Raw genomic sequence first — 57,671 nt, 5'->3', positions numbered from 1 at the left:
CAAATGCGGCAATACGACTTCCATGGCCTTCGCGGCATGGGTGGTTGTCGGGATGATCGAATACGCGGCGGCACGAGCCCTGCGTAAATCCCGATGTGGCGAGTCATGTAGGTTCTGATCGTTGGTATAGGAATGGACGGTAGAAACGAAGCCTTTTTCGATTCCAAACGCTTCGTCCAATACCTTAACCATAGGCGCAAGACAGTTGGTGGTACAGGATGCATTCGATATGATCGTCTCATTTCCAATCAAAATCTGCTCATTGACTCCCAGGACAATGGTAGGAACTTCCGGGCTAGGAGAGGGGGCGGTGATGATCACTTTTTTCGCACCCGCTTGGAGGTGTGCAGCGGCAGATTCCTTTGACGTGAATTTGCCTGTCGATTCCAAAACGATATCGATATCCAAATCCCTCCATGGGATCATCGCGGGATCCTTTTCCCCAAAAATCTTGACACGCTTACCCCCAACGACAATATTTTGACCTTCAGCCACAACTGAATCCTTGTATTTACCATGAATGGAATCATATTGCAACAAGTGCGCGAGCGTGGCGGGATCCGTTAGGTCATTGACTGCAACGAGCTCGAGGTTGGGCCTTTCCAGTAGCAACTTGAAAGTCAGCCTGCCGATGCGGCCACATCCGTTGATAGCAACGCGGGTTTTTTTCATGGTAATCAAAAGGTGATGATCTCGCTGCGAAATTAGATAAAACACACAGAAGTAATCCCAAATTTTTTCGATTCTGATTCAGCGGGTTGGGACAAAATTCCAAATATTTTTCTGTCTAGTTTTGCAGAAAGCCCGAAAGCCTCTATATTTGCAACACCTTTTGAAAAAGAGGCCCAAAAACCCAAAAATGGTCGGTTCGTCTAGGGGTTAGGACGTATCCCTTTCACGGATAAAACACGGGTTCGATTCCCGTACCGACTACGCAGACACTGATATTTCAGTGTCTTATTTTTGAAAAATGGTCGATTCGTCTAGGGGTTAGGACGTATCCCTTTCACGGATAAAACACGGGTTCGATTCCCGTATCGACTACAACAAATTGATGTTTTTCATCATTCGGATTGCGAAAGCATGACGAATTTGTTTTATGGTTGTTAGTGGTTAAAGTGAGTGAAAACCCGATCTTCTTAGGTCGGGTTTTTTTCGTTATGGCAAAGTGGGGAAGCGATTCTCGCAAAGAAAATAGAGGTGCAAAGAGCGCAGAAAAAGTAAAATCTCGCCAAGACGCTAGGACGCCAAGAAGTGGGTTTCAAAATGCCAAATAGTGTTTTTTCCGTCTCGGAGGTCTTTGGGTGATATCCATTTCCACAAATGCTCGAAATACTTTCTGCCATCTGCGACTGAACACTGTTTCCTTTGCAGTCTTTGCGAGGAGCGTACAGCAAGGAATGCGTGAATCCTTATTTTGTCCCACTGTAAACTGCTACTGCTTTCTGAGACTGCTACTGCCTCCTAGAAAGGATACTTATTCAAGTCAATACCCCATAAATAGGGGAGCAGGAAGAGAACAAAACCTGAGATGAGCAAGATCGAAAGGATGTTCATCCAAAAGCCCGCTTTCACCATATCGTTCATCCGCAAATATCCTGAGCCGAATACCACTGCGTTTGGCGGAGTGGCAACGGGCAACATAAATGCGCAACTCGCCGCCAATGTAGCGCCGACCATCAATCCAAAGGGATGCACGCCTAGTGAAGATGCCACCGCAGCCAAAATCGGCAATATCATCGATGCCGTTGCTACGTTGGATGTGACTTCAGTCAGGAAATTGACTGCAGCCACTACGATCAACAAGAATAATCCAAATGCCAGGTAATCCAAGAACACAAACTGACTGCCTATCCAATCCGCCAAGCCGGTGACTTTGAAACCTTCAGCCAAAGCCATACCGCCACCGAAAAGCAAGAGAATTCCCCAAGGAATGCGTTCTGCTGTTTTCCAGTCTAATAGGTTAGTTTTTGGTTTGGAAGAGGGGAGGACGAAAAGAAGGAGCACGCCCACAAAGGCAATAATCGTATCGTCCAATGCAGGCAGCCATTGCTGCAGGAGGAAAGTCCGGGAAATCCAAGCCACACTCACAAGGCCAAAAACCACCGAAACGCGCTTTTCTTCAACACTCATCGATCCGAGTAGGTCCAATTGCCGCTTGATCTCATCCTTGCCGCCAGTCAACTGTAAATCCTTTGTCAATGGAAAGCCGATTTTGACAAGATAAAACCAACAAAGTATAAGCAGAACGACCGACAGAGGAAAACCAAAGATAAACCAATCAAAAAAACTGATTTCAAAGCCAAAAAGCTCCTTGACCAATCCGGCCAAAATAATGTTGGTAGGCGTACCAATCAACGTCGCCATACCGCCAATGGAAGCGCCGTAGGCAATCCCCAGCATCATCGCCTTGCCCAAATAATTATCTATCAGTGGATTATTTTCTGATTCGGGGGAGAGTTGGTTGACGACCGCCATCGCAATAGGGAGCATCATCAGGGAGGTAGCTGTATTGGATATCCACATGGAAAGAAAACCGGTCGCCACCATAAATCCCAACATCACCAAAGGTACATTGGTCCCGATCCAGGAGATAATCGTCAAAGCAATGCGCTTGTGCAGGTTCCATTTTTCGATCGTGACTGCGATCATAAATCCGCCCATGTACAACAAGACCATGGGATGGGAATATGAAGCAGCCGTATCCGCGATCGGCAACGCGCCCAGCAACGGCAAAAGAACCAAAGGCAACAAAGACGTGGCCGCAATAGGAATAGCTTCGGTAATCCACCAAGTTGCAATCCAAAGGGTCACGGCAAGCATTGCCTGTGCACTTGGCGACAATCCCTCAGCTTTGACTGCAAAAAGGACCAAGAGAAAGAAAAAGGGACCGAGAAATAATCCTAAACGTGCCGGGTTGATTTTTTGCGCCATGGGTTGATAATAGGCTGTATGTTACCAAAAATTCCGAGCATGCACAAGATGGTAGGGATAAGTGGATCGATGGCAAGACATTTCAGTCTTCAAGATTGTAATTGAGGCTGGGGGATGCTAATTGGTTTGAAAGCCTGAATTTGGATGATAGAATTTATTATATTTAACATAATGTAAATTATATAACAAACAATAAGGCCTCTCTAACAAACTATCATCGGATTTGCTATCCAACATTAATACTCCAAAATAAACTTAGACAGATTCTGATGGGAATCCAAGCCAAGTTTCTTGCGCAGCCTATATCGGGAAACTTCCACGCCGCGCAACGTGATACCCATAAGGTTCGCGATTTCCTTGGTGTCCATATTGAGACGCAGAAATGCACAAAGTTTTTGTTCGCCCGGCGTCAAGTCCCGAAACTCCGCCGTCAATCGGGAAAGGAAATCTCCATGTACGCGATCAAAGTGATATTCGAATTGCTTCCAGTCCTCATGAACCTTCAGCGTGGAATCGATTTCCTTGAAAATCCGCTCTAGTGCAAGTTGCTTGTCTTCAACCTTGTCCGTTTTCGTTGCCACTCGGATTTCTTCCTTGATGTTTTCCATGAACTCGTTTTTCACGACCAAGTTCATTGTCGATGCCGCTAAAAGCGCATTCAGATGCTGAAGCTCGGTTTTAGTCTGTTCCTCTTTGACCTCCTGCAGTTCTTTCTGCTTTTTTTCTATTTCCATTTTCCGGGACCGTTCCAGTTCAGCTTGCTTTCTCTTGTAGTATTGCCGCTGTGCTTGGTAAGCTAGGTACAACACGGTCAGTCCAAGCAAAAAGTAAATCACCTTCGCAAAGAAACTCTTATAAAATGGAGGCATGACGATCACTTTCAGCGGTTTGCTTGTCACTATTTCACCACGGGCGCCAAATGTCTGAACCTCAAAATCATACTCCCCGACCTTCAGGTTGGTGTATTCCTTGACAAATGAGTTTGTCCAATCCCCGAAATCTTTGTCAAAACCACTGAGTCTGTACCGGAAATTCTGATTGTTGACATCGCCAAAAACGAAAGATTCCATCACAAACTGCAAAACCCGTGTGCCTTCGGTAATCCGAATCGGCTCGATTTCCTGGGGCCTTTCGCTGAATGGTTTTCTAAAATACAAGGTACTATCTTCGGCTACATTGATGATCTTTCCTACCAAGGGTTCTTTGTTAAAAGACACCCTATCCTCCAGCCGTGGGTCATAATAGATAAAACCTTCATTGGCATTGAACAAAACCCCGTTTGTAACGTTCGTGGAAACGCTCAGCAGGTCGTTGTTGAAAGATTGGCGAAGCTGAAACAAGGACGATGGCACGTCTACGTAATTTCCCGGTCCAACCTGCTTAAAAAGTGCCATCGCGTTTTCGGACTGTACATAGACATTTCTTTGCTTGTCCTGTACAAACTGGTAAATCCAGTCTTTGCCTACTACTTTTGAAAACACGGTCTCCTCCTCTATCGTGCCCGAATTCTGATTTAATTTGAAGATACCTTTTGTAGTGCAAATGTATATTTCGTCATCCACCCTGCTCAGAAACACGTATTGTTGAATCGGTAGCTGACTGGATTCCGATATCTTTTCCACATCTGCTTCCCTTAGTGTATTGCTCAAACTAATCATATAGAGGCCTTTATAATATTGGCCTACCCAGATTCTTCCCTTTATATCTTCTTCGAAAAACCGACTTGATTCATTAAATCCCTTGATTTTTTGGACCTCACGCAATACGCCTTTTTCATCAATCTCAAACAAATGAAGACCTGAGTAAGTACCTCCAATCGCATACTTCGGATTTGCACTCAGGGGCTTCACCTGCCAAAGCCCGTCGCTTGTCAATATTCTGGTGGCTTTTCCATTTTCCAGCATAAACAAACCGGTATGGTGCCCCGCATACAACTTCTCGTTTATTTGTTGCAGACCATAAGCCGGACCTTCTGTACCTGTAAGAAACATACTCTCAGCCTTGCCTATCGGTCGAAAGTAAATGCCATTCGATGTAGTGAAATAGATACCCTCGCCTGTCTCAAAAGCCTCATATCCACTCCCCTCCAAGCCAATATTTTGGTTTATCAGTCTTATTGGAGATCTTATATCTATAAGTGCAATCCCGTTCTGCATACCTACCCATAGGCTGCCACCGTTATCTTGAAACACCCGGAGACAGGCATTCGACAGCAGACCACCGTCTACTGTGATGTTTTCCAACTGACCAGATTGCATGTCAAAAATATACAAGCCAGCACGTTGGGTAGAAATTACGAGGCGCCCATCCGATATTTGGGCCACATGGTTGACATATTTTCTCGACAATGCATTTGCGAGATCAGGAAAAATCCCCTTGGAACCCGATGTGTCCAAGAATTCGACTTCACCAGAGTTATAGATGACCACGTACCCCGTTTCTTTTCTCACCACACCCGCCACTACCTGGTTTACGCGTGAATTTCGGCCAAGCGGCATCAATTTGTTTCCGTCGATCTCAAAAAGTTCACCGGACTGCGACTGGGTAAACAACTTGTTATTGACCAAAAAAGACCTGTTAAACCCATTTGGATGGCTGATTACAGAGACACCTTGGCCGTCATAGCGATAGATGCCTTGGAAAGTGCAGAAAAACACATTCGAACCCAAAATGAAAACATCCCAAACCTCATCAAAGTCGCGCTCATCTTCCGGAATCTTTTCAAGCAAAGAAACATAACGCCAATCGTCCTCAAAAAAACCGAAATCGCCCTGAGACCCGACGTACAATCGGTCCAATCCCACATCAAATGCCAACGAACGCTGCTTCTTCCCGGTGTTTCGGGCGTAGGTTTTCCATTGGTTTCCATTGAAGGACAATACACCAAGATTATTTGCAACAAATAGGTTCAAATCCCTGTTCTGCGCGAAGTCGATATTCTGAATCCCAGCACCATATTCAGCTGGCGTGAAATTCCGAATCGGATATTTTCCCGAAAAGGCATGGGTAGCCGAGATCACCGACAGAAATAAGGAAAATATTAGCCAATTCTTCAAAAAAAACCGAGAATCTGGCATAAATCGTTTTAGTCTGCTTGTTGTAGTACTCATATCTAGCAAATGTATTCAGAAAAATCGATTGCACTGCGCAATTTTAAAGTTTTGTAGTAGTAATGAGAAAGAATTGACGTAGTCGTTTTTTTCTTTTTTTCAGGTTGAATTGGGTAATTACAATCGATTTCGGAAACCGCGCCTACCACGCGGTGCTTCGGATCGGTTACGATTAACACCAAAATAACTATGAAACATATTTACCTTTTGGCGCTTACGCTACTATTTTTTAGGGTGAGCGGTTACGCACAATCTTCCCAGGTGACTGTTGTCCAAGATGACAGCGGGATGAAGCTCCAGGTTAATGGGAAGGATTTCATGGTCAACGGAATGAACTGGGATTATTTTCCGATTGGCACCAATTTCAACTACAGCCTATGGAAACAGCCGGATGACATCATCATGGCTGCCCTAGATGCCGAAATGCCGATGTTGAAAAACATGGGCGTGAATGCAGTCAGGCAATACACCGGCGTACCTGCGAAGTGGATCACTTATATATATGAGAAGTATGGGATATACACCATGCTCAACCACTCCTTCGGGCGATACGGATTGACCCTTGACGGTACTTGGGTTGCAAACACAGAGTACGCGGACCCGCGCGTCAGGAAGTTACTGTTGGCGGAAGTGACACAAATGGTAACCGAGTATCGCAACACTCCGGGTCTCCTACTCTTCCTTCTCGGCAACGAAAACAACTACGGCTTGTTTTGGGAAGGTGCCGAAACAGAGAACATACCTATTGAAGACAGAAAGTCCACGGTCAGGGCAACCGCTATGTACAAGTTGTTCAATGAAGCGACCTTGGCGATGAAAAGCATTGACTCGAGTCGCCCCATCGCAATCTGTAACGGCGATTTGCTTTTTCTCGAAATCATCAAAGAAGAGTGTAAGGATATTGACATATTCGGGACCAATATGTACCGAGGCGTGTCTTTCGGTGACGCATTCGAGCGAGTTCGCAGAGAACTGAACAAACCAATTTTGTTCACCGAATTCGGCGCAGATGCCTTTAATGCTGTCGAAAACAGGGAGGACCAAGAGTCCCAAGCGTTTTTCATGGTTGGCAATTGGAAGGAAATCTATGAGAACGCTGCAGGTCTTGGAAAAGCTGGGAATTCATTGGGAGGCTTTACTTTTCAGTTCAGCGACGGATGGTGGAAAACAGGTCAAACCACTGACCTGGACGTGCACAATACGGAAGCTTCTTGGGCGAATGGAGGTTATTTTCACGACTTTGTACAGGGTGAGAATAACATGAACGAGGAATGGTTTGGAATCTGCGCGAAAGGCCCGACAAGTCCCCGCGGTCTTTACACCCTTTATCCGCGAGCTGCCTACTACGCACTGAAGGAAGCCCACAACTTGAATCCATATTTAGCGGGAATGACTGCGGAAAACGTAGCAACCCATTTTGCATCGATTCAGGTGATCGATGCAGCCATGAGGGCCCGTAGCGATCAAGCTGCTCTGGCAGGCGAGCAATCCAAGCTACTATCGGTCAGTCAATTGCGCGCTGAATTTACGACTTTCAATACAGGAGGTTACCTGACTACTACCCCAGAATCTCCCGATCCGGACAACGTTACTTTCCCAAACCAGCAGGGCTTTGACCACCTTCAATCCTTTTTTGTGGGAGTAGAGGCAAATCCTACCTCCAATGTCCGCGCAAACGTCGTCATGAACGTTCTCGGTAACGTGGCATTGAATCCAATCGATGAAATTTTCTACGAAAACAGGGGGCGACCTCTCAATATCCAGACCCAAGCGGGTACCCAGGTATTGGAGTCACTCAACAGAGTGGCAATCTACCAGGCCGAGTACACTTGGAATCATAAGATATTTGACCTGAAGGGTTTTTATCGAACAGGCCACTACCATTGGGAATATGAAGGGGACTTTTTCGGACTTTATCCTGAGGCAAATTACGGTCCAAACATAGATATCTATAATGCGCTTGCGCCATCGGGCGTAGAGATCACGGGAAAAAAGGCCCTAAAAGGCGTGAAGGTTGCTTTTGGCCGTGAGCTTTGGTGGGGTGCCAACCCAGCCGTCCTGGTCAAGTACCAGCGCAAACTTGGCAAATCTACCGTTACAGGTATTTTCCACGAGGACTTGGATGACCCAGGCCAAGCGATAAGCTCCATCGCCATTCCACAACCTAGAACCCGTCGGGTGACCCTTCAAACAGAAACAAAGCTCTTTGAAAACCTGACACTTCAAGCAGGAGGTATTTGGGGTGGACAACCACTTGTGGGTCGTGAATTCCAAGTCGTCCGCGGTTCGGAAGGAAATTACCAAACATATATCGACCAAATCAATATGGCCGATACATGGGGAGGAAAGGTCAAACTCACCTATGCCGCCGGAAGGATTAACTGGTATGCACAGGCAGCTGCCCAAGGATTGGTAGCTAACGGAGGCGGTGACTATACCACCACATTCACCGGCTGGCAGCTCAAAGACAGCGGAAGCGGCAATAAAAACCTTTTATTGACCGGTTTGACCTATACGATGGGCAAATGGCAGGTAGCACCCAACTTTATGTGGCAAAAACCGCTGGTAGATCCTATATCCAAGGAAATTGGTGGTCCCGCACGCCCAAGAAATATCTTGGACGATCCATTCGTAGTGAGATCCAACAGAGAAACCATTGGTGGTGAACTTCTTTTGTCATTTGATCCTACGCCGGGGACTTTCATGTATGAGTGGGATAATGACCGCGCTGAGGATGCTACGCTCGCGGCTAATTTTGGATTCGTCTATCGCCACTTGCCTACTGTGATGGATGCGGCAATCATTTTCCCTGGAACCGGACGTACACCCGTGGCCGCAGACGGTGCGCCACCAGCTTTGGACCTCTGGGAAGTAAGGAGCCGCATTGTCTCCAAAGTGAATCCGAGGCTCGGCTTCATAGTTAACCTGTATGGTGGAAATGGCCAAGCCAATGGTCCTGACCCGAGAACAGTGGAACGCTTCGGTGGGGATGTCAGAATGATCTACAAGACAATCAAAGTCTCCTCTCATGTCAAATTCAATGATTGGGGACCTTTTGACTTCCACAGGGACTTTAACCTAACGTTCCCGCTGCAGCTAATGGCAGATATCTCCACATCCGTGGGCAAACAAGAATGGTACATCCTACCAAATACAACCATGGGGATGCGCTTCACTTGGCGTTCTTTGGATCAATACTCGCCCCGCTACAATCCAGCACAAACGGTTGATATCAGCGGCAACGTGGTTCCAGACCCCAAAGCCATCGGTTATCCAAACGGCAACGAATGGGAATTCAGAACTTATATACATATCAACGTTGGGAAGTAGATTATGCTAAAAAGGATGAATACAACGATTATGAAAAACTTTAGATATACAATATTTACACTTCTTGTGTTTGCGTTTTTAGGATGCACGAGAGAGGAGGTAGAGGACCTTCCGAGGGCCAGATTTAGCAGAAACCCTGAAATATTCACTGATACCTTCATTGGTTTAGGGAGTGATTTTTACTTTCCTTATGCAGGGGCAAAACCCGATGTTTTCTCCGTGGACAACCGCGTCGCCTACAAAGGAATATCTTCTATACGAATCGATGTTCCAAATGCGGACGATCCGGGGGGAAATTTCGCGGGTGCCATATTCAGAATTGACGGCGCTGGCAGGGACTTGCAAGACTTCAATGCTCTGACATTTTATGCCAAGGCGAGTCAGGCCGCAACGATTGCAGAAATAGGATTTGGGCAGGATTTTCTGGGTGATACATACCGCGCGTACATGACAAACGTGGATTTCACCACCCAATGGAAGAAATTCATTATCCCAATTCCTGATCCCTCCAGACTCTTGGAGGAGCGGGGAGTGTTCCAATTTGCCGCTGGAGGCATCGGACCCGTAGGTCAAGAAGTCGGATATACCTTTTGGATCGATGAGCTGAGGTTTGAAAAACTTGGAAAAGTTGCCCAACCGCTACCCAGGATCTTCAATGGAGAAAACCCAACGACTTCATCATTCAATGGAGTCTCCATCCCCGTCACCGGGACCAACGTTGTCTTCAACGTGGATGGTTTGGATGTATCTGTGAATGCAGCTCCTGCCTATTTCAATTTCCGATCTTCAAACCCAAGCGTAGCTACGGTAAACAATCTCGGGCAGATTTCTGTCCTCAGCGCCGGTACTACGACAGTCACGGGAACTGTCGGAGGAGGCAGTAACCCCATGAATGCCTTGGGATCATTGACGGTGAACTCGGCCGGACAATTCAATTCCGCCCCTACCCCGCCAGCGAGAAATCCCGCCAACGTAGTCTCCATATTCAGCGATGCATACCAAAACGTCCAGGTGGATAATTTCAACGGATTCTTCCAATTCCAGACGACACAGGGAGGCGCAATCAATATCGCAGGCGAAAACATCCTAAGCTACACACAGCTGAATTTTGTGAGTATTAACATGTTCCAATCGCCTGATGTCAACGCTTCCGCCATGACCCATCTGCATTTGGATGTTAATGTAAGGGAAGCGCTCAATCCAGGAGATTTTTTAAGGGTTGTGATCATTAACAACAACGGGCCAAACGAGACATCGGGATCTGTAAACCTGGTTAGTTACAAGCCTTTGGTAAGGGATAATTGGGTCAGTTATGACATTCCGATCAGTGATTTTGCAGGCTTGGGGGTGCCGAATGACGTCGACCTGATATTCTTCGTGTCAGATGGAACCATTTCCAACATCTATGTAGACAATGTCTATTTCTACAGATGATCCAGTACAAAAAATTAAAATTGAGAAAGATGAAGATCAACATACATAAATTATGCTATCCCTTATTGATGCCAATATTGGTGGGGATACTGTTTTTCGGCTGTGACAATGGCGAAGAAACTCCCGGAAGTGTTTACAAGACCTTGGTGTGGTCTGATGAATTTGATGGCACAACGGGAGATGCGCCAAACCCAGACTTCTGGGCTTATGACATCGGCACCGGATCCGGCGGATGGGGTAACAATGAACTCCAGTATTACACCAATCGTCCGCAGAACATCTCTTTGGATGGTCGCGGTAACTTGGTGATTACTGCCATCAAAGAGAATTTCCAGGGAAGCGGCTATACCTCTGCCCGTATCAAGACCAAAGGACTAAAAGAGTTCAGGTATGGTCGGATCGAAGCGCGATTGAAGACCCCATTTAGCCAAGGATTGTGGCCGGCATTTTGGATGCTCGGCGCGGATATCGATCAGGTAGGATGGCCCCAGACAGGAGAAATCGATATCATGGAGCTTCGAGGACAGCAGCCACGTGTGGTACATGGATCGATTCATGGCCCAGGATATTCGGGCGGAAATGCCATAACAGACTCGTTTGAGCTCGTTGATTCCAGATTCGATACAGAATACCATGTTTTTGCCGTCGAATGGGGTCCGGACAACATCGACTTTTTCGTCGACAACAGGCTTTATCAACGGATAACCCCGGAAAGTCTGCCCACAAATGCTGAATGGGTCTTTGACAAGCCATTTTTCATCCTGCTCAACGTCGCCATAGGAGGAAATTTCGTTGGACCACCCTCTGCGAACTCAAGATTTCCGCAAACGATGATAGTCGATTATGTAAGAGTTTACCAGTGATTTTAGTACAAATAAACCAAAATAATATGTTCAATAAATTCAGAATTACTCAGCTTTTGGGGGCCTTATCGCTTGCTGCGGTTGCGGTCTTCTGGGGGTGTAAGGAAGAGGAAACGATTCCCAAACCCACCGCCAGTTTCACCTATTCAATCGATGCTGATACGGGAGGTGTCGTGACCTTTACAAATACTTCAAAAAATGCCGATTCCTACCAATGGGATTTTGGAGACGGTACTTTTTCGACATTGAAAGATCCAGTAAAAACCTACATGGAAGATGGGGATTACACAGTTTCGCTTGTCGCCACCAATTTGGGGGGGTCAACCGAAGCCAAAGAGACTATCTCCATTGAATTGAAAGTGATCATTACCGACGACGAAGCTCCGGTAATCACGCTCTTGGGACCTGCGAGCATAGAGATTGAAATCGGTGAGGATTTCACCGACCCTGGCGCTACCGCAAACGACAACGTAGACGGTGACATCACTGCCAACATTGTAGTGACCGGAACAGTCAATAAAATGAACCCCGGCGAATATGTACTCGCATACAATGTGAGCGATGCGGCCGGAAATGCTGCCACAGAGGTGAAAAGAACTGTAAAAGTAACGTTCGACGACGGCTTGCTGACAAACGGTGATTTCCAAGCGGGTGCTACAGGTTGGATAGGCAATGGTCTAGATGTGAGGGAAGATGGTGGAAACAAGTTCTCATTCTCCAACGTCACCGTCGCTGGGAATCCATTTGACGTAAATGTAAGCCAAGTGCTTCCACTGAGAAATGGAAACAAATACAGGCTCTCATTCAACTCATCTACAGATAAAGCCGCAGGCCGGAAAATAATTGCTGGCATTGGTTTGAACGAAGCACCTTGGACGAATGTGACGCAGGAATTCACGATTACCCAAACTGTCCAAAGATTCACTGCTGAATTTGTAGCCAATTTTGATAACGACAACAGCCGCGTAATATTTGACCTTGGCGCAGATGTAGGCGTGGTGGTCTTGGATAACGTCTCACTCGAACTGCTTGAATCAAACACTTCCAAACTCCCATTCAATTTTGAAGACGGTAAGGAAGTATTCTCGGTGTTCAATGGTGCAGCCTTTGAAGTGGCCACCGATCCGGCGAACGGCTCAAACAAGGCAGGCAAAATCACCAACTCTGGTGCACAATGGGAAGGTGTTGCATTTGCGATGGGAACTGCGGTTAACTTCGCCACGGATAAGGTGATCACGATGAGATTCAACTCATCTAAGGCAAACGTACCGGTATTATTGAAATTCGAAAACGGCACGGCAGACCCGGTAGAGACAGTGGCAACGGCAACCACCACAGGGTGGCAAGACCTGACCTTCAACTTTAGCTCTGCTTCTGCATCCTACAGCACGATGGTCATCTTTGTCGATGGTCCGGGAAATACCGCTGGTGCGTTCTACGTCGACGATATCACTCAAAAGAGCGATGGTGGTAGTGGCGGAACTGGCGGCTGCTCCGGTACACCAGTTGCAGCTACAGCGTTCCCAGTTACTTTCGAAACCTGTGAGTCGTTCATCAGCACTTTCAACAATGATGGAAGCATCACAACACAGCTTGCCGAGAATCCATCCAAGACAGGAATCAACACTTCAAACAATGTGCTTAAAGTTGTCAAGGCTACAGGTACCAATAGATGGGCTGGCTTCCAAAACGCATTTCCTGACAAATTCGATGCTTCCCAGCCTTTAAAATTGAAAGTCTATTCATCAAAGGCCAACGTGGTTATGCGGTTTGAATTGAACAGCGAACCACAACCTCCAGGATCTGGAAATCCTCCTCCACAGTTTAGAACAATTGCCCAAGCCAACACTTGGGTTGAGGTTGAGGTGAAGTTTACGGATATCCCAGGTAGCAACACTGGTTTGAATCAATTGGTAATCAAACCAGACAATCCTGATGGTTCAGATGGCGGATTGACTTCATCGACCGAAACCTACTATTTCGATGACATCAGTTTTGAAGGTGGGGGTCCGGGTGGAACTGGCGACGCATTCTTCTTGGAGGACTTCAACAACGCGACTTCTCTTGAAAAATGGACCAGGCTTGCCAATGCAGCAGATAACACGAAAGCAACCGTAACGCACAGCGCAGATGGTGGTGTAGGTGGTTCAGGGGCGATTTTGCTCACGTTGACTGATCCTGCCGGAGGTGCGTATATCTTCAGGTATACCAACGACAACGTCGATTATAAGGGTAATACAAAGATCATCGTGAAATATGATGCCAAGGTAGTGACCCCGATCGTTGCCTCAGCCTTGCACATGCAAACCCAAACACCGAAGCCAGGCGGCGGAGTCAATACTACCAACACTTTCGATACCCAAGGGTCGTTGAGCAATTCGAATTTTACCACGATATCCCAGGAAGTCGAAGCTATTGACCCAGCCGGTAAGTTGTTCATCATCGACTTCAATTTTGCCACAGGTGGCGGCGGTGCCGGTGCGGTTTTGATCGACAATGTCCGGATTGAGAAACAGTAGGATTATACTAACACTAAGCAATATGTACCAACGAACCGAGCTTGAGGGCTCGGTTCGTTTTAAATTCCCCATTTAACCATTCCAGGAATCATATGCGTCAAGGCAATAGCAAACAGAATCCACCGGATGTTTCCCTTGAAACAGTTAAAATCGGTTCGGAAGAATATTTGAAAATCTCGAATTGCGACAGGATGCGACCATTTTTTATGAGCATCGTGAGTGATTCCAACCATTGGCTGTTCATCGGGAGTAACGGCGGTCTGAGTGCCGGAAGGAAAGATCCAGAAAATGCACTTTTCCCTTATTACACAGATGACAAAATCATAGAATCCAATGAAATGACGGGTTCTAAAACCATCGTTCGGATTGAGAATAACGGCCAATTTCAAATATGGGAACCATTTTCCGTTCACTTCGCCAACCTTTACCGACTCAAGAGAAACCTTTACAAAAACGTTTACGGAGACAAGATACTTTTCGAAGAGATCAACGAGGATTTGAACCTTACTTTCCGATATCAGTGGTCCACGAGTGACAAATTTGGATTTGTGAAGACAAGCTCCTTGACAAATCTCGGTGCTGACGAGGCTCACATTTCCATATTGGACGGTATTCAAAACATCATGCCCTATGGCGTGGGAAGTGCGCTTCAGGGAATCCGAAGCAACTTGGTCGATGCTTACAAAAGAAGCGAGCTGGAAAAGGAAAGCGGCCTCGGAATTTTTGCCTTGAGTGCGATCATCGTGGACAAAGCTGAACCCAGTGAAGCCTTAAAGGCAAGCGTCGCCTGGTCATTGGGGTTGGAAAATGCCAAACGGCTCCTCTCCTCTTCACAACTTGAGGCCTTCAGGAATGGCTTGAATGTAGTCGAGGAAATGGATGTCAAAGCGGAAAAAGGCGCCTATTTTGTCCAATCAGACATAATCCTTCCAGAAGGTGGCAAAAAGGAATGGATGCTCATTGCCGATATCAATCAAAACACTTCACAAATTGTCGCCTTGGCAGAGGCGATCAAAAACGACAAGAACTTAGCATCCGCCGTAAAAGAGGATATCAAATCTGGAACCCGACAGCTCGTCCACCTAAACGCAGCGGCTGACGGCCTTCAATTGACCGCGGATCATATGAAAGATACCCGCCATTTTGCCAACTCCATGTTCAACATCATGCGTGGGGGAATTTTTGACAAGGATTATCAAATCGAGAAAGGCGATTTTCTTACCTATCTCAAAAATGCAAACACACAGGTATTCGGGAAACATATCCAAACCCTGAAAAGTCTTCCAAACGAGTTTTCCAGAACCCAACTCCAGAATCTTACTTCCAAAACCGAGGACAACGACCTGAAAAGGCTATGTCTCGAATATTTGCCACTAAAATTCAGCCGAAGACACGGCGACCCCAGCCGCCCTTGGAACCAATTCTCTATAAATACACGCAATGAGCACGATGGCTCAAAGGTGTTGGACTATGCAGGAAACTGGCGGGATATTTTTCAGAACTGGGAAGCCTTGGCCCTCTCCTACCCAGAGTTCATTGACGGCATGATCTTTAAGTTCCTAAATGCCTCAACATTTGATGGTTATAATCCCTACCGCATCACCAAAAATGGTATTGATTGGGAGAAAATCGAAGCCGACGACCCTTGGTCTTACATTGGCTATTGGGGTGATCATCAGATCATTTACCTCTTGAAATTCCTGGAGTTTTCGGAACGCCACGCGCCCGGAAAACTGGAAAGTTATTTCGATCAGGACATGTTTGTCTATGCAAATGTGCCCTACAAGATCAAACCCTACGAAGACATCCTTCGCAATCCAAAGGATACGATTGATTTTGACCACAAGCTGGACCATGCCATCCAACAACGATGGTCTCAATTGGGGGCTGATGCTGCCTTGCTTCAAAACAAAACCGGGGCCATCCACCATGTAAACTTCCTGGAGAAGATCCTTGCAACCGTTTTGGCGAAAGTGTCAAATTTCATCCCAGAAGGAGGCATTTGGATGAATACGCAACGCCCGGAATGGAATGACGCCAACAATGCCTTGGTCGGCAATGGTGTATCCATGGTGACACTTTTTTATCTCCGGCGATTCCTTACTTTTTTCAACAGCATCCTGGCTAAAAGCCCCGTCTCAGAAGTACATGTTTCTGAGGAAGTGCTGACCTTTTTTCAGCAAATCCATCAAGCACTGATTACATATCAGCATTTGCTTTACGATCCAATCAACGATAAAAACCGCAAAGCAATCCTGGACGCATTGGGAACTGCAGGAAGTCAATTTAGAAATAATATCTACAGTAATACTTTCAGTAATCATCAAAAAATACTGAAAATCAGTGATATAATTGAATTTTCGAATGTATGTTTAAGCTATCTTGAGCATTCGATTCGCGCAAACAAACGACGCGACAGCCTGTACCATTCGTACAACTTGATGACGGTCGAAAACGAAACTAAAGTTTCCATTTCGTACCTCAGCGAAATGCTCGAAGGTCAAGTGGCGGTCCTGAGTTCGGGCTATTTGACATCCTCTGAAGCTCTTGAAACCCTTGAAAGTCTCAAGAAAAGTGATCTTTTTAGAAAAGACCAATACAGCTATTTACTTTATCCCAACAAGGATCTCCCGGGTTTTCTCCAAAAGAATAATATCCCAAAATCGGAAGTGGCAAAGTCAGCTTTGCTGAGCAGCCTTTCGAAAGACAAGGACAAGCGTATCATCGAACAGGACGTCAAAGGGGATTTCCATTTCAACGGCAATTTCAAAAATGCCTCCGATCTCCAAAGCGCATTGGATTCCTTGGAAATTGACGGCCAATCGGTTTCAGAATCAAGTAAGAAAGAAGTACTCCAAATCTTTGAAACGGTATTCAACCACAAGGCTTTCACCGGTCGCTCAGGCACATTCTACGGATACGAGGGGCTTGGCTCGATTTATTGGCACATGGTTTCAAAGCTGCAATTGGCCGTGATGGAATGCTGCCAAAAGGCAATCAAAGAGAAAGCGCCTGAATCAGTCGTAAACGGACTTATAGCCCATTACTATGAGATCAATGAAGGCATAGGAGTTCACAAATCTCCCTCGCTTTATGGCGCCTTCCCGACGGACCCATATTCCCATACACCAGCCAACAAAGGTGCACAACAGCCCGGCATGACGGGACAAGTGAAGGAGGATATAATTTCCCGCTTTGGGGAATTGGGGGTTTCCGTTGTAGAAGGACGGATTTCATTTCAGCCACGCATGCTAAGAAAATCTGAATTCCTCTCAAGCGGACAAACGTTCAGGTACGTTGACCTATCTGGGGCCTCGGTCGAGTTGGTATTGAAGAAGAATTCATTGGCTTTTACCTACTGTCAGGTTCCTGTGGTTTATCATTTGGCATCTGAAAACAGGATTGAGGTGGTTTTAAAAGATGGTTCTAGCTCACAAATCAAAGGACTTAGCTTGGGCGAAGAAATGAGCGCGGGTATTTTCAGTCGAACTGGTAATGTAATTCAACTGGAGGTTCACTTGGAGGAGGCGATGTTGAGGTAGCAATTCCAATTTCTTTGAAAACAAACCCTAGGACTAAACCTATTTTCAAACCCTCAGCATGGATAAGAATATCAAAACGGACCCAATAATCGAGCAAAAGATCGATGCGCTGCTTGCTCAAATGACCCTTGAAGAAAAAATCGGTCAGATGTCACAGGTACGCCATTTTGATGACATAACTTTAGAGGATGTCAAAAACAAATACATCGGTTCTGTAATCCATACCCAAGGCCCGCTTCCAGGCAATGATGCCGCGGAATGGCAAGCCAAATTTGCCGAGTTCCAAAAACAGGCTTTATCCACCCGCCTTGGCATTCCTCTGGTATTCGGCGTGGATGCAGTGCATGGACAAAACACCTATGAAGGTGCCACCATTTTTCCCCACAATATAGGCTTGGGAGCTTCCGGAAACACGGAGCTTGTCGCGAAAGCGGCAGAGATTACAGCCATAGAATCAAAGGCTACCGGTTTCAACTGGGTCTTCTCGCCCTGCGTCGCCATTCCATTCAATGAAAAATGGGGACGGGTGTACGAAGCATTTTCGGAAAGCACCGAAATCACTACGGAAATGGCAAAAGCATCTGTGCTTGGGCATCAGGGTGAGTCCTTTTCGCTGATGGCCACGGCCAAGCATTTTATTGGAGATGGGGCGACGGATTTTGGTGTAGAAGGAGGTAATACCTCACTGACCCATGAGGAAGTAATCCAACGGCTGCTTCCACCCTATCGTGCTGCCATCGACGCGGGCGTAGGCTCGGTGATGGCGTCATTCAACACCCTAAACGGTGTATCCATGCACGCGCACCGCGCCATGATCACAGATTTGTTAAAAGGTGAATTGGGATTTGAAGGCATTGTGGTGTCCGATTGGAAGGCGTATTCACGTTTTGGACAAAACGCTATCATCAATGCGGGTATCGATATGGTGATGGCTGTGGATGGCGATCTGGCCATGTTTCAAGAAGGCGTCCGGAACGGCGTCTTGAATCAGGAAATTCCCCAAGATCGAATAGACGACGCCGTAAGGAGGATTCTGAGGCAGAAGTTTCGCTTGGGATTGTTCGAAAACCCTTATCCAGACCCCAAACTGATCGAGAAAATCGGTATCCAATCCCACCGGGATATTGCCCGGCAGGCGGTTCGCGAATCACTGGTTTTACTTAAAAACGAAACAGGTGTCCTACCCTTGAAAAGGGATGCCAAAATCGCTGTAGTAGGCGAATTCGGCGACAATTCCGGACTACAATCCGGGGGTTGGACCGTCAACTGGCAGGGAACAACAGAAAACTACAAAGGCGCCACGACGATTCTCGAAGGAATCAAAAAATATGCTTCTAATGAAGTCATTTACGATCCAAGCGGAAGCGCTGATACCGCGGACATTGATGTCGCGGTGATCATTGTCGGAGAGGCTCCCTATGCGGAGTTTTTTGGGGATGTTGACGGCCCAATGAATTTATTTCAATTGACACTGACCGAAGCCCATCAAAATTATATCAAAGTCTACGCAGAAAAAGGAATCAAAACCGTGGTAGTACTTATTTCGGGAAGGCCACTAGTAGTGACAGAGCAAATCCAGCAAGCGGATGCATTTGTGGCAGCGTGGTTGCCCGGTTCGGAGGGTGATGGGATTGCGGAGGTTTTGTTTGGGGAATATGATTTCAAAGGTAAGCTTCCCCACTCTTGGCCTAAATCGACAGATGACTATCAGGAGAAATATGGTCCTAACTTCTGGCAGAGTACGCCCGAACCGCTATTTCCAATCGGATATGGACTGAGGTACAACACATGATCATCATCGGGACAATAACAAAACGATACAGGTATGACACCAATGGGTTTTAAATCGATCATCAATACGGTTTGCCTCGGAATAGCTTTCATGACGGGAGTTTCCTGCAGCCAAAGACAAGTGGACAACCAATCAGAAAACCTACAAAAACCAAAAGAAGTGACAGCAAAAGATATTTTAGGCAATCCGAACTACCAAGCAATATGCTACGAAGGGTACAGGGAGAAATCCAGGGAAATCCAGCCGACCATTGATCAACTCAAGGAAGACTTGAAGATATTGGAGGCCATGGACATCAAGATCGTCAGGACCTACAATGTACAGTTTCCCCATGCTTCCAACCTGCTCAAGGCGATCCATGAGCTAAAAACGGCCGACCCCAGTTTTGAAATGTACGTCATGCTGGGTGCGTGGATTGATTGCAAAAATGCCTGGACGGATCAAGAACCTGACCATGAGGTAGAAAGCGAACAAAACGCCGGAGAAATAGATCGAGCGGTGGCGCTCGCCAACCAATATCCCGACATCGTCAAGGTTTTGGCAGTAGGCAACGAGGCGATGGTACGCTGGGCGACGAGCTATTTTGTACAGCCTTCGGTCATCTTGAAATGGGTCAACCACCTACAATCGCTCAAGGCCAAGGGGAAGCTCCCGAAAGACCTTTGGATTACGAGCTCGGACGATTTTTCGTCTTGGGGCGGCGGCGATTCAAGTTACCATACAGCCGACTTGGCGAAGCTGGTAAAGGCTGTAGATTACATTTCTTTCCACACCTATCCGTTCCACAATTCCCATTACAACCCCAATTTCTGGAAAGTGCCTGTAGAGGAATCGAAGCTATCTGAGATCGAAAAAGTCGACAAGGCGATGCTCCGTGCCAGGGATTTTGCGAAGGCACAATATGACTCCGTCGCTAGCTATGTCAAAAGCCTCGGGCTGGAAAAACCGATCCATATTGGCGAAACAGGCTGGGCAAGCGTGTCAGATGGACTCTATGGAGCTGACGGTTCGCGAGCGGCAGACGAATACAAGCAGGGCCTCTATTACAAGCACATGCGCGAATGGACAAACGCCGCCGGCATTTCCTGCTTTTTCTTCGAGGCATTCAATGAGCAATGGAAAGATGCCGCTAATCCAATCGGTTCTGAAAACCACTTTGGACTCTTCGGTCTCAAGGGCGAGGCAAAGTTTGCGCTTTGGGATTTGGTGGACAAGGGTGCCTTTGAAGGATTTACCAGAGGTGGCAACTCAATAGCCAAGACCCACAACGGCGATAAGGAAGGCCTTTTGAAAACTGTCAGCGCACCGCCATCCAAGTAGGCAACTCTATAAAGACATTAATAAAAATCCAAACAGTATCCCCACAATAAACTCATCTACCATGTCAGCAACCCATAGTAAAGTCCCGATGGGCCAGAAAATCGCTTTCGGAGTCGGAATGTTAGCCAACCAAATGTTTCCAGCATCACTTGGAATATTCATGGTGGTGTTGGTGCAGAATTTGGGATTCCCGGGATGGATGTGGGGAACCGTGTATTTTCTCCCCCGTATCCTCGACGCAGTGACAGACCCTATCATGGGTTTCATCTCCGACAATACCAAGTCCATTTGGGGAAGACGGAGGCAATACGTCTTTATAGGCGCTATTCTTATGGGAATTACCTTCTCTGTAATGTGGCAGCTTTATGGTGACAACAGCGTGAATTACAATTTCTTCTACTTTCTCATGGGCTCTTTTGCCTTTTACATCGGACTTACCATTTTCAGTGTACCCTATGTAGCCATCGGCTATGAGATGAGTGAGGATTTCCACGAGCGCACACAGATCATGGCCATTGCCCAGTGGATCGGGCAGTGGGCATGGGTGATCGCGCCTTGGTTTTGGGTCATCATGTACGAACCGAGTTGGTTCCCAAGTCCGGAAGCCGCCACGCGTCAACTCGCGATTTGGGTTGGAGTGATTTTCGCCATTTGCGCCATGATTCCTGCGATTTTCATTCCCAGTAAATCGACCAAAAACGAAAATTTTTCTCCCTTGACATTCAACGCCATCGGCGATAGCATTTCCCAAATTGTCCGAGGCTTCAAGGAAGCGTTTTCCTCCCGCCCTTTTAGAAAGCTCTGTCTATCCACATTTTTCATCTTCAATGCCTTCAATACCGTTGCAGGCTTTGTCTTTTTCATCGTAGTCTGGCATCTTTTCAATGGTGATGCTGGCGCAGCCGGCTATTGGACGCCTATTTTCGGCAGTGTGGGTGCCTTGGTTACAACCTTTATAGTCATTCCCATTGTCGCCCGGATGTCCAAGAAGATTGGCAAGAAAAACGCTTTCATGGTATCCCAAGGAATCGCCTTGATTGGCTATGCCTCATTGTGGTTTCTGTTTGTTCCAGGGAAACCTTGGATGTTCATTTTCTCCCTCCCATTCCATTCGTTTGGTATCGGAAGTTTGTTTGTGTTGATGATGTCTATGACTGCCGATGTCATTGATCTCGACGAGTTGAATTACGGTATCAGAAGAGAGGGTGTCTTTGGTGCCATTTATTGGTACATGGTGAAGTTCGGATTTGCCATTGCAGGGGGCTTGAGTGGACTGATATTGACGGTGGTAGGTTTTGATGGAAATGCAGCCGTGCAACCTGAAGGCGCGGTGGATGGGCTGCGGTTGTTTTTCTCCGGTTTTCCAATGCTGGGAACCCTCGCCGCTATGTACCTCATGCACGACTACGATGTGGATGAAGCTAGGGCCAATCAAATCAGAGCGGAGTTGAACGCACGAAAAACCGGGAAAACCGAAAAAACCGCTTCCGTGTACCAAAATCCTTTTCCTTTGGAAAACAAAATGGTGGCTGCGCTCAAAACCGATATCGACCTTAGCAAGGCTTCTTTGGCACAAATCAAAAAACAATTTGCAGAGACCCTGCAAAAAGGGCTTCACGGAGTCTGCTTCAGCCCCTATATGGAGGGTCAAAATATTGGGGATATTTTGTCAAAAGCACAAATCAACAGGCGTATGGCAATCGTAGCACCCTACACTAAATGGGTTCGTTCGTTCTCTTGTACCGAGGGAAATGAGCACATCCCGGTTGCAGCCAAGGCTTATGGCCTAAAAACCATGGTCGGGGCATGGATAGACAGCGACAAAGCAAGTAATGAAAAAGAAATTGAAGCTTTGATCCAATTGGCAAAAGCAGGTCATGTTGATATCGCTGTGGTCGGGAATGAGGTATTGCTACGCAAAGAACTGACGGAACAAGAACTGCTCGACTACATCGCCAAGGTGAAAAAGGAACTGCCACAAATCCCTGTCGGCTATGTGGACGCATACTACCAATTCCGGGAGTATCCCGCATTGGTCGATGCCTGTGATGTGGTGCTGGTCAACTGTTACCCATTCTGGGAAGGTGTAAATATCAATCAAGCATCCGCTCATTTGAGTCAGATGCATGCCTTTGCCAAAAACGTTGCAAAAGGCAAAAAAGTCATTGTAACCGAAACGGGCTGGCCAAACAGCGGAACCAATACACATGAAGCCCAACCTTCGGAGGAAAACGCCATGGGCTTCTTTATCAACACCCAAAAATGGGCCCAAGATGAAAATGTCGATGTCTTCTATTTCTCTTCATTCGACGAATCGTGGAAAGTGCGGCATGAAGGAGACGTAGGGCAAGCTTGGGGAATTTGGGACAAAAACGAAAACTTAAAATACTAATCAATATGTCATTCAATGCAGACAAAGTTTTGGCGCTTGCTGGAAATGATTTCCAGGGAGTTTCAAAAGATGAACTAGCGGAAGTGTTCAATGAAGTCCTCAAAGGCGGGATGCATGGACTCTGCTTTAGTCCCTATGTCGAGGGCCAACAACCCGGAGACCAACTCACCGAAGAACAGGTTCGCAGAAGGCTCGAAATCATTCGCCCCTACACGAAATGGGTGCGCTCCTTTTCCTGCACCGAAGGCAATGAACTGATACCGATCATCGCCAAGGAATTCGGGATGAAAACGCTCGTAGGTGCTTGGTTGGGAAAGGATGACAAGATCAACCAAGCAGAAGTCGAAGGTTTGATCCAGTTGGCAAAGGAAGGCTACGTCGATATCGCAGCCGTAGGTAACGAAGTGATATACCGAAAAGACCTCACAGAGGATGAATTGTTGGGATTCATCCATCGGGTGAAAGAAGCACTTCCGAAGATTCCGGTCGGCTATGTAGATGCCTATTATGAGTTTGAAAAAAGACCCCGAATCACCGAGATGTGCGATGTCGTGCTCGCCAACTGCTATCCCTATTGGGAAGGATGCTCACGGGAATACTCCCTGCTGTACATCAAGGATATGTATAACCGGGCCATGCGGGCCGCAAAAGGAAAAAAGGTCATCATCTCAGAAACGGGATGGCCTAGCCAAGGTACCAGTCTCTATGGGGCCGTTCCTTCCGATGAAAATTTTATGAAATACTTCATCAACATCCAGACCTGGTCCAAACAGGAATCCATCGACATCCACTACTTTTCGTCCTTCGACGAATCATGGAAAGTGGGCGCCGAAGGTGATGTCGGGGCCTATTGGGGCATTTGGGATAAGGATGAGAAACTGAAATATTGAAGCATAAGGGTCTTTTCTGAACTTAAATGGGGAATAAATTTCCCGCATAGTTCCAAAAAGACCGTTGTCAATACAAAATGAAGTCTTATTTTTGCAACAATATTGCATTAATAGGACTTCATTCTTCATTTCATGCCAACGACCAAAAAACTTCCAGTCACAGTCCTCAGTGGCTTCCTCGGTGCAGGTAAAACCACCCTACTCAACCACGTTCTCCACAACAAAGAAGGTATGAAAGTCGCCGTCATCGTCAATGACATGAGCGAAGTCAACGTGGACGCCCGCCTAGTGGAAAGTGAAAACACGCTTTCTCGCACGGAAGAGCGATTGGTAGAAATGAGCAACGGCTGCATCTGCTGCACGTTGCGGGAAGATTTGATGATTGAGGTCGAGAAACTCGCCAAGGAGGGCCGCTTCGATTACCTGCTGATCGAGAGTACGGGTATCAGTGAACCGGTGCCGGTAGCGCAGACTTTTTCTTTTGTAGACGAGGAAAAGGGCATCGACCTGTCCAAATTCAGCTATATCGACTCCATGGTGACCGTGGTGGATTGTTTCAATTTCTTCAAGGACTTTGGCACGGACGAGACATTGATGGACCGCAGTCTGACTGATATCGAAGGTGACCACCGCACGATTGTCAACCTGCTGACTGACCAGGTGGAATTTGCCAACATAATCATCCTAAACAAGACGGACCTTGTCGATGACAAATCCCTCGGAATGCTGCGGGCCACCATCCAAAGGCTCAATCCTGGAGCAAAGATCATCCAATCGCAGTTTGGCAAAGTCGCCCCCAAAGAAATCCTGAATACCGGCTTGTTTGACTTTGACGAAGCCCAGACCTCCGCTGGATGGCAAAAAGAACTCGAATCCGAAGGCCATACACCCGAGACAGAGGAGTACGGCATCAGTTCATTTGTCTTCCGGGACCAAAGACCGTTCCACCCAAAACGCTTCTGGAAATACCTCAACGAATCCTACCCTGCCGGTGTCATTCGGGCCAAGGGACTGTTTTGGTTGGCCTCACGCCCCAATGAAGCCCTGAACTTTTCACAAGCCGGCGGATCCGTAAGGATGGAATCCACGGGCGTTTGGTGGTGCAGTATGCCTTATTCGGACAGGATTCGCTACGAATCCTACGTCCACAACCAAGCCTATATCGAAAGCAAGTGGAGCAAAAAATGGGGTGATCGATTGAATGAACTGGTATTCATCGGCCAAAACATTGACGAAGAAAGAATGGTCGCTGACCTGAAGAAATGCCTGCTACAGGGCGATGAGCTTCACTTGTACGAAAAAGGAATCCGGTTTTCGGATCCATTTCCCACTGGGATTTGACTTGAAAGTCGCTGTTGCGATATAGATTTTTTGATGAAAAGGGACAAATGTTTGTCCCTTTTTTGCGTTTTCCGATCGGGAGGTGTAGATTCATTTCATCTAAATACCGCATCATGGCCCACTACACACCGCTTTCGGAAAATGAACGCGAGGTACTTTTTCAAGTTCTCAAGACGCGCTTCGCAAAATACCAACACCGCCATGCCGGCATCACCTGGGCGGAGGTCCAGAATAAATTGGAAAGCTCACCCGGTAAACTTTGGTCTTTGCAGCAAATGGAAGCTACGGGTGGCGAACCGGATGTGGTGGGACGGGATGAAGAAAGCGGTGAATTCATCTTTATGGACTGCGCGCCGGAAAGCCCAAAAGGCCGTCGCAGTATATGCTATGACCCTGCGGCCTTGGAATCGAGAAAAGAATACAAACCCGCCCACAGCGCCGTGGGAATGGCAGAAGACATGGGAATCCAAGTGTTGAACGAGAGTCAATACCGGTATTTGCAGCAATTTGGCCCTTTTGATACAAAGACCTCGAGTTGGCTTGCTACGCCGACGGAAATCCGGAAACTCGGCGGGGCGATTTTCGGGGATTGGCGATACGGGCAGGTTTTCATCTACCACAACGGGGCCGAGTCGTATTATGCCGCCAGGGGATTTAGGGGAATGCTAAGGGTATAATAATCCAGTTTTGGGGATTGTTAATTTTTCAGAACGCAGCCAATCAAAAGGGGATAATTTTGTAGTTTTAGGCATCGTCCCATAGCCTATGAAAAATCGATTTCTCCTTTCCGAGTTATCTCTATTGCTTTTGATACTGATACTATCGTCATGCAAAGGAGACAAAAAGGCTCAGATTGCCAACGATAACTTGACCTTCCTCAATGAATTTGTCGAGCAATTCAAGGAAGGATTGTCGGCGGAAGAGGACAGGAAGCTTTTGGGTATGCTCAAGTTGGAACGCTCGCAGGAAGCCCTGACCGAATTGGTGAAGGTGCTCAAAAACACCCACCATTCCATCAAATGCGAGTTTGACTTCGGCAGGACAACCTTCCAGAAAATCGGCGAAAACCAACTCCAAGTATGGTTTCCGGTCAGTTTGGTAAATACGAATTATCCCAACCAGGAACCGGAAATCTTTATCGTTTCGGCAAAAGTCGAGAAACTGGACAATTCTTTCGTGATCAGGGAAATGGATGCGGATTTGCTCTACCATAAGTTTACCGCATTTGAAAACCGTGATTTTTGGAAACTCGAACTCGAAGCCGAATACGAAAAGCGCAAGCTGGTTTACGAACTTGTGGAACGTCTGCAGGCAGGTGTGGATTCCGTGATTTGGTTCACGCGCTACCAGGATCAACTGTATTTCTATATTGTCGAGGGAGAATGGGACAACCCAAAGTCATTTGACAACTATCATGTTGATGCTGAGAAAACGGTACCCAAATTCGGTTCCTATAAAATGGGCCTGCTCGACGCCGAGGGCATGGTCGTCATTCCGGCGGATTACGATTTGATCGGTACCCTGGGATTTGATATGGAAAACCTCGTGGAGGTGAAGCGCAACGGCAAGTACGGCATGTATCATCTCCAATCGCGGCTTCCTGTGATTCCGGCGGTTTATGACGTATTGATACCCTTCACAACGTCTGACGACAAGAAATTGATCCTCACCCAGGAAGGTAAACAAACCGGTTATTTCAACAGCGATTTCCTGCGTTTTGAAGGCCTTCCGCCCGTCCCGCAGATTGACGAATACCTTGCAGGCTACAAGTATTTGGACAAGGGACTCCTCATCAAAAACGGCCAACAGGCGATGATGGAGGTTCCCAAAAGGGAATACCTGGGCAACGGTTATGTGGTCCCTCCCTCCTATCTGACGAATCTACAGGTAATGGACAGCATCGAGTTTGGCTACACGACCACAGACCTCGGATTCAATGCCGGCAATGAAAGTCGGGAATTCCTCGGTCTCAGTTGGCAAAAGATCAGCGATACCTTCAATGGGCTCATTGTCCTTATCAAGGATCGCTATATGGATGGCAGGGAGGAGTTTTATTACCGTTCGAGAGTCGCAATCTTGGACAAAGAGAATTCAGTAAAGGCAAATGCCGACTTCAATGGCTCGGATTTGGTTTCCATCAGATTTCTAAAGGATTTCGGCTATTATGAGGCAAAAACAAACCACTATTCTGATTTATTCGACATCGATACTGACCAAATGAACCTTAACCACTATTCCTACTTCAGCTTGGGTCAAAACGGTGAAATCCAATATTTGGAAACACCAAGGATGTTTCCCGAAACCAAGTTCTCCAGAATGGACAGCAGCTATGTGCGTGGAGATTTCTCACTTTTCCTCGGTGATGGAAAATACGTGAACACAGATTTCCTATCTGAAAGAACCATCCGATTCATGTTGGACGGCATTTTGGCTGATAACGGGTACGTTTTCCCTGATGAAGACCGGGAAATGTTTTTTTCCTATTACCGAAAGGAAGGCGATAAAACCACTGACAAAATTGAAGAAGCCATGGCAAACTTTTCCGAAATCGACCGCCATAATTATGATTTCTTGTCAAGCTTATTGCCCAAGAAAGCCATCGCAAGCAGGTAAAAGGCCAAATGAAAAAGTGGTTAGCGCGGTTTTTGGTCTTTTTGGGTTTGTTGTTGATCCTTCCGTTGACATGGACCACGTTCACCTATTTCAATTTTGATCCAAATTTCGGTTTCCTAAGGATCAAACAGGAAGCCGTGGCATCCGGATGGTACTTGCCATTCTATTACTTGCACGTATTGCCGGCTGGGCTGATTTTGTTGGCAGGATTGTTCCAAATCATCTCCGGGTCAAAGCCGAAATACCGCAATGCACACCGTTGGCTGGGAAAGTTCTATATGATGGCTGTTTTGTTGTTGGTGGCACCTGGGGCATTGGGCATGAGTTTTTTTATCGATCGTGGGGTGATGGTTTTCTTGAGTTTTTTGCTGCAAAACATCCTTTGGTTTGGATTTACCTGGCTTGCACTCAGGGCGATCAAAGCGGGGAATTTGGATTCCCACCGCAGATGGGCGATCAGGAGTTATGCATTGGCTTTTGCGGCAGTGACGTTGCGTCTGTACGTTTTTATCTTCAATTGGGACTTTGACCTATCGACCGTCAATGCCTATGCGACCATCGCTTGGGCAAGCTGGCTGGGAAACCTGGTCGTGGCCGAGCTGTACCTCAGACTTTCCCGCCACTAACGAAGTCGCAGTTTTGGCGAATCAACCCACCTCTGGGCTTTCTACTAACGTCATTTCGAATTCTGGTTTTCTCCATGCATCTTATCCCCCACATTTTCAGTCTCTTCCAAAAAAATCCGTAAATTCAGCTCAAAGCAATCGGATGAAACATGGATTCTGCACAGTACAGTTTGGTCGTTGATATCATGATCGGTCTTGCCATTGCGTATTTCGTGCTCGAAGTCCTACTCAACCTCAATGACATCGACAACGACACCTCGAATCTGCTCCTGTACGAATGGTCCAAAGGAAAATTTTTCTTCATCCCCTTTGCACTTGGAGCCATTGCAGGGCATTTGTTTATGGGCACGACGGACAGCTCGTTCAAAATGACCAATGGAATGTACCCCGTTTTGATCTTGTTTGGCGCTGTCATTGCCATGGTCGTCATTGGGTACAAGGTCAAGTTTGAGAAATCGAAACTGTTGCTCACCATCCTGTTGGCAGTGGGCCTTGTGTATGGTCACCTTTTTTGGTCTATGAACTATCAACTTTGACATGATAAGCACCAAACGATACCTGAAAAGACACCTATCCGACATCCGTACGGTCAGGATTATCGTGGCCTCCCTGTTGGGATTGATGGTGGTAGCCGATATTGTGTTGGTCGCTTTGGCCGATAAGGATTTTCCCACCTTCAGTTATGTGGTGCGGGATTACCGGCACAAAATGATCTGGTTCACATTCCTGTTTGGTGGATTGGTATCGAAGATTTTCTACAATCGAATTGCAACCGAAAAAGAATCAGAAGTCACGGGTTTGATTGCATTTTTTTCAATGGTGCTGCTGCTTTTTGTAATCGGAAGGCAACTGGAATCTCCGCCAACATTGTTGCTGCAGGTATTGCTTTTGGTCTGTGGGGGAATTTTGGCCTACAGGGCTTGGCCTCAGTATCAAATACGGCCGAGGAAGATACGCGATGGGAAGTAAGCGGTGAGGGATGAATGGTACCCAGTACAAAGTACCAAGCACGAAGTACAATGTAGGGGCAAGGCATATCAGGAATGTTGGATTGGTTTTCGAAGTTATTCTATGGACTATGGACTTTCGACTATTAACTCCCAATAACCACTAACTCAATAACCAATATCTATTGAAGCTCCCAACTATCCCACCAACTTCATACCAACCGGATCCCAATGGATGGGTTTTCCCTGCTCGACACTCAGGTTGCAGGCCAAAGACGGCGCAGCAGCCCTCAAGCCAAATGACGCATCTTCCAATACTTCTGTGTTGTTACGGACTGCGTTGAAAAATACAACCAAATGGTCCAACCTGTCATCATAGCCAATCGGAGCACTGTAAACTTTCTGCCTCCCGATCTGGTAGCCACTTTGCTCAGTTCCATAAGTTTCTTTGTACCATTTCTGAAACTCGATCTTTTGAGGCCTGGAGAAGCTTTCAAAAGCATCATATCCCCCAAATCCAGGAGCTTTTCCACGCTTCACAGTGGACACCTTGAACTCATGCCAACCGATGTCGATCACACCTTCCGTTCCATACATTTTCATTCCAAATCCACCCTTGCCTTCTCCATCCGCCAAATTTGCACGGGTGTATACCTGAAAGGACTTGTGCTTTTCCGAAGCGGGATAGTCCATCAAGGCATTTATTACGTCGTAAGCCTCCCTACCATCCTGCCAGAACTTCAAATCGCCAAGGCTGAAAATCCGTGTCGGACCAAGGGAGTCTGTCATTGTATGAATCCCAGTCAATAGGTGTACGATCAAATCACCCGCGGCCCCGGTACCATAGTCCTTGTAATTTCTCCAACGGAAAAACCGCGTGGCATCGAATGGTACCTTTGGCGCATCTCCCAAAAAAGTGTCAAAATCCACTGTCTCGGGTGAGGCATCGCGTGGGATGGAATACTGCCAGGCACCACGTGCATCAGACCTGTCGCAAAACGCCTGAACGTAGGTCAACTCCCCTATCATTCCACTTTGCAAGACTTTTTTGGCTTCCAAAACGGCCAAGGCACTAGCCCTTTGGCTACCAACCTGAAAGACCTTTTTGGATTCCTTTTGGGCATCAATGATAGCCTGCCCCTCCTCGATCTTTTGCACCATGGGTTTCTCGCAATACACATGCTTTCCAGCTTTCAAGGCATCGATCGCAATCCGCTGATGCCAATGGTCCGGCGTACAGATCAACACCGCGTCCACATCCTCCCGTTCGAGCAGCTCTCGGTAATCCCGCGTGGTAAACATATCCTTTCCCCACTTTTCCTTGGCATATTCGAGACGGCCCGTATAAAGGTCACAAACGGCAACCAATTCCACACCTACCACTTTCAAGGCTGTGTCGGTATCGTAGTGACCGATAATCCCCGCACCGATCAATCCGATCCGGATGCGGTCGTTGGCGCTGGGTTTGATGTTACTGCTTAGTGTAGTCGACTCAGGACGCGCCGCTGCTTCAAACGCGGTACCTAAGCCTGCCAAAGCCAACGAGCCTCCAACTTTCTTCAAAAACTTCCTGCGTTGATTTGTCATGGGTGATAAAGATTTTGGGTGATAGAACCGTGATTTGGGTGGTGAATCCAGGTGCTTTCGGGTAGTGCACAAGATTTCGACAGCTGCAATTTATGCATAAACTGTGTTCGGCCATAGCAATGCCCAAGTCGATATTCTAGGATTGCATGTTCAAGCGATCAAGATTCAGTAATCTTCGGGCAGTCAAGTAATTATTGCAAAAAATAAAATTAACACGAAATATGAAAATAATTTTACGATTAGATTAAATTTATAATAACGTGAATTTAATCCTTTCGATTCTTTCACTTTTATTTCACCTAGTTTTAGTTTTTACTACTAATAGTTGGTCGGATCGGATCAAAGATTTGGTTATTGAAAAGAATGACAAAGTTTCTATCCGGATGATTGATCGCGATTGTGCGCATTTATGATACTTAGGTTGATCGGTTTAGGTAGGCTTTTGACAATTGAAACGGACATCTTGAGTTTTTAACCAAGGTTTGCTTTAAATGAGTTAGGATTGTTTTTCATTCAACTAGTACGAAAAAAAATGTCATGCTATAAGGAAAAATATCGAGACTATCTGGAGCGATATTGTAAATGGAAGCTTCCTCTCACAAGAGTATGGAATGATGAACAGCGTAATATTCTGACCAACCATAGAAGCATTGCTGGGATTTCATCCGACCAGAAACACTTTAGCTATACTCCAGTAGCTGAATCGTTTGATGGTGCCAAATTTATGGACATCGATGGCAATGAATATATAGATATCACGATGGGATTCGGGGTACATATGTTTGGCCACAACCCCAAGTTTATCTCAGAAGCAATTGCCAGTGTCAATCAGGGATCGTGGGGTCTTGGTCCCTATTATGATGAAATGAGGAAACTAGCCCTGAGTATCCGAAGTCTTACTGGCGTGGAACGCCTTTCATTTTTCAATACAGGAACAGAGGCGATAATGGTGGCGATTAGGACTGCCCGTGCGTTTACGCAAAAGAACAAAATCGTGGTTTTCAAAGGTGCATATAATGGGCACAACGATTCAACTCTAGTATTCAAAACCGACCCAATGTCAGGATTACCCCTTGCACTCATCCCAGGCGTGCCAATGTCCTCCCAGGCAGACTCAATTTTGTTGGATTTTAATTCACCTGCATCAATCGAATTCATAAGGTTACATCAAAATGAAATAGCGGCAGTACTTACAGAGCCCGTTCAAAGCAGGAACCCTGGATGCCACCCTGCTCAATTTCTTCATGATTTGAGAGATGTCACAAACGAAGGAAACATCGTCCTTATCATAGATGAAATAATAACGGGGTTCAGAATAGCGCCTGGAGGTGCACAAAAGTATTTCGGAGTCACGGGTGACCTTGTCACATACGGAAAAGTAATCGGTGGCGGAATGCCTATTGGAATTCTGGGCGGTAAGTCTTCGATTATGGATCTAATCGATGGTGGTGAATGGAAATTTGAAGACGAGTCGCTACCGAAATCACGGAAGACTTTTATTGCAGGAACATTCTGCAACCATCCATTGAGTGTAGCTGCTGCAAATGCAGTGGCGAGCAAATTGTTGGAAGAAGGTGAAAATATCTGTCATGGGCTAAATCAGCTCACCGCTAATTTTGTGTACGACCTAAATACCTGGATGAGCCATCATAAGATTGGGATATCCTGTGCCCATTTTGGATCTCTGTTTCGCCTAGAAGTCCCTAGTACAGCCAAGCTATTTTTTCATCATCTTCTACTGGAAGGCCTTTATGTATGGGAAGGGAAAACAAGCTTTTTTTCTACAGCGCATAAGGCTGTAGAAATCACAGAAGTCACTAAAATCATTAAGAAGTGCGCTTTGCTAATGAAGGCCTCTGGTTATTTTCAAACGGCCCTGACCCAGACCGAGGAAGGAACTGTACAGTGTGCTGAAAAACATGAAATCAATGTTTCCATGAATATTGGAGTTGCCATCAAAATAGATGGATTCATTGATCCAGATATGTTGGAAATGGCTTTTAAGTACACAGTTCTCAGCGAAGAATCCTTGTATCATCGTATAACGCCCGATATCGTTGTCAGGAAGGAAGTCACACACCTTTCACAATTGGATCCATTGCTTCAAAAGTTCATAGATGAAGAGAAGGGATGTTGTGGTTTTGGCCTTTTGATGGTTTTTTCCAATGGTAATCTTTTATGTTATGCCATGGTATCAGATAGGCGCGTTGTCGATGGTTGGTCAATGAAGATTCTTTTGATGAGAAGTTTGAATGTTTACCATTGTTTGAGGAAAGGTATCAAGTTACCCGATTTTCCAGTCTCAAATCTGTTAGGGGTACAGCCAAACAAAAATGAATTGGCTGAGATTAGGGTATCACCTATGAGTAAAGTCTCCTATTCGGAAAACATTGATTATGAGTCCTTGCGTAAGGCTGCACGAAATCTCGGGGTTTCAACATTGGAATACCTCTCAGAGCTATTCGCAATTTCATTTAGGGAAATATTTGAACCGAATGCGGACGAAGTAATCATAGGATCCCCTTTTGCAACTACCGAAAGACGCGGACACAAGGAACAAATCGGTTCATTTACGGTCATTGACTCTCACAGATATCATTTTGATAAAAACTACCCCTCACAAAGACCAAGAAGGTCGCAAAGGGTTTCAGATGGCGCACGCCCAAATTTGATATTGAACTTGGACAAGATCGAATCGCCAATCAGTGGTGAAGGCTTCTTGTTAAGGCCAGTGGCGATCGATCCTTCCTACATCAGGTATGATATAGTTATCAATCTAATGATAGGCGGTCCAGACGGCCTATTAATCGACATCAAATGGAGGTCTGATTTCTACCAAGAATCTTTGATGCATTCATTTGCAAGATACCTACTCCAAGTTTTAACAAATAACAATGTATTTGTACAAACTCACCGACAGTAAGTTGATAGAGATGTTTCACCAGGTTCCGACGTTCTTGTACAGAAGTGATCCGAACTGGATGCCACACTTGATTTCAGAAATTGAACAGATTTTTGATCGAAATCAAAATTCTGGATTCCAAAACGGGGACGCGGAACGATGGGTACTGTTGGATCGCGACTATACCCCTGTAGGACGAATTGCCGCATTTTACAGTTTTTCAAAAAAAGAGATTGGAGTCGGAGGCATTGGGTTCTATGAATGTGTCGATGATGCGCCATATGCGCGGAAATTGTTTGAAGCTGCAGAAACTTGGTTGCTCGATCATGGACTTATCGGAGCGGATGGCCCTGTTAATTTTGGCGAACGCCATCAGTTTTGGGGATGCCAATCTTTTCCTTCTACGACCCAGGTGTATCAGGAAAACTATAATCCTGCTTACTATAACCAGCATTTCGCCGACAATGGTTATTCAGCATACTTCGATTCCCTATCCTACGTATTGAATCTCGTAGATTACCCTTTCCAAAGAATGGAGAAGGTATTCGAGCGACAATTCAAAGAGCATTACAGATTTGAGCATTTTTCACTTCGCGATCCTGAGAGATACATTACGGATTATCTGGAAATTTCCAAGGAAGCGTTTGGTCTCGAAAACCGAATCATTCAAATTGATAAAGAGACGATTATAAAGCAATTGAATATGCAGAGGGGAGTGATGCGGGGCGAGCTTATTTCCTTTGTCTATAAAGCGGACGAACCTATTGGTGTCATTGGGGCGATCCTCAACTTGTCGGGGATTTTAAACGAGTCACTGTTCCCAAACCCAAGCGGTAAAAAGACGATCAAGGCGTTCCTGGCCGCAATCAAAAAGGACTATCAGGGCAAAGGCTTGATTGCGGGACTTATCCACCATGCTACAAAAGAGATTTTGAAAGATTCCCACATCGAACGTGCCTACCTGTGTGGAATAGCAGAACATAGTGCTGGGATGCATTCGCTTGCACAAAAATTAAAAGCAAAGAAATATACCGTACATACAACCTATCGGAAATACTTTGATGGACGGCGTTTCAGTCGTTTTGAAAAAAAAATAAACTAAACATCATAAAAATGAACTTAATCAATGAATTGGAATCACTCGTAGCTGCCGAATGGAAATCAGCACTCGCACATCCCAGATTGGCTGGGTTCTTTGACACGTCGGCGGGAAAAGACAGGACTATTGTTGCCATTTACCTCATTCAGGTCTACCACTATGCTTTTCATACGGCAAGAAATCAAGCTTTGGTTGGTGCCAATTTGGCCAACATGGATACGCATTACATGCAGTTCTGCTTTGAGCATGCACTGGAGGAAACCGGCCATGAATTGATGGCGTTGCATGATTTGAAATCCATGGGTATCGTATTCCAAAGCAGAGCAGAAATTCCGCCCCCACTCCCATTCACTGAACTGCTGATAGCCTATTTGTACTTTATATCTACTCAGGGAAACCCAGTACAGCGACTGGGCTATAGCTATTGGTCAGAATCTTCCTATTCATTCATAAGGGCATTCATGGATATGCTGATCTATACCATGAATCTCGACAAAAGCCAAATGACCTTCTTTTACAGTCATTCTCATATCGATGACAAACATGCGAAAGATGTAGTGGAAATCTTGCAGAAAGTGTGTAAGACAGAACAAGACTGGAATCAAGTCAAGAAAGTTGCGAAAACAACTTTGTCCCTAACCAACACCATGTTTCATGAGACGTTTGAAGAATTCCTGAAGATACAAAGAGGTGAAGCCTCTGATTATGCCTTCATCAAGGATCTAATTATCCAAAGTAAACCAAATCAAACCGCATAATTAAGTGTGAATCATTCGAGGACAAACAACGCGTTTTCTTCCGCCTTAACGGTTCCGGTAAACAATTACTTGCACAAACAGAAAAATGGGAGATTTGCAACGCCTAGTATGTGGGCTAAAGCTGTTTCCCTATTGATATTATTCTTTTAATTGTATGCTATCATTGTCTTAAGCAGTTTTTCGATTCAGATCAAATGCCTTCTTGCGATCATTTGGGGCTTAGTTTCGCTTCTCATTGTCTTCAATATTGGTCACGATGCTGTTCACGGAACATTTTCAAGAAACGAGGCGATCAACAGACTTCTTGGCTATAGCTTTAATCTTGTTGGGGCAAATGCTTACTCTTGGTACCTGAAGCACAATTTGGCACATCACCAGTACACAAACATTGCAGGGAAGGACCATGATCCGGACATGGATCCATTTCTTCGTATTTCTCCGGATACCAAGTACCGATGGTATTTCAAATGGCATTAATATTAATGGCCAGTGGTTTACATGAGTTTATCCCTCTTAATAGTTTTTGTCGTTGACTTTCTGATTTTTTTTCAGGAACCAAAAAAGGGATCAAAATTCTTTCAACCAATCAGTGAATGGCTGATTCTATTGCTTAGCGAGTCATTTTATGGGTTTTATTTCTTTTTCATACCAATGTTTTTTGCCGGTTTTTCTCTCAATGAAGTATTGATAGCGTTTTTCACAATTCATGCCATTAATGGGCTAATGATAGGTATCGTCTTTCAACCATCCCATTATTTCCAAGAAACCTCTTTTTTTCCCGATGACCGTGGCTACAAAGACAACTGGTACCTGAATCAATTGATGTCTACCCTTGATATTTCTCCATGCAGCAATTTGCTTAATTTCTTTCTTGGAGGACTCAACGCAAACGCCTCACACCATCTGTTTCCGAAAATTTCCCATGTCCACTACCCAGTGCTATCAGAGGTGATAAGGCAAGTATGTGAAAAATATGAAATGCCGTATTTCCGAAAAAACTACAGTGAAGCGCTCAAAAGTCATATTTCACTCCTGCAAAAGATGTCAAAATGAACAAATACCGCCTAATTCCATTTCAACCATTGTTCCAGTTTTGGCAATAATCATTAAGAATGGTGGTGTTAACCCAAGACAAATTCCTGCTCTTTTGCCGTGGATTCTCAAGACCATATTTTTTAGCCCCTGCGAATGATAGATGAATATTACTTTTTATCGGTTAGGCACAAAGTTAGAAAGACCCAAACCATATTCATTTTGGGATTTTATCGAAGTGCGACTACTTATTTGCAGCAAATGGTGAGTAGCGCCCCACAAATGCACACGCCAAACGTCTTTGAATCCGTCGCCCCCGAACTTTTGCTGGTAGTCCAAACACCGCTTAAAAAGGTATTGACAATTATAACAAACACCTTAAATATTCAGAACCGTTTCCACAGAATCAAGTTCACTTGGGATTTTCCCGGTGAAGACGATGTGGCACTGAATGCACTTTTGCTTTACAATGATGATTTTAATAGATTATTTCAATACCCATCAAAGGGTATTGAAATACTTCATAGATATTATTCCAATCAAGAAACAATAAGCCAAAAAAACTGGAAAGCTGCACATCTATACTTCACTGACAAAATACGTTTGAGATATCCTGGAAAAACACTAGTATTAAAGTCACCGCCAAATACTGGTCGTATCAGCCATTTAAAAATGTTATATCCTGATGCTAAATTTATTTTCATAAAACGGGAAGAAAAAGAATGTCTCAACTCAAACAAACGGCTTTGGGATATCAACAGGTCATATAGCTTTGAGAATTACTCAGAAAGTACCTCGCTCTTTATGATCCAGCAAATGTATAAAGTCTTTCATGCCCGTTACGAGCAGGACAAGAAACACTTGTATGAGACCGATTTGGTAGAACTGACATTTGAAGAATTAACTACCAATACCAAAGAGACCTTGGGTCGAATTTTCCAGAAATTGGCGATTAACTAAAGGTATTTTCTCGGTCTTTTTTAATAATCCTCCAGTTTTCAAGTTACCAGTCTTGCACAAAAAATTTAAGCTAAATAATCCATTTTTTTGGCGTACTATTTAGATAACACCTTGACAGCGACGCACGACGATGGTTCAAAAATCACATCAATTCAGGTCCATATCACCTTGCTAATAACTACCTGAGTTTGAAACACCCCACATAATAATCCGGGTCTAGCGTCACTTCACCTCCTTCCGTCACTGTGATTTTGCCCCACTGCGTATGTGCTTGAATCCTCATTTGTTTTCCTCCAATTTCTATATCAACAGGCATGTCAAAGCCAGCGACACAATTGCTCCAGCGGAAATTTAGTGTCTGACTGTCAGAGAAATAGTATTCCAGGACCGGTATAGTTGTGTTTCTCAAATATTGATCAAAGAGATTCTTCAAATTCAAGCCGCTTTGCTCTTGGATGTAGGCTTCCACTTGTTCGGTCGTAACTGTCTGATGGTAAAATACTTCGTTCAAGCCCCGCAGGATCGACCTCCATTTTTCATCGTCAGCGATCACTTCCCGGAGCGTATTCAGGAGGTTACCGCCTTTGTAGTACATGTCCCCGGAACCCCGCCGATTGAGGCCATAAATCCCGATAATGGGAATCTTGTTTTCGATCCTCGACCGCGTACCGCGCACATATTCCTGCCCCGCTTCCTTGCCATAATGGTATTCCAAAAAGAGGCTTTCTGAGTAATTGGTGAAGCTTTCGTGGATCCACATATCCGCCACGTCTTTGTAGGTGATGTTGTTGGCAAACCACTCGTGTCCAGCCTCGTGGATGATGATGAAGTCAAACTTCAGCCCCCAGTCCGTACCGCTAAGGTCGGTTCCTTTGTAGCCTTTTTGATAGTCATTGCCATAGGTCACCGAGCTCTGATGCTCCATGCCGAGGTAGGGAACTTCCACCAGTTTGAACCCGTCCTCATAAAATGGATACGGGCCAAACCAATGCTCAAATGCCTCCATCATCCGTCGGGCATCCTGGAAATGGACCTTGGCTTTCTCTAGGTTGTCCCGCAGCACATAGTAGTCCATATCCAGCGTGCCTTTTTCGCCTTCGAATTTCTCGCCGAAGTGCACATAATCCCCGATGTTGATATTGACCCCGTAGTCGTTGATGGGATTGGAGACAAACCAATCCATCGTTACGGTGTTCTCCCTCATTTCCACGCGTCGCGCACGGCCGTTGGAGACATTTTGCAATCCTTTGGGGACGGTCACAGTGATCAAGATGCTGTCCACCTCATCCGCAGGATGGTCTTTGGATGGCCACCAAATACTCGAACCGATGCCTTGGTTGGAAGAAGCGATGAAATGTTTGCCATTGGTGTCTCTGGTCCAAGTAATCCCACCGTCCCAAGGTGGGCGTACGGCTTCCTTGGGTTGGCCTTCGTAGTTGATCAGGATTTTCTCATAAGTACCTGGCACCTGCTTTTTCTTCAGTGTGATAAAATGTGCAGCGCCATCCCGCTTGAATTCCAATGTCTCTCCTTCTTGGGTTACCGAAGTGATTTTCAAAGGTTCCTGCAGGTCGATTTGCATCACTTGATGGGTTGAAGTCACTTTGTATCTGACGAGGTTTGTGCCTTTGAGGGATTTGGTTTCAGGAAAAACTTCCACCGACAAGTGGTAGTAATTCAAATCCCACCATCCCCTTTCAGGCGTGATGCTTCCACGCAAAGTATCCGCACGGGTGAATGGGGTTTGGGCACTTACTTCATTTTCGAAACAAAAAGCGAAGGCCAGTATAAATAAACCAAATACAATCCTCTTTTGAAAAGACATTTCCAACATCAGTTTTTACATTAAGTAAATTATCTATAATTTAATCTATATATCTGTAAATCAGTGGTATTTGAATATTTTGATTAAGAATGTAAGTCGCTGTTGTTTTCACTTGGCAGCTAATTAAGTGCGGCAAATTTTTACGAAGGATTACATTCACTCTAGAGTCCGCGAATCGACAATCTTGGTACATCGTACTTGGTACATCGTACATCTTCTACTTCCCTCCCGGCGGACAATACCTCCTCAAATAGTCCGTAAACAGCTTTCGCAAATGCGCAGTCGTCCCTTCCCCTTCAGAAATCGAATGTGAGCGGTTGGGATACGCCATCAACTGAAACAACTTTCCGTGCTTGACCAATTCATTGACCAACATGTCCGAATTGGCATAGTGGACATTGTCGTCACCCGTGCCGTGGATATACAAGAGGTTTCCCTTTAGGTGTTTGGCATGGTAAATCGGCGAACCCACGACAAAATCCTCCAAATTCTCCTGCGGCAAACCCATATACCGCTCTTGGTAGATGTTGTCGTAAGTCAATTGGTTGGCGACGGCGGCAATGGAAATCCCCGTCTTGTAGATCTCAGGGTATTGGAACATCAGGTTCAGGGTCGCGGTGCCTCCTCCGCTCCAACCCCAAACCGCCACCCGCTCGGAATCGACAAAATCCCATTGGACAATTTGCTTCGCCGCTTCGGCCTGATCGGAAATATTCAGCCGACCGATCTTCCTGTAAATGCTTTTCCGCCAGGCGCGACCCTTTGGCGCGGGTGTGCCGCGGTTGTCGATACTCATGTAGATATATCCGTCCTGGGACATGTCCCCCTCGTACAGGCGGTTCCTGCCGACTCCAAACACATCCTTTACGTTGGCGCCCCATGGTTCGGTGTAGACAAAAAATACAAGCGGATATTTCTTTTTCGGATCAAAACCCTTGGGCTTCAGCATCCATCCGTCCATTTCAGTGCCGTCAGCGGTTTTGATTTTGAAAAATTCCAGGCTGGAATCGTACCTACTGGTCGGAATTTTGGATGCTATGTCCTCGGATTTGTCCAAAGGCTGGTGTTTAGGGAGGCTGAGCCACTCGGAAACAGGTCTCGTGTGATGGTTTTGGAAAATATGAAAGCCATACTTTCCATTGGTTGAAATCGCATATTCATGCGTGCCCTCCAATCCGGCCGGGGTCACTTTTTCCGCTTTTCCCTTTCCGTCCAAACGCGTTTTGTAGAGGTATTTCTGGGTCGCATTGTACGGCGAAGCGTGGAAATACACCAAGTTTTCCTTTTCATTGAAATGGAGAAGATTGATCACGTCAAAGTCGCCCGCAGTGACCAGCGTTTCCTTGCCATCCAAGCCAATCCGGTACAGGTGCCTCCAACCGTCTTTCTCACTCATCCACAGGAACTCCTTGCCGTCATTGATCCATTGGAAAGTATGGCGGTAGGTCAGCGCATACACATCCTCCCAACTCGACAGCACATCGATCCATGCTTCGTCCTGCTCTTCAAACACCAAGCGGGAGGTGTTTTGAACCACATTCAATGCCAGGATTTTGCTGTGGTTTTGCTTGCGATTGAGTTGCTGTACCAGCAATTGCTCGGGCGAATGCCATTCCATCCTCGGCAAATAATGTTGCTGCGGATCTCCGGGGATATTCAGCCAGGTGAGTTTGTTTCCCGCCAACTCGATCACCCCAATGCGTGCGGGAGATGGAGATTCGCCCACTTTTGGATACTCGACAGGCACGATTTGGGAATAGACCGAATCAATATTGTTGATCATGTAAAAGTCTCTGATCTTGCTTGCGTCGATTTGCCAAAAGGAAATCCGCTTGCCGTCGGGGCTCCACTGGAAACCATCCCGGCAGGCAAATTCTTCCTCATAGGCCCAATCAAAAGTGCCATTGATCAGCCTTCGGTTACCATCCCGGGTGAGTTGGGTGATTTGACCGCTGTTTAAATCCTCGACATACAGGTTGAATTCTGAGACATAAGCAGCCTTTCCGCCATCCGGGGACAGCTTCGCAAAGCGCAGGGAAGACTCGGGCAATCCTTTCCCGATTTGTTTCAATTCCTTAGACGCCAAATCCAAGACCCAATAATCTCCCTGCGTATCCAAGCGCCATACCCTTTTGGTGTTGGTGTAGATCAGGATCTTTTTGTTGTCTCGGGAAAATGTAAAATCCCGTACCTGGAGCGCATTTTGTCCCGCAGGAGTCAAATCCTTCTCCCCTAGGATGATTTCCCGCTCTTGGCTTGGCAGCGTATAGCGGACAAGCTGGTTTTCCTCCAATTGGAAATAGGAATTTCCATCAGGACCCCAATGGATATTTTGGGCGATGGCGCGGCTCAGCACGAGCAACAAAACTACTGCAATGAGCAAGCTTCGGGAGAGTATTTGGCGTAACTTCATAGGCTGGAAAATAAGCTAATTTTATGGATTTGGCCAACAAACCACTCAAATTGGCAGATCAGGCAGGGAAAAAATCCCGAAGTAAGACTTTCTCACCGCCTTTTCTTTTACTTTCATCAGCCGCCTCCATAAACGCGTAGATTTCCAAGGTTTCTGCGTCGTCCACGGGTGATTTCCCAGTCTTGAAAAACTCCGCAATCTTGAGGACCAACGGTTCATAACCTTCATAACTCCCCAAAACAAGATTCCCTTCCGACCCAAAAGCAATGCCCCCGTAATCGTGTTTACCGGATCGCATGCCACGAAATGTTCCAATCCTCCCATCTGTCCAAGTCCCTACAACGACTTCTTGGTCAGCGGCACTGAATCTCGTGACGGACTCACAGCCGGGCCCCATCACCGTGAAAAGAATCTCCACGCCATGGATTCCATACCAAAACAGGTCCGTATGCCCAGTCTCCAAGGTGGCTGGACTAAAGGCATCACAGGCCAAAACCTTTCCGACCTTGCCTTCATTCCTGGCCGCCTGCGCATTGCGTAAGTAGCGCAGTGAGGACGCTGAAAAAATCGGCACCCCGGCACTTCTGGCTTCCTGGTAAATCCTCAAAGTATCCGCAAGATTTGCAGCCACAGGCTTGTCAATAAAGAAAGGCTTTTTGGCGCGAATGACCTCTCGGGCTTGTTCCAATCGGGGTTTTCCATCATTGGTCTCCAAGAGGACTACATCCACGGCATCCAACAGCGCTTCGATGGAATCCACAATCCTGACTCCCAATTCCTGGACTTGTTGGGTGTATTCAGGAATACGCTTATAGCTCGACTCGATATCCCTGCTCCCATAAGGATAAGCCGCCACTACCTGAAACCCCGTGAGTTCTGCCTTCGGATTGGGTGCATTGAAAAGCTTGGTGAATGCTGGGGAATGTGAGGTATCCAAGCCGATTATCCCGATTTTGATGGTTGTTTCTTTTGGCTTTGCGGAAAGATTAAACGGCATAGTACCGAGGCCCGTGGCCACTCCCAAAGCCACCGAACTTTGAACAAATTTCCTTCTATTTAATTTCATAAAACACTGAATTATAATATTTTAAAATCATTGTACTTAAGTATATACTTATATGATTACACCTTGAAGAAAATCCGCTTTCGATAGAGAAAATACAAAAACAACCAAACCAAAAGCAGTGCTCCTAAGCTTTCAAAAACTGGAAACCAATCCTCTCCCGCCGGCCGGTAAAGCCCTTCAAAAAGCAGTCTCGAAGTATATCTGAAATTCACAAACCTGTAAATCATGTAAATCGTCAAGCTGTTCATGCCCACGACTACGAAGAAAAAAGACCATTTGCGAAAGTGGAGCATATCAATCAGCCAATAAAATCCTGCCAATGCAATAAAGGCCATCCCGGCATTGAGAAGTATAAAGGAACTGGTCCACATGCGCTTAAAGATTGGGAAATGAAGATTCCAGACCAAAGCCAATCCGATACAAAACATGCCGAACAAGATCATTTGCATGACTTTTTTTCGCTCAGACAGTTGGGCATTTCGGAGAATTTCCCCTGCATGCGCCCCCAACACCGTCAAACATATCGCCGGGAAGGTGGTCAGTATGCCCAATTCATCAAAACTTCCCTGCAACAATCTGCCAGGGAGAAAGGTCCGATCAATCCAACCGGCCAAATTGCCTTCAAAACTCAGATTTCCTGCGCCAAAACCCGGCACAGGAATCAGGAATACTGCGGCATAGTAGGCAATAAGGACCAGCCCTACAATGCCCAAGCGCTGCCTAGCTGGGAAATTCAGAAACAAGAAAACCGTCACAAATCCCGCAATACCGATTCGTCCCAAGACACTTCCCAACCTGATTTGCTCCCAATCGAAAAACGGGAAAGGGGCGTTTTTGTCCAGCATTCCCAATCCTATCAGCAGCAAAGTCCGTAAGAGCGCTTTTCTGTAAATTTCCCTTTTGGATACGTTTTCGGCCAGGGATTTTCCGAGGGAAAACGGAATAGAAACCCCCGCGACAAACAGAAATAGTGGAAAAATAAAATCATAAAACGTAAATCCAATCCACTCCGGATGCTCAAATTGCCTGGCCAAAACGTCTACCCAGGCAAAAGATGTCTTTCCTTCAAAACTCCTGAAAAAGGCATCTGCACCGCAAATCATCAACATATCAAATCCCCTCAAGGCATCGATCGAGACCAGGCGCTTGGAGGGGTGTTTGAGAAGGATTTCCATGGACTCAGAGTTTGGGTTCCCAACCGGGCTGATATTCCCTTCCCCAAAGTTTCATCGCTGCTGCATCCCGCTCTATCCTTCCGGTTTGGGTATTGATATCCAATGCTCTCCCCGTACGGTAGGAGATATTGCCCAAATGGCAAAGGAGCACACTCTTTTTGATTTCTGGATAGGGTGAAATCAGACTTTTCCCATTATCGATGGCATCGATGAAATTTTGGAAATGGTCCACATCCATGTCAAATCCCGCTCCCTGCTGATTCAGAAGGATGTTGCTCGTGGGTTCTGCGGATTTGACGAGTGTGTTGCCGTTGTCAAAGATTTTGTAGGAATTGTTCAGCAATTCCATTGTCCCATTTTCTCCATGGAAAGAGACACCGGAACCCATTCCATTGATGTCCCGTGCATTGCAGCTTCGCCCTTCCCAGAGGATGGTTTTGCCGCCTTCAAACTGATAGCTCGCGATTTGGGTATCGGGTGTCTCCCAATCATCTTCAAACTGGTACCGACCACCGCTGGAATACACGCTTTTTGGATAATCCACCTGCAGACCCCACCTTGCCAAATCCAGAAAATGCACCCCGTTGTTGACGATTTCTCCCGTGCCCCAGTGCCAGAACCAGTGCCAATTGTAGTGGATCAAATTGTCACGGAAATCCGTTCTCGGTGCAGGACCTTGCCACAGCTCGAAATCCAACCATTCGGGTGTCGGGCTGAGCTTTCCATGTCCGATGGATTTACGTGTATTGGTATACCATGCCCGCGCATAATAAACCCTTCCAATCGCCCCTGAGTGGAGTTCCTGCATGGCTTCTTGGACCCTCGGCCAAGACCTGCGTTGGTTGCCCATTTGCACCACCTTTCCATATTTTTTCGTGGCATCCACAAGCAATTCAGCCTCCGCGGGGTTATGGGACCCAGGTTTTTCGAGATACACATGCTTTCCGGCCTGCATGGCCAATAGTGCTGCCGGCGTATGCCAATGGTCCGGCATGGCAATCGACACCGCATCCAATGTAGGGTCTTCCAATGCCTTTCGAAAATCCTTGATTCCTAGGGGCGCCTTTACGCTTCCTGATTTAACAGCCAAATCAATCCCATTGGCCAAGGCCTTGGCATCCACATCGCAGACGTAGGCGATGGTTACGTTGGGAATCTTGGCCAAAGCCTGAATATGCTGTAATCCACGGCTGTTGACCCCAATCACCGCTATCCGATAGTTGGCTTTCACAGGATAGGAAGACAGGATATTGAAAGAAAACGCGGGACTCAGTGCCCCCAGACCCAGGGCCCCTGTCCCAAGGGCTTTGATGATTTCTCTACGTTTCGATGAATGACTCATAGTTTAAGGGTTTGGGTTTGATGAAAATACTTCCTTTCCGTTTTTGAATGTTTTATGAAGCTTTAGGTTTGATGCGGCATCGACTTCCATGATTATTGAATCGGAGTCAATGGTTGGCGTCCAGTTTTCTAAGCCCTTTTCAAAAAGACTTCTTGGCCGAATCGAAGCCATTTCCCAAGCCTCCGACAAAGTCGCCAGGTTATTTTTGAGCAAAAAACCAAGGCCTTGCAAAAGCGAACCTGCAGAACCGGCCAATACTTGGGGATTGTCTCGGAGATGCAGCTTTCCTTCGGTATTTAAAGTGACCTTTCCGCCCACAGGCGTGTCGTATTCTCCCGCCGGAAGTCCGGCTAAGGCCACAGCGTCGCTGACCAAAAAAAGCTTCTTCCCTTTCACTTTTTTGAAAACCTGAATCACCTCCCGCGGCAGATGGAATCCGTCCGCGATGATACTTGCCCACAGCCTATCCTCCGCCAATTGGGACCATAGGTAGTTGGGATGCCGGGGAAGCATGGCATGGGCACCATTTCCCAAATGTGTGGACATCCGTGCACCTGCATCCAATGCTTTTTCAATCTGGGCATGGGATGCTTTGGTATGTCCAATCGCCACCAACACGCCGGAATCGACACATTTTTTGATGAACGCCGGGGCATTTTCCCATTCGGGCGAAAGCGTCACCAACCTGATTTCACCATGCGCAGCCTCCTGCCAAGACTGGAAAAGTTCCCAATCAGGCGCTTGCACAAATTCCCGGAAATGCGCTCCTCTTGGACCATCTTCAGGCGAGATGAACGGCCCTTCCAAGTGTATTCCAGGAATGCATTTTCTTGCCTTGGGATCGTCTTCCAATAAATTCCAAATTTGGGTAACCAATTGATGGATTCGATCCGGACTATTTGTGATGATCGTTGGAAAGTGGGAAGTGACCCCTCGCTGCAGCAGCTTTTCCGTTATCCCGCCGAGGGACCGAAAATCCGCCTGTACTTCATTGTAGTCAAAGCCGCCGAAGCCATTGACCTGTAAATCGTAGAATCCAGGGCCCAAAAGCAATGTTGAATCTTCATGGGTGGAAATAGCCTGAAGCTTCCTGATCTCTCCTTTATCCAGGAAAAGTTCATACACCTGATTATCAAAGGGATTTTTGGCTATGAGCTTTTCCATGTACGGATTTGATGGCCTTTTACGGCATAGAAAACCAGATACAAATAGCAAGGAAACAATACCCAATAGGCCGTTCTTTCTGAATAGATATCGGCAAAATGCCCATATATCATGGGCATAATTGCATTTCCGCAAAGTCCCATGATCATGATGGAGGCGCCGAGTTTGGTAAACCTACCCAAACCATCCAAGGCCAAAGGCCAAATACCCGCCCAAACCAAGGAATTGGCCAATCCGAGCAAAACCACAAAAAGAATGGAAATGTCCATCTCCATCCCCCAGAATTGGATCGGTCCGCTGCCGTACACAATCAATAAGGTCAAACAACTTCCCAAGAGGGTACATATCCTAAGTATGTTGACCTGAGAGATAACTTTGGGGATCATGGATATCCCGATCAAATAGCCCAAAATGGTGAATGCCAGCGTGAACGATGGAAGCACTTTGGCATCCAAGAGACTGATTCCAAAGGAATTGGCGTAGGGAATGACCGTATCGATCGCAATCACCTGTGTCCCCACGTGAAGAAAAATGGCAAAAGCCCCCAATATCAGGTGGGGAAATTGAAGAATGGAATGCTTACCCGAATTTGCCTCAGCCAGGGCTTCGGATTCATGTTCGGTGTCGATTTCCGGCAAAGGTGAAAACCTGACAAAAATCCCAAGACCCAACAAGACCACGCCAACCACCGCATAAGGCACCATGACCCGTCGGATCAATTCCCCCAAAGCGGCATCTTTTGCCTCAGGGCCCATCTGGTCCAATTGCTGAAACAACTCACTGTCCCCTACCTTCAGCACGACTGCTGCAAACAGCAGCGGTGCCAAAATTCCCGCACCTTTGTTGAAAATGCCCATGATGCTGATCCGCTGCGCGGCACGTTCCTTTGGACCCAAGACGGTGACATAGGGATTTGCAGCGGTTTGCAGGACTGCCAAGCCCGTACCCAGGGTAAACAAACCCAACAAAAACAACTCATAGGTCCGCACCATCGCGGCTGGTACAAAAAGGAAAGCACCCAAGGACATGGCAAAAAAACCATACATCATCCCCTTCTTAAAACCTACGGCCCGCAGCAAATAGGAAGAAGGGACCGACATCACCAAATAGGAGATGTAAAAGGCAAACGCCACCAAATAGGAGTCAAAATTGCTGAGGGTAAAGGCGATTTTGAAATAGGGAATCAGGATGGCATTGACCCAAGAGACAAATCCAAAAATGAAAAACAATATTCCGATGATCCCGATGGAAATCCAGGTGTCCCGAGAACTGAGTTGGTCCGCCCGGACCGCGGAAGTGGTGGATGGCATAGGCTGGCTTTGGGTTCGATCACAGGGAAATCAAGCTTCGGTTTCCTGTCTCTTGAAATACCTGATTTTATCCCAATCCTCCAATGATTTTCAGACTAGCGGCCGGAAAGCAGGGATGAAGACGAAGAATCCAAAAAAATCCGACAATCCCTATGATTTTGCAAGATGGATGCGGGATGCATGGGGCTAATTTCCCCTTCCAAACATGCTTTGACTGCTTGGGCTTTTCGGAGATCCGGCACCGAACAGATGATATTTTTGGATCCCATGATCTGCTGTATGGACATGGAAATGGCCCGCTTGGGCACGGAAGCCAAATCCGGGAACCAGCCTTCCCCAAGTTGCTGCATGCGGCAGGCTTCATCCAATTCGACTATGATGTAGGGTTCTTTGGTGTGAAAATCAGCCGGTGGATCATTGAAGGCCAAATGTCCATTTTCTCCAATACCAACAAAGGCCACGTCGATTGGATGTTTTTCAATAATCCCTGATAGGCGCTTGCATTCCTTTTCGGGATTATGCTCCCCATCGATCAGGTGATAGGCTTTCAAGTTTACTTGATCAAAGAATCGTTCATTCAGGTACTTCCTGAAGCTCGCCCGATGGGTGATTGGAATTCCGATATATTCATCCAAATGAAACACGGTGACTCTGCTCCAGTCTACCTGTTTTTCCTGCAAAAGCTGTTTCAAGGTTTCAAACTGACTGGTGCCTGTGGCCAGGATGATGTTTGCAAATCCTTGGCTTTGGATGGCACTACGAATCAGTTGGGCGCCGATTTTCCCGGCCTGATGACCTAACGCGATGGGATCTGAGAAAACGGAAATTTCCATAGTCTTATGCTAGTTCTTCCAAGCGATAGGTAAAGTCACTCTGCAAGTCTTCGTGCAGCGTAGCGATCAGCTTTGTGGCTTTGCCGACCTGTACTTGGTAAAGGTTTGTAATCACGGGATGCCGGAATTGCATATACCCATATTTCCGGAGCATTTCGCAGAAGTACAGGATCAGCTCGGCTTGGTCAGCCTTGTTCTTGCCCAATTTGAGTGATTTGTTGAGTTTGCGGCGGATGGCTTGGGCGGATTTTTTGGCAAGGTGGTAATTCTTGGTGTTGGCGGATTGAAAAGCCTCATCCAAATCTTCCTTGACGGTGTCTACAAAAAGACTGGGCATATCGCGCTCATTGAGCTTGAAGTAGAGAAAGGCTTTGTTATCGCGGCTGAACTTGGCCAAATCCGTGATGATGTCCACCAATTCCTTTTCGGTCAAGTAGCTGAGGTCTTTTTTGAGTTGGGCCAAACTTGGGATTTCCATCGAACGAGGATTTTGATACCAAATAAATAAAAAACCAAGCCAATTCCTCTTGATACCGTCGTTCCCAGGCCAAAAAATGGCCCTTATTGCTATCAATTCTTGAAATGCATATTTATCTGTTATTTTTTTTCTTATCAAAAAAAGTAAACTATCCACGTAATTATCAGGGACAAGAAAGTCCGATCCTGTCAGCCCGCAAGGCCCTGGCCGGCCCGGCGGACTTCCATTCCCCGCTTACGCTTATCAAGTACTTTGTGCAGATCAATGCTCGAAAATGGACTTTCCGCTTGCTCAAATTCGGAAACATAGGCTTGCAGAGAAACCACCCCGGAGCGGGTGGAAATCTCAATAGCCCGGGTAATGAGCTTCTATTCTCCTTTTCTGTGGGAAATTCCTTATGCACCGCAACCCGGGGGAAAAGGTGTAAGCGATCTTTTGGATTTTTTGGGGCGGGAAATTTAAGATTGGATCTGGGTTATCTCCAAAAACCGGGAATAGATGTAGGGGATTGTTTTCATCATTTTCAACGCAGGTGATTTAACCTAAAGTTTTCCCCCTGTTACTTTTTTCTTGACAAAAAAGTAACCAAAAAGTCAAGAAAGTCCGATCCTATCAGCCCGCAAGGCCCTGGCCGGCCCGCCGGACTTCCATTCCCCGCGCGCGGTCTAAAAAGTTGTCTCTTTCAGATTTAGATCCGGGCCTAATCCCGCAGCGAAGGGTGAAGCCCTTCGCGCATCGGCGCGTCTCCCCCTCCCTCCCCATGGTCTGTGTCCGCAAAGACCATCCATTACGTCAAAGTTCTGCGTTCGGAAACGCAGGAAAACAGGATCGCTTGAAAATCTTCAAATGGCTTTTGGAACAGCTGATTTCCATATCCTCGCCCTACCACTCAAAAACTTTCCCTTGGAACAATCTATGGACTGATTTAGTATCGCAGGGCTAATGCTATCCTCATGAGACGACTGTATTTCCTTTCCGCTCTTTCCTTACTTGCCACCGCCACTTGGGCCCAGGACAGGGTCAGCGGCAAGCACTTTGCCACCAGATCTGAAGTTATCGCACAAAACGGCATGGCTGCAACAGCCCAGCCCTTAGCAACGCAGGTAGCATTGGATATTTTGAAAAAAGGAGGTACCGCAATGGATGCTGCCATCGCTGCCAACGCCATGCTGGGCTTGGTCGAACCCAATGGATGCGGAATCGGCGGCGATGTTTTTGCCATCATTTGGGATGCCAAAACCCAAAAACTCTATGGCTTTAATGGAAGCGGTCGGGCACCTGAGTTGCTGACAATGGAGGTTTTCAAAGAAAAAGGCCTGAATTATGTGCCCCTGTTGGGGCCCCTGCCCGTCTCCGTGCCGGGTTGCGTGGACGGTTGGTTTGAGATGCACAAGCGCTTTGGGAAACTCTCGATGCAGGAAATCCTTCAACCTTCCATCGACTATGCCAACAAGGGCTTCCCCATTACCGAGGTGATCGCCTGGCAAATGAACGGTGCCTATCCCGAGATGCAGGAAATCCCCGGTTTCCGAAAAACATACATGCCCAATGGCAAAAACACGCCGAGAAAAGGAGAAGTCTTCAAGAATCCCGACCTAGGCAGAACCTATTCCCTCATCGCCAAAGATGGCCGTGCGGCTTTTTATGAAGGAGAAATCGCCCAAACCATCGACCGCTTTATGAAGGAAAACGGGGGTTATCTCCGTTATGAAGACCTGAAAAAACATACCTCCGAATGGGTCGAACCCGTCAGTACCAACTATCGGGGTTACGATGTATGGGAACTGCCACCCAACGGGCAGGGAATCGCCGTCCTCCAAATGCTCAATATTCTCGAAGGCTACGACATCAAATCCATGGGCTTTGGCAGTGCGGAATACCTGCACGTGCTGACTGAAGCCAAGAAGTTGGCTTTCGAAGACCGGGCCAAGTTCTATGCCGACCCTGCTTTCAACCAAATACCCGTACAAAAGCTGATTTCAAAGGAATATGCTACCGAGCGCCGCAAACTTATCGACCCCAACAAGGCGGCGATGGCCTACCCTGCCGGGGAAATCGAAAAAGGAAACACGACTTATCTCACCGTGGCGGACAAAGACGGCAATATGGTCTCCTTTATCCAAAGTATTTACGATGAGTTTGGGTCGGGCATGGTGCCGGACGGCTTGGGCTTTGTACTGCAAAACCGCGGACAACAGTTCAATGTCCAGGATCCAAACCATTGGAATTCCCTGGCAAAGGGTAAACGGCCTTTTCATACGATCATCCCGGCCTTTATCACCAAAGATGGGAAGCCATACATCAGCTTCGGTCTGATGGGCGGCTCGGTACAGCCGCAGGGGCATACGCAAATAGTAGTCAATTTGATTGATTTTGGCATGAACCTGCAGGAAGCAGGCGATGCCCCGAGGATGCGGCACAATGGTTCCTCCGAACCCACGGGGTCCAAAATGAGCAACGGAGGTTCGCTGAATCTGGAAAGCGGCTTCTCCTACGAAGTCATCCGCCAGCTCGAAGAAATGGGCCATCGGGTGGAGTTTAGCGTGGGTCCCTTCGGCGGGTATCAGGCCATCATGTATGACCCGGTAAACAAAGTCTACATCGGTGCCTCGGAATCCAGAAAAGACGGACAGGCCGCAGGGTATTGAGAACGTCCGCGCGTGTTTTTGGCTAGATACATCAACATCGCACACCATGGTCTGAGTCATCACATACCATTTTCAACATAGCGATCCTGTATTCGGAAACGCTGGATAGCCGGGTATCGACCACCTCACCCCGACCCTCTCCTCAAGGAGAGGGAGAATACCGCACGATAAGGTCTCATTTTCAGCCTAAGGACACGTAGCCCCAACGGGGCGCCATCCCAAAGCGAAGGGTGTAGCCCTTCGCCCATGCGGAGCCGATTTCCCTCAAGCCCCGAAGGGGCGGCATCCTACATTTACAATATGAAAAAACCTCCTGCGGTCGGAAACGCAGGATAGCGAGGTTGCGGGAGTCACTTTCTTACCACATAGTCCACAGAGCTCACATAGTTTGTTGTCGATTAGATGCTATGTTCCTATGTGAGCTATGTTGTTAAAAATACAATTTCCCCATGGTTTGTGTTATCACAGACCATTCATTAAAACACCATGGCACAATGCGCCACAGGCGCAGATAACAGACAGTCCGACGGTGCAACCTTCGGACAAGGGGAATAGATTCCTCGTGCCTCGGAATGACAAAGTGAGGCCCTTTCCCAATCAAACCATTCAATAAAACACGACCACAGCATGTGCCACAGGCGCAGCTACCAGACAGTCCGACGGTATCGTGGAGAAACGTCTCCGCAATTCAGGAGATGCTTCCCTCCGCAAGCTACGGTTCAGCATGACGGGACGCGGCTGTCCTTGCCTTTCTGTAAATGCCAAATTTTACAATCTCGTAACAACAAAGAAAATACCTGCCTCTTTCCGGAACCTCAGCGCGTAGCTTGGACCTCGAAAAAGGCAGGTATGTTTTCCTTTCAGTTTAATATACCCTAGGCCTACTCATTGGCCTTCCAATCCGGCCATCTTCCCGGGGTATAGGGGGCCTTGTTGATCTCCAACTCTTTTTCCAAAGCTTCAATCGATGTATGCATGGACCTCAATTCCGTCAACCATGCGCTGAACTGCTTGGCGGCCAGGTCATAGGATTCTTGGTACAGTTTGGGAACGGGTGCCGTCGAATTCCAAATGGCATATTCAATACCGCCTACCCTGTCATTGATGGAAGGAAGGGTTTCGAACTCCCTGCGTGCTGCCGATTGGTCACCATATAATTTTATCCGCATCGACACCATCTGTTGCTGTAAATCATAGGCGCGCTTCGTATAAGCCTGCAGCGGTGCCGGCATGTCCAAAAGCGCCAAGTTGATATTTCTCAAGCGTTGATCCATGTTATTGAACAAATCGTTGGCGGCACTGACGGCCTTGCGTATGTCTGTCACTTTCTGGTAGAAAGCCGTGTTCGCTGCCATATCGGTCGGTAGGCTGCCTTGTTCGAGCAACTTGCAGCTGAAGTTCACCGGACCGGCCAACTCGCTCACCACTCCATCCACTACGGAAGAAAGCGTCACCGAATACTGTCCAGGCATCACCAAGGCACCCGTCTCAGCACCCCCAAACAACTGGTCAGGCGCAGGCGTATAGCGGTTATTGACCGGTGCAGGAGATCCGTACCGGAAATCCCAGCTGATTCGGTTCAGTCCCTGGTTGGCCGGGGCCTTGATATGGCGAATCACCTGGCCTTTTCCATCCTTGATCGTAAACAACAGGTATGGGTCGGGCTGGTTGTCTTCTTTCCTCAAACTATCCATCGGAGGATAGTAGACCGGTTGTTGCTTTTCAAATTTGGCTTGCTCCTCCTCCTGGCGTTTATCCTTCATGGTTTTGATATCCTCCTTGAGGTAGTAGGAAAACACGGCGCCAGGTTTCGGATTGGGCGTGGAGAAGTAGTTGCTTCCCAAATGTCCCTTGTCCCGCAAGCCCAAAGGAAAACGCTCGATGTACATCAGACTTTCCTTTACCGGAAAAATGATGGCCGTCTTGGCAAGATCTTCACTTCTAAAGTTCCGCAGGAGTGCGTAATCATCCAAGATGTAGAATCCCCTTCCGAAGGTAGCCAACACCAGGTCATTTTCCCTGCGCTGGATTTCGATATCCCGCACCGCAATCGTAGGCAATCCACTTTTCAACTGGATCCAATTTGTGCCTCCGGTATTGGAGAAAAACAATCCAAACTCCGTACCCACAAACAACAGGTTGGGGTCGACGTGATCTTCCGCAATGGAATACACACTGCCGCGGACGGGCAAGTCCGAATGGATCGGCTTCCATGTCTTGCCCATATCGCTGGTTTTCAAGACATAGGGTTTGAAGTCTCCATACCTGTGGTGATTGAAGCAAACATAGGCCACGTTCTTATCATGAAGCGAAGCGATGATTTGGTGTACGTAACTCATGGCAGGAACTCCCGGCAGGTTATCGAATTTCGTCCATGTCCCACCTCCATCCGTGGTGAGGTGAATCAAGCCATCGTCGGTCCCAACCCAAAGGAGTTTCTCATCGAGCTTGGATTCCGCGATCGTGGTGGTCTGTCCAAAGATGTCGGTGCTTTGGTTTTTGGCGATGGCATCCACAGACCAGATTTTGCCCATCACTTCAAATTTGTTGCGGTCAACCTGCCGGCTCAAATCCGGGCTGATCACTTTCCAGGAATCGCCGCGGTCATCTGTCCGGAAGACTTTGTTGGCGCCAAAGTACAGGCGGGTGTTGCTGTGTTGGCTGATTAGGAGCGGCGCGTCCCAGTTCCAGCGGTAAGGCGCATCCCCTTCTTTCTCGATGGGTCTGATGGGCAGATACTCTCCGCTTTTCCGATCAAAGCGATTCAATCCACCATATTGGCTCTGTGCATAGATGATATTTGGGTTGGACTGGTCCACCTGGGTTTCAAATCCGTCACCCAAGGATGTCACGTACCAATCCGCATTGACGATGCCATTGGCGGAAGTACTGCGGCTGGGACCACCCAAGCTCAAGTTATCCTGGGTGCCACCATGAACCCCGTAAAAGGGATAATCATTGTCTGTCGATACCTTGTAGAACTGGGTCACGGGCAGATTGGCCTTGAAGTCGTATGTGTTGGCAAAATCCCAAGTCTCATAGATGCCCCCGTCACAGCCGACCAAGAGGTGGTTGGTATCGTTGGGGTCTATCCAAATACAATGGTTGTCGATGTGCTTGTTGATTTCGCCGAGGTTTTGGACCGTCTTGCCGCCGTCGTGGCTCACCTTGTAATAGGTATCGGTGATGAAAATCCGGTCCACGTTTTTTGGATCACAGGTAACCTCTTGGTAATAGTTGCCCGAGGTGAAGAAGGAACTGCGTTTTTCCCAGCTTGCACCCTGGTTGGCACTGCGGTAGATTCCCCCCTTGTCTCCATCCCCTTCCACCACGGCGTACAATACATCCGGGTTTACCGGGCTGATGGCCAAGCCGATCCGTCCGAGTTCCCCGCCCGGCAATCCGCCCTCCAGTTTTTTCCAGGTGGTGCCCCCATCCGTGGTTTTGTACAGCGCTGATTCCGGACCGCCGCCGATGTAGGTGAAGACTTTGCGCATGCGCTGATGAAAAGCGGCATACAATACATCCGGATTGCGCGGGTCCATCACAAGGTCATTCACACCCGTGAAGGCGCTCACGGATTTGACGAGGGTCCAGGAAGCACCACCATCGGTCGATTTGTAGACACCCCGATCGCCGCCCTCGCTCCAGACCGGCCCATAAGCGCCGACATAGATGATGTTGGGATTACTGGGGTGTACAATGATGGATGAAATGTGCTCCGAGTTTTTCAAGCCCATGTTTTTCCAAGTCTTGCCCCCGTCCTCGCTTTTGTAGACGCCATCACCGTAGGACACGGATCTCTGGTTGTTGTTTTCACCACTGCCCACCCAGACGACGCTCGGGTTCGAGGGGTCAAGTGTCACACATCCAATGGAGTAGGATCCCTGGGCATCAAAAATCGGGGTGTAGGTAACCCCCCGGTTGGTGGTTTTCCACACACCGCCCGAGGCAGTGGCGACATAATATTCACTGTGGTTGTTGGGGTTTACCGCAAAATCAGAAACCCGCCCGGAAGTGACCGCCGGACCGATCGATCGAAACCGCAGGCTTGAAAATGTGGATGAAGTTAAACCCGAAGTTTGGGTGGCTGCCGCGGCAGGCTGCTTCTTTTGTGCCCAAACCAGTGCCGGAAAAATCAGGCAGAGCGCTAGAGATGTAATTTTCAACAAGGAGTGCATAGGTTGATGTTGTGTTATGAGAACAATATACCACAAAACTGATGATTTGTGAATAGGATTTCCCTTTTCAGGGTTTCAGTCTCAGTAGTCTCGGTCGATGGGGGTTATTTGATGTAGTCAGGCCCTTGGTGTGGGCGTTGATGAATGATGGATGGTGATCCCACACTAATCCCTACTTGTGGGGAAATGTAAAATGATGAATGATGAATTACCACCTCACCCCGACCCTCTCCTCGAGGAGAGGGAGAATTGTAGGCGGAGGGTATTGGGTGCAGAACAAGGTTCGCAGCCACAGCGTGGCGTTTTGATTGTAGAAATGGGTTTTGGTTGTGCATCACGAGCCTCAGAGAGGCGATCTTATTGGATTTTTCAAATTGGATTGTTGTTAGCCTTCGTCAATGTTGGATTTAAATTCTATTTGTCTCCTTCCCCTGTCACTTTTTTCTTGACAAAAAAGTAACCAAAAAGTCAAGAAAGTCCGATCCTATCAGCCCGCAAGGCCCTGGCCGGCCCGGCGGACTTTCATTCCCCGCGCGCGACCGAACCAGGTGCTTTGTGCGGTTTGAGGAATTGACCACCTCACCCCGCCCCTCTCCTGGAGGAGAGGGAGAATTGTAGGCGGAGGGTATCGGGTGCAGAACAAGGTTCGCAGCCACAGCGTGGCGTTTTGATTGTAGCAAAGAGAATTCGATTGGGATCACGAGCCTCGGAGAGGCGATTTTGTGAGCGATTTTAACAGGAGCGTTATAGGCCTCGTCAATCCCCGGCTGGGTCGGATTTGCAATCCGGCCCTCCTATCCCTGCCAATTTGTAATTGGCTTACTACCATTACTCACTCTCTGAGCTGGATTGGATTACCATTCTTTATTTCTCTTGTCACTTTTTTTCTTGTCAAAAACCTGTCTGCCGACAGGCAGGAAGTAACCAATCCCGATATTCTTATGGATTAAACAACGGGTTTGATATAGGATTTTTCATATTTTCGGTCTTCCCTTATCAGAGCGAATATCCGGTTGATTATTTTGGCTCTGACTGCATTTAGGACCGTCATTTTGTTCTTACCCTCAGCTACTTTCCTTTCAAAATAGTCCCTGAGTTCCCCCTTCATCCTGATCGCGGATAGTGCCGCCATATGGAAGAGGGTCTTTAGGTCCTTGTTGGCCCGGTTCGAGACCTTGCGCCTGGATCTCTGGCTGGTTCCCGATTCGAAGGAAAACGGGGCAACGCCCACGTGGCATGAAAACT

36 protein-coding genes, 2 tRNA genes and 1 pseudogene (1 of these 39 running past the window's edge) are annotated in these 57,671 nt (G+C 46.9%); 23 read left to right on the top strand and 16 right to left on the bottom strand.

Translation table 11 applies throughout. The annotated features are described in order from the left end of the window. On the bottom strand, positions 1-672 hold the 5' portion of the coding sequence (gene gap / locus L0U89_RS07645; RefSeq protein WP_234860996.1) for a type I glyceraldehyde-3-phosphate dehydrogenase. 324 nt of this gene lie to the left of the window's left edge; only the first 672 of its 996 coding nucleotides appear in the window; the start codon lies at positions 670-672; its stop codon lies off the left edge, out of view. A gap of 189 nt (positions 673-861) precedes the next feature. On the opposite strand from gap, the gene L0U89_RS07640 reads away from it, so the two are divergent. Beyond that, positions 862-933: transfer RNA gene (locus L0U89_RS07640), tRNA-Glu, on the top strand. A gap of 39 nt (positions 934-972) precedes the next feature. After that, positions 973-1,044: transfer RNA gene (locus L0U89_RS07635), tRNA-Glu, on the top strand. Between the two features lie 420 nt (positions 1,045-1,464). Here L0U89_RS07635 and L0U89_RS07630 read toward each other — a convergent pair. Then, positions 1,465-2,934: an SLC13 family permease gene (locus tag L0U89_RS07630; RefSeq protein WP_234860995.1), complete on the bottom strand. Its 1,470-nt coding sequence runs from the start codon at positions 2,932-2,934 to the stop codon at positions 1,465-1,467. A 236-nt stretch (positions 2,935-3,170) separates the two neighbouring features. Beyond that, positions 3,171-5,990 (bottom strand): ligand-binding sensor domain-containing protein, encoded by a 2,820-nt coding sequence (locus L0U89_RS07625; RefSeq protein WP_234860994.1) that lies wholly within the window; start codon positions 5,988-5,990, stop codon positions 3,171-3,173. A 243-nt stretch (positions 5,991-6,233) separates the two neighbouring features. Here L0U89_RS07625 and L0U89_RS07620 point away from each other — a divergent pair, with 243 nt between their 5' ends. The 15 genes from L0U89_RS07620 (at position 6,234) to L0U89_RS07550 (ending at position 29,675) form a co-directional block, all read left to right on the top strand. After that, a complete protein-coding gene (locus L0U89_RS07620; protein WP_234860993.1) occupies positions 6,234-9,374 on the top strand; it encodes a glycoside hydrolase family 2 TIM barrel-domain containing protein in 3,141 nt (1,046 codons plus the stop codon). A 30-nt stretch (positions 9,375-9,404) separates the two neighbouring features. After that, complete coding sequence (locus L0U89_RS07615) at positions 9,405-10,808, top strand: Ig-like domain-containing protein (protein ID WP_234860992.1); 1,404 nt, start codon at positions 9,405-9,407, stop codon at positions 10,806-10,808. 29 nt (positions 10,809-10,837) lie between these two features. Then, the gene (locus L0U89_RS07610) at positions 10,838-11,671 is read left to right on the top strand and encodes a glycoside hydrolase family 16 protein (protein WP_234860991.1); all 834 of its coding nucleotides are present in this window, start codon (positions 10,838-10,840) and stop codon (positions 11,669-11,671) included. Between the two features lie 26 nt (positions 11,672-11,697). Beyond that, the gene (locus L0U89_RS07605; RefSeq protein WP_234860990.1) at positions 11,698-14,190 is read left to right on the top strand and encodes an immunoglobulin-like domain-containing protein; all 2,493 of its coding nucleotides are present in this window, start codon (positions 11,698-11,700) and stop codon (positions 14,188-14,190) included. Positions 14,191-14,282: 92 nt separating this feature from the next. Continuing rightward, positions 14,283-17,732, top strand: a complete 3,450-nt coding sequence (locus L0U89_RS07600; protein WP_500796440.1) for a 1,3-beta-D-glucan phosphorylase, GH149 family — start codon at positions 14,283-14,285, stop codon at positions 17,730-17,732. 58 nt (positions 17,733-17,790) lie between these two features. Then, on the top strand, positions 17,791-19,524 hold the full coding sequence (locus tag L0U89_RS07595; RefSeq protein ID WP_234860988.1) for a glycoside hydrolase family 3 protein: 1,734 nt from the start codon (positions 17,791-17,793) through the stop codon (positions 19,522-19,524). Positions 19,525-19,557: 33 nt separating this feature from the next. Then, positions 19,558-20,844 carry a glycosyl hydrolase family 17 protein gene (locus L0U89_RS07590; RefSeq protein ID WP_234860987.1) on the top strand — a complete coding sequence of 429 codons (1,287 nt, stop codon included), beginning with the start codon at positions 19,558-19,560 and terminating at the stop codon, positions 20,842-20,844. 61 nt (positions 20,845-20,905) lie between these two features. Further along, on the top strand, positions 20,906-23,236 hold the full coding sequence (locus L0U89_RS07585; RefSeq protein WP_234860986.1) for an MFS transporter: 2,331 nt from the start codon (positions 20,906-20,908) through the stop codon (positions 23,234-23,236). Between the two features lie 5 nt (positions 23,237-23,241). Beyond that, a complete protein-coding gene (locus L0U89_RS07580) occupies positions 23,242-24,126 on the top strand; it encodes a glycoside hydrolase family 17 protein (RefSeq protein ID WP_234860985.1) in 885 nt (294 codons plus the stop codon). Between the two features lie 132 nt (positions 24,127-24,258). Then, positions 24,259-25,467: a GTP-binding protein gene (locus L0U89_RS07575; protein WP_234860984.1), complete on the top strand. Its 1,209-nt coding sequence runs from the start codon at positions 24,259-24,261 to the stop codon at positions 25,465-25,467. A gap of 113 nt (positions 25,468-25,580) precedes the next feature. Continuing rightward, complete coding sequence (locus tag L0U89_RS07570; protein ID WP_234860983.1) at positions 25,581-26,144, top strand: DUF4256 domain-containing protein; 564 nt, start codon at positions 25,581-25,583, stop codon at positions 26,142-26,144. An 88-nt stretch (positions 26,145-26,232) separates the two neighbouring features. Further along, a complete protein-coding gene (locus tag L0U89_RS07565; RefSeq protein ID WP_234860982.1) occupies positions 26,233-28,080 on the top strand; it encodes a WG repeat-containing protein in 1,848 nt (615 codons plus the stop codon). Positions 28,081-28,088: 8 nt separating this feature from the next. Then, positions 28,089-28,706 (top strand): DUF2306 domain-containing protein, encoded by a 618-nt coding sequence (locus L0U89_RS07560; protein ID WP_234860981.1) that lies wholly within the window; start codon positions 28,089-28,091, stop codon positions 28,704-28,706. A gap of 149 nt (positions 28,707-28,855) precedes the next feature. Next, positions 28,856-29,242 carry a hypothetical protein gene (locus L0U89_RS07555; RefSeq protein ID WP_234860980.1) on the top strand — a complete coding sequence of 129 codons (387 nt, stop codon included), beginning with the start codon at positions 28,856-28,858 and terminating at the stop codon, positions 29,240-29,242. Position 29,243: 1 nt separating this feature from the next. Further along, positions 29,244-29,675: a hypothetical protein gene (locus L0U89_RS07550; protein ID WP_234860979.1), complete on the top strand. Its 432-nt coding sequence runs from the start codon at positions 29,244-29,246 to the stop codon at positions 29,673-29,675. A 176-nt stretch (positions 29,676-29,851) separates the two neighbouring features. Here the strand turns inward: L0U89_RS07550 and L0U89_RS07545 are convergent, their stop codons facing one another. Next, complete coding sequence (locus tag L0U89_RS07545; protein WP_234860978.1) at positions 29,852-31,240, bottom strand: Gfo/Idh/MocA family protein; 1,389 nt, start codon at positions 31,238-31,240, stop codon at positions 29,852-29,854. A 532-nt stretch (positions 31,241-31,772) separates the two neighbouring features. Here L0U89_RS07545 and L0U89_RS07540 point away from each other — a divergent pair. The 5 genes and pseudogenes from L0U89_RS07540 to L0U89_RS07525 all read left to right on the top strand — a co-directional run bounded on the left by L0U89_RS07540 (position 31,773) and on the right by L0U89_RS07525 (position 37,991). Beyond that, complete coding sequence (locus L0U89_RS07540; protein WP_234860977.1) at positions 31,773-34,163, top strand: aminotransferase class III-fold pyridoxal phosphate-dependent enzyme; 2,391 nt, start codon at positions 31,773-31,775, stop codon at positions 34,161-34,163. Beyond that, entirely contained in the window at positions 34,141-35,244 is a 1,104-nt protein-coding gene (locus L0U89_RS07535) for a hypothetical protein (protein WP_234860976.1), read from the top strand. The genes L0U89_RS07540 and L0U89_RS07535 overlap by 23 nt, the downstream gene beginning before the upstream one ends. Before the next feature lie 11 nt (positions 35,245-35,255). After that, complete coding sequence (locus L0U89_RS07530) at positions 35,256-35,999, top strand: iron-containing redox enzyme family protein (RefSeq protein WP_234860975.1); 744 nt, start codon at positions 35,256-35,258, stop codon at positions 35,997-35,999. Between the two features lie 150 nt (positions 36,000-36,149). Beyond that, positions 36,150-37,052 (top strand): annotated as a pseudogene (locus L0U89_RS20605) (fatty acid desaturase family protein). A gap of 201 nt (positions 37,053-37,253) precedes the next feature. Then, on the top strand, positions 37,254-37,991 hold the full coding sequence (locus L0U89_RS07525) for a sulfotransferase (RefSeq protein WP_234860974.1): 738 nt from the start codon (positions 37,254-37,256) through the stop codon (positions 37,989-37,991). A gap of 178 nt (positions 37,992-38,169) precedes the next feature. On the opposite strand, the gene L0U89_RS07520 is transcribed toward L0U89_RS07525, so the two are convergent. The 9 genes from L0U89_RS07520 to L0U89_RS07480 all read right to left on the bottom strand — a co-directional run bounded on the left by L0U89_RS07520 (position 38,170) and on the right by L0U89_RS07480 (position 49,597). After that, the gene (locus tag L0U89_RS07520) at positions 38,170-39,825 is read right to left on the bottom strand and encodes a M1 family metallopeptidase (RefSeq protein ID WP_234860973.1); all 1,656 of its coding nucleotides are present in this window, start codon (positions 39,823-39,825) and stop codon (positions 38,170-38,172) included. A gap of 208 nt (positions 39,826-40,033) precedes the next feature. Next, positions 40,034-42,229 carry a S9 family peptidase gene (locus L0U89_RS07515; RefSeq protein WP_234860972.1) on the bottom strand — a complete coding sequence of 732 codons (2,196 nt, stop codon included), beginning with the start codon at positions 42,227-42,229 and terminating at the stop codon, positions 40,034-40,036. Between the two features lie 58 nt (positions 42,230-42,287). Next, positions 42,288-43,295: a Gfo/Idh/MocA family protein gene (locus L0U89_RS07510; RefSeq protein WP_234860971.1), complete on the bottom strand. Its 1,008-nt coding sequence runs from the start codon at positions 43,293-43,295 to the stop codon at positions 42,288-42,290. Positions 43,296-43,351: 56 nt separating this feature from the next. Beyond that, positions 43,352-44,470: an acyltransferase family protein gene (locus L0U89_RS07505; RefSeq protein ID WP_234860970.1), complete on the bottom strand. Its 1,119-nt coding sequence runs from the start codon at positions 44,468-44,470 to the stop codon at positions 43,352-43,354. Positions 44,471-44,474: 4 nt separating this feature from the next. Then, positions 44,475-45,812 (bottom strand): Gfo/Idh/MocA family protein, encoded by a 1,338-nt coding sequence (locus tag L0U89_RS07500; RefSeq protein WP_234860969.1) that lies wholly within the window; start codon positions 45,810-45,812, stop codon positions 44,475-44,477. A gap of 3 nt (positions 45,813-45,815) precedes the next feature. Continuing rightward, the gene (locus tag L0U89_RS07495; protein WP_234860968.1) at positions 45,816-46,976 is read right to left on the bottom strand and encodes an N-acetylglucosamine-6-phosphate deacetylase; all 1,161 of its coding nucleotides are present in this window, start codon (positions 46,974-46,976) and stop codon (positions 45,816-45,818) included. After that, the gene (locus L0U89_RS07490) at positions 46,961-48,286 is read right to left on the bottom strand and encodes a sugar MFS transporter (protein ID WP_234860967.1); all 1,326 of its coding nucleotides are present in this window, start codon (positions 48,284-48,286) and stop codon (positions 46,961-46,963) included. The genes L0U89_RS07495 and L0U89_RS07490 overlap by 16 nt, the downstream gene beginning before the upstream one ends. A 95-nt stretch (positions 48,287-48,381) precedes the next feature. Further along, positions 48,382-49,119, bottom strand: a complete 738-nt coding sequence (locus tag L0U89_RS07485) for a glucosamine-6-phosphate deaminase (protein ID WP_234860966.1) — start codon at positions 49,117-49,119, stop codon at positions 48,382-48,384. A 4-nt stretch (positions 49,120-49,123) separates the two neighbouring features. After that, entirely contained in the window at positions 49,124-49,597 is a 474-nt protein-coding gene (locus L0U89_RS07480; RefSeq protein ID WP_234860965.1) for a hypothetical protein, read from the bottom strand. 953 nt (positions 49,598-50,550) lie between these two features. Between L0U89_RS07480 and ggt the strand changes: the two genes are divergently transcribed. Further along, positions 50,551-52,245 (top strand): gamma-glutamyltransferase, encoded by a 1,695-nt coding sequence (ggt, locus tag L0U89_RS07475; protein ID WP_234860964.1) that lies wholly within the window; start codon positions 50,551-50,553, stop codon positions 52,243-52,245. Positions 52,246-52,851: 606 nt separating this feature from the next. On the opposite strand, the gene L0U89_RS07470 is transcribed toward ggt, so the two are convergent. The 3 genes from L0U89_RS07470 to L0U89_RS07460 form a co-directional block, all read right to left on the bottom strand. Beyond that, complete coding sequence (locus L0U89_RS07470) at positions 52,852-53,010, bottom strand: hypothetical protein (protein ID WP_234860963.1); 159 nt, start codon at positions 53,008-53,010, stop codon at positions 52,852-52,854. Positions 53,011-53,126: 116 nt separating this feature from the next. Continuing rightward, positions 53,127-56,426, bottom strand: a complete 3,300-nt coding sequence (locus L0U89_RS07465) for a VPS10 domain-containing protein (RefSeq protein ID WP_234860962.1) — start codon at positions 56,424-56,426, stop codon at positions 53,127-53,129. Positions 56,427-57,372: 946 nt separating this feature from the next. Continuing rightward, positions 57,373-57,671: transposase (locus L0U89_RS07460; protein WP_234860961.1), on the bottom strand; the 299-nt coding region annotated here is incomplete at its 5' end.

This window comes from Mariniradius sediminis (assembly GCF_021491425.1).
Taxonomy (GTDB): domain Bacteria; phylum Bacteroidota; class Bacteroidia; order Cytophagales; family Cyclobacteriaceae; genus Mariniradius; species Mariniradius saccharolyticus.
The sequence above is the reverse complement of the archived record's forward strand: the minus strand, read 5'-3'. Positions and strand labels throughout refer to the sequence as shown.

Bases quoted from the DNA above. Each gene is read 5' to 3' on its own strand.
- L0U89_RS07515 (WP_234860972.1), bottom strand. From the start codon at position 42,229: ATGAAGTTACGCCAAATACTCTCCCGAAGCTTGCTCATTGCAGTAGTT.
- L0U89_RS07545 (WP_234860978.1), bottom strand. From the start codon at position 31,240: ATGACAAATCAACGCAGGAAGTTTTTGAAGAAAGTTGGAGGCTCGTTG.
- L0U89_RS07540 (WP_234860977.1), top strand. From the start codon at position 31,773: ATGTCATGCTATAAGGAAAAATATCGAGACTATCTGGAGCGATATTGT.
- L0U89_RS07530 (WP_234860975.1), top strand. From the start codon at position 35,256: ATGAACTTAATCAATGAATTGGAATCACTCGTAGCTGCCGAATGGAAA.
- L0U89_RS07555 (WP_234860980.1), top strand. From the start codon at position 28,856: ATGGATTCTGCACAGTACAGTTTGGTCGTTGATATCATGATCGGTCTT.
- L0U89_RS07570 (WP_234860983.1), top strand. From the start codon at position 25,581: ATGGCCCACTACACACCGCTTTCGGAAAATGAACGCGAGGTACTTTTT.
- L0U89_RS07585 (WP_234860986.1), top strand. From the start codon at position 20,906: ATGTCAGCAACCCATAGTAAAGTCCCGATGGGCCAGAAAATCGCTTTC.
- L0U89_RS07495 (WP_234860968.1), bottom strand. From the start codon at position 46,976: ATGGAAAAGCTCATAGCCAAAAATCCCTTTGATAATCAGGTGTATGAA.
- L0U89_RS07615 (WP_234860992.1), top strand. From the start codon at position 9,405: ATGAAAAACTTTAGATATACAATATTTACACTTCTTGTGTTTGCGTTT.
- ggt (WP_234860964.1), top strand. From the start codon at position 50,551: ATGAGACGACTGTATTTCCTTTCCGCTCTTTCCTTACTTGCCACCGCC.
- L0U89_RS07510 (WP_234860971.1), bottom strand. From the start codon at position 43,295: ATGAAATTAAATAGAAGGAAATTTGTTCAAAGTTCGGTGGCTTTGGGA.
- L0U89_RS07630 (WP_234860995.1), bottom strand. From the start codon at position 2,934: ATGGCGCAAAAAATCAACCCGGCACGTTTAGGATTATTTCTCGGTCCC.
- L0U89_RS07590 (WP_234860987.1), top strand. From the start codon at position 19,558: ATGACACCAATGGGTTTTAAATCGATCATCAATACGGTTTGCCTCGGA.
- L0U89_RS07480 (WP_234860965.1), bottom strand. From the start codon at position 49,597: ATGGAAATCCCAAGTTTGGCCCAACTCAAAAAAGACCTCAGCTACTTG.
- L0U89_RS07560 (WP_234860981.1), top strand. From the start codon at position 28,089: ATGAAAAAGTGGTTAGCGCGGTTTTTGGTCTTTTTGGGTTTGTTGTTG.
- L0U89_RS07465 (WP_234860962.1), bottom strand. From the start codon at position 56,426: ATGCACTCCTTGTTGAAAATTACATCTCTAGCGCTCTGCCTGATTTTT.
- L0U89_RS07580 (WP_234860985.1), top strand. From the start codon at position 23,242: ATGTCATTCAATGCAGACAAAGTTTTGGCGCTTGCTGGAAATGATTTC.
- L0U89_RS07600 (WP_500796440.1), top strand. From the start codon at position 14,283: ATGCGTCAAGGCAATAGCAAACAGAATCCACCGGATGTTTCCCTTGAA.
- L0U89_RS07575 (WP_234860984.1), top strand. From the start codon at position 24,259: ATGCCAACGACCAAAAAACTTCCAGTCACAGTCCTCAGTGGCTTCCTC.
- L0U89_RS07490 (WP_234860967.1), bottom strand. From the start codon at position 48,286: ATGCCATCCACCACTTCCGCGGTCCGGGCGGACCAACTCAGTTCTCGG.
- L0U89_RS07500 (WP_234860969.1), bottom strand. From the start codon at position 45,812: ATGAGTCATTCATCGAAACGTAGAGAAATCATCAAAGCCCTTGGGACA.
- L0U89_RS07485 (WP_234860966.1), bottom strand. From the start codon at position 49,119: ATGGAAATTTCCGTTTTCTCAGATCCCATCGCGTTAGGTCATCAGGCC.
- L0U89_RS07595 (WP_234860988.1), top strand. From the start codon at position 17,791: ATGGATAAGAATATCAAAACGGACCCAATAATCGAGCAAAAGATCGAT.
- L0U89_RS07620 (WP_234860993.1), top strand. From the start codon at position 6,234: ATGAAACATATTTACCTTTTGGCGCTTACGCTACTATTTTTTAGGGTG.
- L0U89_RS07550 (WP_234860979.1), top strand. From the start codon at position 29,244: ATGATAAGCACCAAACGATACCTGAAAAGACACCTATCCGACATCCGT.
- L0U89_RS07520 (WP_234860973.1), bottom strand. From the start codon at position 39,825: ATGTTGGAAATGTCTTTTCAAAAGAGGATTGTATTTGGTTTATTTATA.
- L0U89_RS07505 (WP_234860970.1), bottom strand. From the start codon at position 44,470: ATGGAAATCCTTCTCAAACACCCCTCCAAGCGCCTGGTCTCGATCGAT.
- L0U89_RS07565 (WP_234860982.1), top strand. From the start codon at position 26,233: ATGAAAAATCGATTTCTCCTTTCCGAGTTATCTCTATTGCTTTTGATA.
- L0U89_RS07610 (WP_234860991.1), top strand. From the start codon at position 10,838: ATGAAGATCAACATACATAAATTATGCTATCCCTTATTGATGCCAATA.
- L0U89_RS07605 (WP_234860990.1), top strand. From the start codon at position 11,698: ATGTTCAATAAATTCAGAATTACTCAGCTTTTGGGGGCCTTATCGCTT.